Here is a 56,585-nt window from a genome sequence, read left to right as displayed (position 1 = left end):
ACCGAAGCGAGCCGCCGTTTCGGGGATAAGCTGCATAGGTCCGCGTGCGCCTTTCGGTGAATTGCGGATCTCATCGAAGCGGCTTTCGGCCCAGGCAATCGCAACCGCGAAGCCCTCATCGACGCTGTATCGGCGCGCAGTGGATGCAACTAACGCTTTAATCTCGTCAGGTGACAGGGGCGACGGCCCGCACTCTTCAACGGGAGTTCCTGCCCCTAGATATTCGGGGGTATCACTAGATGTAGTATCTAGAGTGGGAGTTTGGACAGGCTCAATGCGGCCGGTGGCGCGCTCCGAGACATCAAAATATGCGCTGACAGACGCATCAATGTGATGCCCTTTGGCGCCCGCGTCTTTCGACGCCGTTGCGCCCAATACTTCAGCTCCGCCCTTCGTGACAACACCGTTTGCACCAAGGACAAATTCCTTCTCCGATGTCTCGACACCGCTCCAGCGATCTTCGAAGTTCGTGACAAGAGATTCCTCATTGATTGTCACAGAATCGTTGTAATCGCTGGAAATACGCCCTGTTGTGGCTAAGTCTTGTGACGCAGCAGTATTGGCCGCGAGCAGCACGGATAATGCTGCGCTAGTCAGGGTTCGCGGGCCTAGATACCCTGCATAGACAGTGTTTTTATCCATCGCACCCGCCCGTCAAACGGTGTTGTGATCGCCATGAAAACCGACTAGAGTTAATGCACACATGATACCGATTTGATGCACTCTTACAAGTTTTCTGATCGGTGTTAAACCCTATTTTGCAGGGTCAACAATCGGACTCAGGATGGTTAGGGCTAGAATATGAAACAGGCCATCATTCCCGCGCTTCTAAGTTGCGCATTGGCAACACAAGCGCTTGCCGCTCCTGCTGTGAACAAGGACTACATCAGGTCACTGGCGGCGCCGGGCAAGACGGTTCTTGTCGTCGAGTATTACGACGGGACCGGCAAAGTCGCTGATCGCAAAGGTTACGCCACTGCCAATGGCTTCAAGGCTATCTCGGCGACTGAGTTTCGCGTCGATGAAGCGACAACGTTGCATCTGTATGGCGTTCAGCCCTGCAGCGGCGATCTGGTCAATCGCGCAGAGGACTATTCCGGGACTTGCGAGGAGTTTGGTACGCAGCAGCTGCAAACGATGCTGCAGAGCCCCAAGGTTCTGTTCTGCAGGGCCTTCATCAGCGAGCAGACTGCCCCCGTCCAGGATGTCACTTGCTACGGCTACTATAACTATCCTGGAGCAATGGACACGGTTGATAATCTTGAGGAGCAGCTTCTGTCGTTAGGAGCGGTTCGCCTGACTAAGAAAGCCGATGGTTCATTCGAACGTCCTGATCTCACGGAGGCTCAGGAAATCGGCCAGAAGGGTTCCTACGGCATGTGGGCAGATCCTCGGGTGAAGGCGCAATGAAGCTTGCTGCTGCACTCATCGCGACTCTACTGCCCTTTACAGCCAATGCCGCACCTGAAGGGTACTTCGATCTTGCTCCCGGCATCACCTTGGAAACGGGGGACACCTGGATCTCGAACGGAGAACGGTTTCGTCTCTATGGCATCCAGTCCTGCTTGCGCGGCACTGCCTACACGGATGGTCAGGGCAACAAGAAGGATTGCGGCGAGGCATCGCTTGCGATGTTGGCTGCCTACATCAAGGACACCAAACCGATTTGTGCCCCTGTGGCGAAGCTTAACGGCATCTCATATGTCGTTTGTTACGCCACGGTTGGCAGTCAAAGGCTCGACCTCGCGCAGATCATGGTGACAAGCGGCTATGCATTCGCTGCCTTGAAGACCGATGGTCTCCCTTATCATGCCCCCTACGCCATAGCCGAGCAGCTTGCTCAGCAAAAGAAGGCCGGCCTTTGGCAATTCTCCGACGTTCAGCATCCTTCCATCCTGCTTAGTCGTGAGGCGAACCAGCGATCGAGGAGCGCCCAGCCATGAGAAGCCGCCTTTTCCATTTTATCGCCGCAAGTTGTTTGGCCCAGCCGGCGTTTGCCGCCGATCCGATCTATCAGAACTGGCACGCCCTACGCGGTCAGGCTGCGCCTCCAGTTGCTGCTGCTGTTCGGTTGCCGACGTTCAAAGGCTCGGTAACCGTTCTTGACGGCCGCACGCTATGGTTCGGCACGCTTGGCAATGGCTATAAAGTGAGGTTGGCTGGCATCGACACCTGTGAGCTTCCTCAATGGGCTTTGAACCCAAAGTGGACCAACCGGGACAAGCAACAGGCCCCTACCCCCGTTCCATGCGGTCCCTTCGCCAAGGCCTGGCTGAAAAGGACTGTCGGAAACAGACCCACGACTTGCGTCGGTCTGGCCTACGCGAACGATGGGATACCCGTCGCACAATGCACGACTAACGGTGTGGATCTCGCCGCCGAAATGCTGCGCGTCGGTTGGGCTCGTCTCGATTCCCCTTACATCAACGCCCAATATTACGCTTATCAGACCAACGCGATGGCCGCCCGGTATGGGATGTGGGGAACCTACGTGTTGGACATGAACGAATGGCGCCGGAAAGCCGTCGACAAGACGCTAGATCGGCATCCGATCGCCGACTTCAATCTATTGGCCGAGCGGAAAAGCGAGATCTCTCCTCCTTTTGCTGATGCGCGAAACAAGCCGAAGAGGACGGACCGATAGTTGCCAGACCTCGCACATATTGCGACCTCTCTCGCAACGGATCCTTGGCTGGCTTGCTGCTTGCCATCCCCCTTTCGATCGCCGTGATCATCCCGGCGCAAAAACTCTGGTGGATCCACGCGCCGCTTGCGATTCCTTCTCATTCTGTCGCTGGCCTTTCACGACAAGCGCCATTTGTCGTTCGACAGCTACCTGGTCGGGCTCTTCGCCTTCGCCGCCGTTTCTCGGGATATCCCCAACCAGCCACTGCTCTATCGCATCGGCATTTCCTGGTTTGCGTCCTTCGCCCTGATTTCGGCCGTCATCTACGCGGCGGGCGAACGCATCCAGCACAGCACTCCGCTCGAAGGACCATTTTCCGAGCCGGCAATTTCAGCAGCATTGATCAAGAGGGACACCTGATATGAAACCAGTGTTTTTTGCCGTAGCCGGTCTCGCGGCTCTTGCCATCTCTCCAGCATCTGCCAAGGCCGAGGATGCCTCCTGGGGTTGCCAGATTCTCTTGTGCGCAGCCTCACAAAGCCCCTCCTGGCATGGCGTCCCCTACTGCGTTCCCCCGATGAAAAGGCTTATATCAGCTATGGCGAAGCCCGGCTTCTCCTGGCCGATCTGCCATGAAGCAAAAGCCGGAAAACCGGGCTATGAACCTTACGAGGAATGCCCTGCCGGCATGACCGCCGTTTCCTCCCGCACCGATGGGGATCGGCCGTTCTTGGGCCGAGACGACAAGGATCAGTGCACGAAGACCGTCAACCAGTGCAGCAACCGTGCCGCCTTCCGTACCCAATTTGGTGACAGCCAAGAAAACGAGCGCAAGGGTGTCACGATCCGGCAGATCAACCAGAACAACGACAATGATGTTTTCAACCGAGACAATGGCTGCATGGTGCAGATCACTCAGCCCCGCCCTCGCCGCGCGGATCCTTATTATTTCGACATACTGAACGATAAGGGCGTCAAGCAGCGCGCTTGGTTCAACCTGAATGACTGAGTGGATGACATGAACAGCAACATTCTCATCGTAGCAGCCGCAGGTATCGGCATTCTCACCGGTGCTGGAGGTACTTATCTCATCATGCCGGAGCCAGAGCCGGTTGTTCGGGCCCCTACTGATGCGGAGATCGCGGCCCTTATCGCAGCCAATCCCTCCCTAATTCCCGAACCTCCGGCCCCTGTGCTTGAAATACCGACAGAAGAGGAAGCTCTAGCCGCATACCGCAAGGCTTATGCCCGCAATCCTCTAAGGACCGGCCGCGGTGAAGCCGATGTAACCCTTGCTTTGGGAGAGTGTGACGAGAACGCCAGCGGTCCAGGCGTATCATGCGTTGCGGCCATCAAGAGGAATCCGAACGCAGCTCCTCTCGATCGCGTCATTGGATTTGCCAAGTCTGCATCCGGCGAATGGGTTGCCACCAACTACTGATTTCAGGGCCAGATGCCTGTTGATCATCAATGCCCCGATAGTGAGATGGAGCCTGAAAGAAGAAGCTCCATTTCCTCAGGGTTTAGGCTCCCCTTGGAGGCAATTAGGTACCCCGCTACGTAAAGTAGCTTCTGATCTCTCTCATCCTGATCTGACGGCGCGTGCCTGATGATTTCCATACGTGCATTCGCTTCTTGATCCATGTCAGCGCCGCCCTCGCCGTTGACGGCTGCCAGGTAGACGGCTCGGTGACGTTCGACCTTCACGGACAATGGCTCGCTGGGTTGCGGCTCAAGCTTTTCTGTCATCTTTCCCTCTCCACAAGCGCAAGCGATCACTCCTTGACCTCCCGAAATCGAAGGGAGGGCAGGAGCCCCGCTCCCGCTCCCGAGCTCGTGCGGAACAGCTGGAGAGAGGGGGACAAGCGCTAAACCGGAGGGGGATCACCCACCCGAAGGGCCGAGACGGATTTCATGGAAATGCGGCCGGTGCTGCAGGCCGCAGGCCGAAGCATGGGGAGACCGGTTTAGTGCTTGTGGGGGAGAGAGGGCAGAGCGCCTTTCTCCCCTCTCAGTGGGTCGAATAAAGTCGCCTTTCGGCCCAAAGCAGCCAAACTTGCAAAGACGCGATCCTGTTAGGATGAGGAACCGTTCAATGTCGCCGTTCAGTCCGACGTCATCACCAAGTCTTGGACAGTGGTGAACAAACTGCCGCCGATGTGCGCGAAAGCAATGTTCATCCGACGTGCGCCTTCGCCGTCTGTGTCGGGATTGTCACCGATGAAGACGGCCTCTTGAGCAGTCGCACCTGACAATTCTAAGGCTAACTTGAACATAACCTCGTCGGGCTTTCCGATCGATCGATACCGTAGATTCGGTAGGCATGTAGCTACCGCAGCCAACAACGCACCTGTCTCAGGCACAACTCCTCCATCCTGAGCGGGATGCGTTCCGTCAAGATTGGCAACAAACAAGCTGGCTCCGGATCGAACCATGTTCGAGATTTGGGTGAGCCCTTCGTAGGAAAAACCTACGTCCCGAGTGAGCAGTACGAGCTCGGCATCCATATCGGCGAGCACAAGCCCTGAAGCTTCCGCATACGACCGGATTGCGGGTGACCCGAAGATTGCCACGCGAGCACCTGAAAACTCTCGCGCCAAGATATCAATAGCGGTCGAACCAGCGAGTACGATGCGACCCGCCGATATTGACAGGCCGAGCTCGGCAAGGCGATGAGACAGCGTTATCGGTGTGTCGGTGGAGTTGTTTGAAACGGCGATCAAGCGGTCGCCGAACCTCGCGACAAGTTCCCTAGCGCCGGGTAGCACCATGTTACCTGAAATCAGGCAACCATCGAGGTCGCATAGGACAGCCTTGTAGCGATCGAGGTAAATATTCATCCGTCAAATCGCCCTGATACCGCATCCTTGTCGTGAAGCCAGTAGGACGGACCAGCATAGAGGAATTGGCGATGATGGATCGCTACTCCTTCCGAGTTTACACGCACGAGCGCGAAATCCGGGGCTTCGAGTGAGCCGGGTATCTTGTCTTCCGTGTCAAGGTCGAAACCGACCTGGTGATTGATGCCACGCTGGATGTGGTAGGGAATGCCGTGCCAAAGCCCGAAGATTGGCCGATGAATGTGACCGTGGAACATGTAGTCGGGCTGACGCCGAGCACTCTCGAAGACCGCCAACTGCTCCTCGGCATTGCGGACGTTGTACCGATCCATCGAACGCAATCCGACCTTGCCGGAGTGGTGATGCTGGAGAAGTAGAAGAGGACGATCTTTGGGCGCGTTGCGAAGGGATGTTTCAAGGAATGCAAGCCGTCTCGGGCACAGAACGCCATCGCCGATATGCGTATCGGCTTCATCGAGCGTGTCGAGCGTCAGTACGCTCGCCTGGGGCAAAACGCGTAGTGCCTGAACGAACCCCGAGCCATCATCGTCGGCGTAGGGGAAGAATTCACGAAACGCAGCACGCTTGTCATGATTACCCATCATGAGCACCGAAGGCACGTTCAATGCGCTTACCGACTCCGCCAAGTTCTCGTAGGCCGCTCTCTCGCCAGCGTCGGTGAGGTCTCCGAGAATCACGACAAAATCCACGCCGGGGTGATCGCGATTGATAACACTGATCGCGGCATCAAGACTTGCGCGAGGGTCGAGACCATACATCGTCTCCCCACGAGGGAGGAAATGAGTGTCGGTGAGAATGATGAATTCAAGTGCTTTGCCGTCCATGGCCAGCGCCTCCGGTATGTGGATTCAGACATCAGTTCAAAGGCGGGCGGCCGGAACAGGGCCGCCCGCCTTCACACTACTTCTTGGGCATCAGGTCGTTGACCTCGTCCTGAAGGTCCTGCTGGAGAGTCGGCATGTCGGTTGCTTCACCGGATACGATCGATTCGATGCCATCATAGAGGACCTGGGTGATCGCGAGGCCATTCGCACCTGGATAGGGCTGCCATTCGCGGAGCAGCGGAAGCTCGCGAACTGCGGTTTCCTTGTTGGGGTTCTGCTTGTAGAAGTCGGCGAGGATGATCTCGTTTGCCGCCTTGTTCGGTGGCATGTATCCCGTGGTACGGGCCACGTCTGCCGCACCTTCGCCCGAGGTAATGAACTTGAGCCACTTCCAGGCTGCTTCGAGCTTTTTGGGGTCTTTGGAAGCGGAAACTAGCATCGCAGCATTGCCGCCCGCTGGCAGTCCGACTGGCCCCGAAGCCTCTAGGCCGGGGAACTCGTGGGTCACAAGCTTCCAGTCACCCTTGGATCGCTCGACAGCTCCCAATTCCGAGGTCGATGTGTAGTACATCGCGATCTGTCCTGCTGCGAACGCTTTCTGCGCATCACTGAACGAGTAGTTCGGCATTGCGCAGCCGCGGAAAAGCTTGTTCATGGTCTCGAGGGACTTCAGACCGGCTGCACTGTCCAGATTGATCTTGTCGGCCTTCAGAAGCGGTTCGTTCTGGGTCCACATCAAGGACTGGAGGAACCAATTGCCAGTGATGTTCCACGTCCAGAACATCGGTGTCTTTATGCCAGCGTCTTGCATCTTCGCGCAGAGATCGACGACCTCGTCCCAAGTCTTGGGAAGCTCCGCGGGGTTCGTCACGCCAGCCTTGGCCATCAAATCCATATTGTAGTAGCCGACAGGGAGCGACACCGCGAAAGGCAGGCCATACACGCTGCCGTTCGACGTGCCGAGGTCGAGCATAGCCTTATGGTAGCCGTCCTTGGCGAAGTCAGCTTCCTTGGAGATGAACGGTTCAAGCGATTTGGCGATTCCTTTTTCGACCAGCAGGGCCTGACGGTTCAGGCCCTGGACGGAAACGTCTGGAAGGTTGCCGGAGACGGCTTCGCGCAGGATCGTATTCGTCCCGTCCTCGTAGTCCTTATAAGCTGAGCGGACCCTAATTTCGATGTCGGGATTCTCCGCCTGGAACTTGGGGAGGATTTTCTGGAAGGTGACGTCGAAAAGGTAGGAATAGGTGTAACCGAACTCGACTACGGTTTTTTCTTGCGCGTGGGCGAAGGCGGTCATTCCGGCCGTGATGGCCACGGCGGAGGCAAGGAGGCGACGCATAGTTGTAATCCTCAAATGGGTGGTTGGGTTAATCAGTATCTACGGTAGGCATCCGCATGCGCGGAATCTTAGAGCACTACTTCATGCCCGATAGGGTGATCCCTTCAACGAAGCGACGCTGGGCAAGGAGGAATGCGACGATCAGCGGAGCCACGATGACGGTTGCCGTCGCCATCATCGGCCCGTAGAGGCTGCCATCGCCGCCGCCGCCACGAAACTCGTCTAATCCGAGCGGGGGGGTGAAAAGGCTCCGATCACCGGTCAAAACCATCCGAGGCCAGAAGTAATCGTTCCAATGTGCGACGACGGAGAAGATGGCGAAGGCCAGCAGAGCAGGAACGGCGGTCGGTAGCATTACCTTCCAGACGATCGACCACTCGGTCATTCCGTCCATACGGGCAGCATCGACTAGGTCGTCCGGAACCGTGGAGAAGAACTGACGCATAAGGAAGATGCCGAAGACCGAGATCGTCCAGGGAATCACGAGAGCGGCATAGCTGTTCGTCAGTCCAAGCTTTGCGAGCACGATGTACAGAGGCAGCGCTACTGCGTGTACAGGCAACAGCAGGCAGATCAGGACCAGGCTGAAGACCATATCACGACCCCAGAACCTCAGCTTCGACAAGGCGTAGGCTGCGGGAACGGCGACCAGAACCTGAAGAAGGAAGATTGACGCGGTAACGATGACGCCGTTGAGCAGATAGCGGAGGAGTGGCGCTTCTGAAAACGCCGTGGCGTAGTTGAAGAGTGCCGGACGCTTCGAGCAGCTCTCGCGCAAGTTGGCGAGCGCGGTCTCGGAAGAGACGTTCCCGTTTGCGAAGCCTTCGGGCTCGCCTCTCTTCATGCAGTACTCGTCGACCATAAGCGCTTGCGAGCCGAAGAAGCCGCCCTCGTTACGTTCAATCTCGCCAGGCGACTTCAGCGATGACGAAAGCATCACGTAGAACGGAAGAGCGACAACGATCGCACCGAGGATCAGGACGAGGTGTTTCAAGGTTTCCGTGATGGTGAACCGATGAGCTGTCACGCGACTTGCTCCCTCTTGGCGGCAACCGACTTCTGGACGAAGGCCAGAATGAGAACGAAGGTCAGATAGAGGACTGCGATCGCCGCACCGATGCCGATTAGGTTCTCCTTCACGCCCTTCTCGTACATCGCGACCAGAATGACGTAGGCACTCCGCGATGGACCGGCCCCTTGGTCATAAAAGCCGTGCACGACGTCGAAGACTTGAAACGAGCGGATCGCTGTGATCGTCACGACAAACACGGTCGTGGGCCAAAGCGTTGGCCAGGTGACGAGACGAAAGCGCTCCCATGGGCTGCTTGCGCCATCGATCTCCGCGGCTTGGTATAATTCTGACGGGACGGACGTTAGTCCGGCGAGATAGAGGACCATGTTAAATCCGAACCCCTGCCATATCCCGACGAAGCAGACGGTCCAGATCGCGTAGTTTCGGTCACCCAGCCAGAGTGGGAATCCTTGTTCGCAGGATCGGTGAAACCACCCCCAGTATTGCATTGCCTCTACGTTACAGAGCGAGGCAAGCGACTGGTTGACGATGCCGAGCGTCGGGTGCAGCGTGAAGCTCCACACTATCGACATCGCCATGAGTGTGGCCATGACCGGAAGGAAGTACACGGTCTTGTAGAACGCTCCGCCCCATCGGAGCGAGTTAATGAGGAGGGCCGCGCCGAGACCAAGGCCTATTGACAGCGGTGTTACCACCAGCACGTAAGTCAGAGTGGCTTGGATCATGCCCTGATAGCGTGACTGGCTGAAAATCTTGCCGTAATTCTCGAAGCCTACCCAGTTGAATTCTGGACTGCCAAGGCTGTAGTCGGTCAGCGAAAGTACGGCGACCGCAATGATAGGCAGTAGCAGGACGCCAGCCATCAGGATGACTGCGGGCGCTACGAATAAGAGGCCCGCTCGCGCGGAAGAGACGCTTGCAGTGGTCATTCCTTCAAGCTCCAACTGCAACGGCCGCTTCAGCAGGTCGTGGCGTACTGTCGAGGCGATTGGCAAGACGGGAGTTGTCAGTCGCGAATGCCATTACCCCCTTGGTGGTCAAGTCTATGTTCACCGGGGACCCGACATGCAGCATGTGTGCAGTCTCTGGAGTGACACGTACCACGACCCTGTTTCCACCTGCGGGACCCATATCGGAAACTCGCGCGTGAACGAAAACATCCGATCCAAGGTTTTCCTTATGGACGACCTTGGCTGAGAGACCGCCTTCTTCTGCCTTGCAAAATCTCAGGTGCTCCGAACGGACGGCGATCGTGATGTCTTGCGATGTCGCATGCAGCCGCTGCCGCACTGAAAGGCCGGGCGCTGTTATCCGTCCCTCGGAATCAACGGTTGCGGGAAGGGTGTTGATCTTTGGGCTGCCTATGAACTCAGCAACCCGGAGGTCCTGAGGGTCATCGTAGACCTGATCTGGAGTCGCGACCTGGAGAATTTCGCCGCCCATCATGACGGCAATACGATCCGACATCGTCAGGGCTTCGGCCTGGTCGTGTGTCACATAGATAAACGTTGAGCCGAGCGCACGGTGAAGTTCGGAAAGTTCCGACCGCATGTGAACCCGTAGGGCTGCATCCAGGTTCGAAAGCGGTTCGTCCATCAAAAAGGCGACCGGTTTACGAACCATGGCCCGTCCCAGTGCGACGCGTTGACGTTGGCCACCCGACAGGTGGCCCGGCCGACGATTGAGTAGTTGTGTAATTTTGAGAGTGTTCGCCGTCTCGGCGACTGCTGCATCGATCGCTCGCATCTTGCTTCGATGGCTCGGCAGCAGTGGCCCTACGAAGGGGAGCCGTTCGGTGGTCGTAAGATCACGAAGACGAAGCGGCGTCCTGATGTTTTCTTCGACAGTCAAATGTGGATAGAGGGCGTAGGACTGGAAAACCATGGCCAGGTCCCGTGCGCTCGGTCTAATGCCACCGACATTCCGACCTCCGATAAGGACGTCTCCCGAGGTCTGGTCTTCCAGACCGGCAATAATTCGCAGCAAGGTTGATTTCCCGCATCCCGAGGGGCCGACCAGCGAAACAAACTCGCCATCGCCGATGCGAAGGTTAACTCCCTTGAGGACGTCGGCCTTCGGAAAGGCCTTCCTTATTTCGCGGAGTTCGATCGTCGCCATGCAGGCCCCTGTTCATGCGTTGTCTTCAGGGCGCTTTTAGGTAGGCACAACAACAGAAACGTGACATCTATAAGCTTAGCTTTTAGATTGTCTCATCCCTACTACGCCGATTATCGAGTTTCGGGTGCCGCGCATGTATCTCACAAGCCCTAGAATTCGGGCGTTCAACGCAGTCATGGAGACAGGAAGCTTCTCTGCTGCGGCAACTAAGCTTGGCTTATCTCAACCCGCCATAACCCAAGCCGTACGAGAGATCGAACAGGCAGCCAAAGTCACTCTCTTCCAACGCCAAGGTCGCAGCCTTGCTCAAACTGCGCTCTGCGCGGAACTCTATCGGTTTACAGCAGAAGCCGAGCGTCTTGCTGGCGAGGCGCTCAGGGTGTTGGAGCAGCACGCCAACTTGGAAACGGGGAAATTCCGCATCGGTATCGGCAATTCAATGCCGGGCATGGCACTCATTCGAGAGTTCCGACGTCGGCTACCCGGCGTCCAGGTCCAAGTAGAGTTGGGTTCTTGGGCGACCATTCTCAAGGCAGTGGTCGAACAGCGCGTAGATGTCGGTGTGCTGCCCAACGTGCCAAATGACGGGCGCTTCGAGCGCAAGGTTTGCCTGAAGCAGGACGTCGTGGCGATCGTTTCGGAGGAGTCTCCTCTCGCTCGGTCCACCCAAACTAGCTGCACCGAACTCTTGCGATACCCGCTTATTTTCCGCACTCAATCTTCATCTACTCAAAAGGTGGTCGACCAAGGCTTTCGAAGTGCCAAGCTGACGCCCGTCCCAATGATGGTGTTGGATACACGCGACGGTGTCTACGAGGCGGCGGCCAACGGATTGGGCGTTGGCTTTATGTGGGAGTTCGGATCGAGCCGAGAAGATAAGATACGAAAGATCAGGGTAATTGAGTTCGAACAGGGGCACCCCGAACACGTGTTCCATCTTTCCGGCCGGACAAGCCCGCTGATCACTGCATTCGAAGCGATCCAGCTTTGAGCAATATTGATGTCCGCTTTTGGCGGATACCGTTGAAAAACTCGTCGTTGTCGGTGCTTGGTTGTCGTGATTCAATCGCCGCATTGATTTGCGGAGGATTGAGCGATGATGGGATGCCAGGCAGCTCCGGCGCAGCTCTTCTACGACTTCTGCCTTGATGATCACGTTCCTGCAGATCACCTGCTGCGCGGGATTGACCGCCATCTCGAACTGGAAAGCGTTCGAGCGCAGTTGAAGCCTTTCTACAGCACCACCGGTCGCCCCTCGGTTGATCCAGAGCTGATGATGCGGATGCTGATCATCGGCTATTCCATGGGTATCCGCTCGGAGCGGCGGCTCTGTGAAGAGGTCCACCTCAATCTCGCCTATCGCTGGTTCTGCCGCCTTGGGTTGGACGGCAAGGTGCCTGATCACTCCAGCTTCTCGAAGAACCGCCATGGCCGGTTCCGGCAGAGCGATATCCTGCGGCATATGTTTGAGACAGTGGTGGAGCGCTGCCTTGCGCAAGGGCTGGTCGGTGCGGAAGGATTTGCTGTCGATGCCAGCCTGATCGCAGCGGATGCCAATAAGCAGCGCTCAGTACCGGGCGCGGAGTGGGAGGCCAAAGAAGACGCTGGTCGTTCAGTGCAGGAATATCTGGCTGTTCTCGATGATGCGGCTTTCGGGGCTGCCTCGCCAGTGACGCCGAAGTTCATCTCGCCGTCCGATCCGGCCGCTCAGTGGACAGGTGCCCACAAAGGCCATGCCTTCTTCGCCTATGCTACCAACTACCTGATCGACACAGACCACGGCGTTATCCTCGACGTCGAGGCGACACGAGCAATCCGCCAGGCGGAGGTCGGAGCATCCCGCATGATGCTCGAACGAACGGAGAGCCGCTTCGGCTTGCGACCTGGTTATCTGGCGGCCGACAGTGCCTACGGTTCCGCAGACAATCTCGCGTGGCTGGTCAAGGAGAAGAAGATCGCGCCGCACATTCCGGTCTTCGATAAGTCGAAGAGGACGGACGGCACCTTCTCCCGCTCAGACTTCTCATGGGAGGCCGAGAATGACCGCTACATCTGCCCAGCGGGTAAGGAGCTGAAGCAGTTCCATCGCACTTATGCGACACCCAGATCAGGGATCACTGCCGAAGGAACGCGGCTTTACCGTGCCAGCAAGAGGGACTGTGATCGCTGCGACCTGAAGCCTTGCTGCTGCCCGAACATGCCGATGCGCAAAGTGCCGCGCGATCTCAATGAAGATGCCCGTGATGTTGCCCGAGCAATAGCCGCAACACCAGAATACGTGCAGTCACGGCATCGCCGTAAGAAGGTCGAGATGCTCTTTGCACACCTCAAGCGCATTCTCCGGATGGCGCGCCTGAGACTGCGAGGTCCATGCGGTGCCCGCGATGAATTCCTGCTTGCAGCGACCGCCCAAAACCTCAGGAGGCTTGCCAAGCTGAGGCCACTGCGAACGCCGCAAGGCGCTATCGCCGCCTGACGGCGGCGGAAAGGAAACCCTGCGCCGAGGCACGGGGATCAAAAACGCATAGCCCGCCGTCCAAAAGGCAAAAGCGGCAGGACGAGCGGCAAATCAGTCGAGTTTTTCAACGATATCGGCGCGAAGCCGCCTTCTTGCCCTACGATGATGCGGCTTCTCTAAGGGCGCGATACACGCTTGCCCGACCTATGTTCAGCGTCTTGGCAATTTCTGTTGGTCCCATCCCGTCGGATTTCAGTCGGCGGATCTCAGCAACATCAACATGAGGCTTCCTGCCTTTGTAGACCCCTCTGCTTTTTGCAGCGGCGATGCCTTCCATCTGTCTTTCTCTACGAAGGTTCGTCTCGAACTCAGCGAATACGCCGAGCATATCGAGGAAAGCTTTGCCGGCCGCCGAGCTCGTGTCGATCGGCTGTTCCGTCGCCTTCAGCGTCACCCCTTTCTGCTTGAGCAGCCGTACGATGTCCTGCAGATCGCCAACTGACCGCGCCAGCCGATCGACCCGCGTCACGATCAGGCTGTCGCCGTCGCGCATGAATTCTAGAAGCGTGTTAAGCTCCTTCCGATCCTGCTTGGTCGATCCGGATTTCTTTTCCGCCCGGATGACCGTGCACCCAGCCGCCTTCAGAGCCGCCTCTTGAATCGCCAGATCCTGATCGATGGTGCTGACCCGCGCATACCCGTAAATCGCCATGAAACGTCTCATTAGGTTCTAGACCTTCAATGGTTACCGTCTCATAACTGCAAAATCAACCCAAATGATACACTGATTTGTGTCTCACGCAGATTGTCTCAGGAGGTATACCCAAAAGGAGCATTCTGAATGTCAGGAGAGAATATAGCCTGCCTGTCGGCACAGGCCGGTATAGAAGGCTGAAGGTCACCTTCTGAGGTGTTCAAACTCAAGGCCGCTCGAATTGAATATGATCCGAGGTCTTGGAATGTCCGCTAGTCCCTTGCGTCCGCCATGGGCAGATCGGATCGTCTCAAGAGTTAGAACAGGAATGTCCTCAGCCGCAACGATCGTATTTAGTTCCTCCGTTGAATCGTCCACAGGCGCACGAAGCCTATTGAGCCGGTCACTGAGCTCGCCAGGGGTGGGACAGGCTGACTGCTCGTACAATAGCGCGAAGCCGGTTGCTCCATTTGTAGGGAACCGAAAGACTTTGCCGTGGCCAAAGCAGAGTAGGTCTTTCAGCGGATGAAAATGGGGCCGTAACTTCGTCAGCTTTTTTTCTTCGACCGGCCACCGTCCTATCGTTACCTTTTTTGGGATTTTGTCAGCAAAGATCCAATTTACGCCTTCCACTGCCGGCAGTTTGCCATTCCTCGCCTCTTCCGCAGCACCAGGATTGTAGAGCATGTATATCGGGACGCAGCCTGGAGTTTTCGCTGCTTCATTGATGAGAGTAGTGTGCTGTTGACCGTATAGCTTGGTTGACGCCGTACTCGGTGAGGTACCTGCAGCTCCTCTGCCGCTCGCAACGGGAGGTAGCAGTGCATGATCGAGCTCTCGATAGTACCAGTAAGGATTTCTCTTGCTGTTATTGGTTATGGCTCGCTTTGCCTGAATGTGAAGGCGCAGATATCGACGGCCGTCAGTGGCCTTTTCATTCACGAATTCCCAGTCCATGTCCTCGCCCGTGACTGACTCATCGCGAGGAAAGTCAACATGGATCCCGAAGGGCTCAAAAGGTACTAGGCCTGCCATAAGTATGTCAGTGATTGATTCCTCGCGAAAATTTCGCCGCTTGTGTTGATCGCGGTCAAGTAAGGCTGCGGCCAGGAGCGGAAAGCGGTGAGCGAAACTACATAGAAGATCCAAGTTGGCCATTCCCATTAGGTTCAGCGAAGTTCTGGACTGCAATTGAGGACATGAAATCGAAACTAGCCGCGGGCTTGTTGCGAGCTAACCCACGTGCTCTAAGTGACGCATCAGCTCCAGCGTAGCCAGCTCTAAGGAGTAACTGCCGCTCTGCAACCGAAAAGTGATTCAAACGCGTGCGCAGCCGCGCTACCGCTTCCACATCACTTGAAGACAGGGGCAGCGCGTCTAGGAGTCCATATTGAGATAATGCCGTGTCTATGCTCCAATATGCGACCTGGCGCTGTCCCTGATTGGCCATGCCGAACAGTAGGCGGCGCCTAGAATGCTCGGCCTGCTGCTGAATCAGGCTCAGCGTGCGGAACATCTGTCCGACCCAGCGTCCGGTCGGATGGCCGACTTCGGGTATCGTGCGGCCGGCGTTGCTGACGAGAATTGTCCGGCAGCGCTTCCATATGCGCTCAAGACCAAGATTGTCGTAGACGCCCCCGTCGGACAGGACCGCCGTAGAGATAAATGGCTCGCGATGCAGGTCCGCGCCCGCTGTCGCCTGCACGGCCTCGCGCGAAAGGTCGATGCGGACGGGAGAAAGAAACGGCGGGAAGGCTGACGAGGCCGCCACAACCCTTGCCAGCGGGATGACAGGCCTGTCGATGAGCCCGACGCGGTAGTCGGCGGCATAGCCTTTGGCGAAGCGCCAGCCGCTGCCAGTCTGGAGGTTGGTGGACATAAAGGTAAAGCGCGGGAAATCCGTGATATCCTGCAGGCAGGCGCCCGCGAACAGGTGGCGATCATAGGCACGGACCAGGCTGTCGGCGGCGCTGCATCCCGGGATGAGGCCGTAGAGAATGGCCCGGATGTCTATTCCTTTTCCGGCGAAGCGCAGCAGTGGCGCGACAAACACCTCATCGAGATTGTTGGCGCGGCCTCGCTCGTCGAAGCGCAGGCTCTGCCACCGCAGCGCGAGGAGCCCGGCGGTAATCGACCCGCCGGAAACGCTCGCGATCTCGGAGATGCGCTGCAGGAAGCCAAGTTCATTCAGGCGGATAATGGCACCGACATGATAAATCATGGCGCGATAACCGCCGCCGGAAAGACACAGACCAATCGTGTCTTCGAGCTTGCGCGCCTGGATAAAATCACCCTGCGCGCCGGCGGCGGCAAAGAGGCTCTGGATGTCTTCGGCGATCAGCGGATTGGTCATGAGCAGGCTTGCCTGGCCATGACCGTCAGCGTACTGGCGAGCAGGACGGTCAACTGATCATTGTCGCCGGCAATGGCCATCAAAGCAGGAACGCCCTCGCTTTCCAGCTCCTGCGTCAGCCAGCACAACTGGCGGATGTCGGTGGTGCTCGGTCTTGTCGAAGAGCCGCGCGGGTGGGAGTGCCATTCGCCGACATAGCGGACCTGATGCAGGGAGCGCTCCGCCGCGTCCTTGACGGCGGCGGCAAGGCCGGAGACGCCGCGCTCAAAGGCGGTGACGCTGCCGGTGCTGTCCTGTGGTGCCGGGAGGGCCGTGACGATGTGAACAGAACGGCGGCTGGTGTCGGTTATACCGAGCAGCACGCCGCCGGTTTCATGCGGCAGGCGTTCTGAGCGCAGCGCCGCAATTTGCGCAGCAAGGCCCTCGTCATAGGTAACGGTCCAATCGCCAAGCGCGATTTTCTGCACCGGCTGTACCGCTGCTTCCGCCAGGGTGACGCTGTGGTCAGCGGCAAGGGTCCAGACGCGCACCGTCGCCTTATCGCTGGCGAGCGCGTCGACGATGGCCTGCGACGCAGTCGCGCTCATCTGCGCTGCCCGGCTGGCGGAAATGCGGTTGGTTGCGGCGCGGCAGGAGCCGCTATAGCGCACGCCGTTTTCCGCCTGCAGGTGTTGCGCCAGCGCAGAGGTAGTCTGGATCAACCGGTGGTATTGCGCTTCGAGGTCATGCAGGGTGGGCGAAGAATCGCGTCCTTCCGCGAGAAGCACCACCGCTGTCCCCGCGGGGTTGAAGAAGACAGAGAGGCGCCGCGCACCTGGGCGCGGCAAGTTCGCCAGCCGGCGTGAAACGGCGACGGACGCGGAGGCGTCGATAATCAAGTCCGCGCTGCCAATCGCCTCGTCTATCTTTGGCGATAGTTCAGCCGGGGGATGGAGGAAGTCGGCCTCGAAAAAGGTGACGGACTCGTCCAGCAAGGCATGGATGCGATGCGCCAAGCCGATAACCTTCGGGCGGCCGACATCAATCGGATGCAGGGCGTGACGGGCAAGGTTGTGAGGCATCAGGTGGTCGTTATCGATGATCGTCCACTGAAACCGGCCTTCGCGCGCGAGGTTGATGGCCAACTGCGACCCCAGAGACCCTGCGCCGATGAGCACGCAGCGGCGTGTGTCGGGCTGGGTCTGCCCGCTGATAGTGGCGCCAGCCACGCGGTTGAAACCCAGATGGACGTCGGCGGGTTCGATGGCGAGGTGGGGGATGGTCGTGCCGGCGGCCATGCCGACCATCTGGACATAGCCGCCGCCAGACCCAATGTCGCTCTCGTTCCGGCCAAGGATCCCCAGCGCGACGCCGACATCCCCGGCAGTGTCGTGAGTAATGAAGGCGCGCAGGTCGTCTGCCTGCCGGCCATCCGCACCTGCGACCGGGAAGGCGATGACGAGCGCGATGCGGGCGTGGAGACGCCGGATGGCTGCTGAGTCGACACCTTTCCATTCAATGACGCGGGCGCGCAGTTCCGCGCCCAGGTCAATGCCGCACTCCTGCAGTTGCTGCGCGAGCGCGTCAAGCGTCTGCGGCGCGCGCTGGAGGCGCCGCATTCCTTGGGGGGCTGCGCGCAAGGGGACGACCACGAACTGCGGGGCGTAATTGTTCGCACCCTGCCCGACAAACTCGGTGACGATGATCGCCGCTTGTTCGCTGCGGACATGGCCGACCAGTTCGGCGGGCTTATCAGACTGCTTCAGGGCGGCGGTCGGGATAATGATCGTCGCCGGGTTGCGAAAGAACAGGGGTTCCAGCGGTTGCGCCGTATCGTGAAGCTCACCGCGGGCGGCTTTCGCGAGCCAGAGTTGGATGCGACGGATAAAGTCGGCGGGCGTGGAGGTGAGCTGCGCCTCCGCCCACGGACGGTCGTCAATGCACAGCGCACGCGGCTTGTCGTCCGGCGTCCAGTTCTGATGCATGGTTTCAGGAAAATCTGCCCGCAGGGCGAGGACTGCGGGCTGCTCGCCGCGCGTTCCGAAGACAAGCGCCACCGGTTCCACGCTGCGAATGGGCGCGGCCAGATCCTGCGGCCGCTCCACCTCGATATCGAGATGGAGCGCCACGAGAGCTCCGTCGCCGGACTGCCGCGCTTCAACTAAGGTCACGGCCGGCGCAAGGCCGGACGCGACATAGGCCAGCATCGCGCGCGCAACATCGGGCGCGACCTGTTCGGATTCAACCGGCGGTCCGAAACCCGCCCACCACGGATGCAGCGCCACCACCATTCTTAGCCTGCCCGTGCCGGCGTCGAGATGATGCTGGCCGCGCCGGCCACGGCCGAGACGGTGAGGAGTTGCGCGCCCCGGCTCGTCACCTCGATGCTGAGGGGCTTGGGCCGTGACGTCGAAGGGGATTCCATCGTCACCTTGAATGAGCCGTCGGCGCGGCGCGCGACCCCCTTATAGTAGTTGCCGGCCTGACGGTGGGGCGGCTGGACGTCCGCGTCTTCCGCCGTCCCCTTGAGAGGCATGGGCTTGCTGGTGGAGACCATGATGTGGCGCTCACGGCCCTGCGTCTCGCAGAGCCATTCAACCTGTTCGGTGGGCTCGGTTTCGTCTTCGCCTTTCACCCAGCCAATCGCCGTGTACGAACAGTGGTGGGGAACCTTGAAGATGTCCCACAGCAGGCGGTCGTCGTTTCCGTGCCACTGGGTCGTCTTCACGATCTGGTCGATGGAGTCGGCGTGGATATCGGACATGAAGAGGGCGTATGTCTCCCGGCCGCCTTCGAGGAACGTGGCCTGGAAGACCACGCTGTCCTGATTGCGGTCAACGATGCCGTTCTCATTCTGACGCCAGCCGAAGGGGCTGTGAATGAAGAACTCCGCCTGCTCAGTGCCGAACTTCGAGAAGCCGGGAACATACTGGCCTGCGTCGGTGATGAGATGCGCCCGCGATTCCAGCGACAAGCCCTGCTTCGCCAGCCAGTCCGCCAGCTTCTTCGGACGGGAAAAGACACGGATGCCGTAGCCCTGCCGCAGGCGGTGGCGGGCTTCCTGCCTGATGATTCGCGCGCTGTCCTCGCAGCCATCTTCCAGGATGGCGGCGGCCGGAACCCACAGCTCCTTGATCTTGATACGGCCCTCGCCCTGATATTTCGCGGCGTGTTCGAGGTGAAAAAAATCGCCTGCGCCGCAGCAATGATCGTCATCGAGATGGGTGAAGCAGACGACATCGTATTTGTCCCGCCCGGCTGCGCGCAAGTCCGCCTTCAGTTCGGCGGGAAGGTCGATCCGCTTGTCGTAGGGGTCGGTGTCGTTCCGCATATCGGCATAGTCGACCAGCATCTTCTTGCCGTCGGCAAAATCTATGCGGGTACAGTCGGCATTGCCGAGCGGGTGGAAGGTCAGTTTTGCAGTCATATCTTGCTCCTGTGGTCCGCAGCGCTGCCGGGAGTGTTCGGTGTTAGTCACGGCAGGCCCAGCGATCACGGGGCGGAATGCACCGAATTACGTTGACCACGGGCTGCTGATGAGATAATAAACTATACGCATCTACTTTTGATGTCAATATAGTTTCTATACCCTTTTAAAAGGAGCCGTTATGAATGATGAAAACCCGGGCATCAGGTGGGGTGTAGAGCAGCGGCTCGAGTTCATCGAGTTCCGGCTTTTCTGGGAGGGTGGGGTAAATAGATCCGACATCATCAATGTGTTCGGTGTGTCCGTGCCGCAGGCCTCAAAGGATCTCTCGCTCTATCAGGAGCGTGCTCCGGGGAATGTCGACTATGATAAGCGTGCCAAACGATATGTCGCCGCTAGAGGATTTGAGCCTCGTTTTCTGAAGCCTGACCCGGACGCATATCTTTCGCGGCTGCGCTCCCTCGGCGAAGGATTATCCGCTCCGGTCGAGTCATGGATTGCCCATCCGCCGCAGACCGACATTGCCCTTACGCCCAAGCGCGATATCAGCACCGATGTTCTGCGCGCAGTGCTGAAAGCTGTGCGCGAAGGCGGGTCAATCGAGATTCTCTATCAGTCCATGAGCAAGCAGCGGCCGGACCCGGTCTGGCGCCGCATCACGCCTCATGCCTTTGGCTATGACGGCTTCCGCTGGCACGCGCGCGCGTTCTGCCATATCGACCGCAAGTTCAAGGATTTCCTACTGCCGCGATCGCTAGAAGCGCGGGCACCTGGAGAGCCTGGTGAGGAAGGGATTAATGATGAGTTGTGGCATGAACACTTCAACCTAGAGATCGTACCCCATCCACATCTCACGCCCAGCCAGCAAATTGTTGTAGCAAAGGACTATGGAATGACCGACGGCAAATGCACTCTGCCGGTACGCTATGCCATGCTCTTCTACGTTCTCCGGAGGCTCGGACTGCTTGTTGATGCATCACAAGAACCTGCCCGCAGGCAACATATAGTTGTTTCTGACTATGGCAGTGTGCAAAAAGCTCTGAAGTACGCTGAATTCTTCCAGAATGATTCATCCTAAATTCTGGAAGCTTTTTGGCTTTTCTTTTTCAACAATGACTATCGGGAAAGCGCTTCCAAAATTGGGCCAATCTGATTCGGAAAACCCTTCAAAAACCCTCGCGCGGTCATCCGCGGCGGAAATTGTATAGCGTCAAATGCCGGAACCTATTGCATGCAACCTTCTAAATTAGGCGAGCCATACAAGATGTCCTTTGTCACTGGAGGCTTGTTTATAAATGAAAGCTTAGAAATTTCTGACATTTATTTCTCGCTAGGAGACTGGCCTCTGACGCGAAAGGTTGCGCTTGAGAAGGGGGTTACCTCTTTGCCTAAAGCAGCATCTCGGATTCGCGCACTCCGTGAGATTGTAAGCAGACTTTCCAAGCTTACGAACGCAGAGTTGCAGTTTTTTAGCCAAACGAGAGAGCGAGCGAACCAGCAGGCATTGTTGTGGCTGGCGGTGTGCCGGGAATACCGATTCATCGGTGAATTTGCGACTGAGGTAGTGAGGGAACGGTTTGCGTCCTTCAAAACTGACTTGCCGCTCGAAAGTTTCGACTCTTATCTGGCGAGTAAGGCAGAGTGGAACGAGGGTCTTGCGAAGATTCGCCCGGCCACGAGCGCCAAGTTGAGGCAGGTGCTTTTCAGAATTATGCGAGAAGCTGACATCATCTCACAAAAGAACGAGATACGGGCGACCCGGATCTCTGCACCGCTCCTTGCCATTTTGAATGAGCACAGCGCTTCAGATCTAGAATTCTTCCCCGGATTTAACTTTGACGGAGCGCGCGCATGAGTATGGTCGCAAGTCGCAAAGCCCGTTCGGAGCATCTATTTAAAGTCATTACAAGTCAGAGGTTTTTGACCAAGCAAGGCCTTGGCAACGAGGTGCCCTTCTTCATCTATCCGTATGATGCCAAGGAAGGACTTTCGGTGATTGAGGACCGACGAAATCTGATAGCGCGGATCAGTCACGCTGGAGTGACCATACTGGACCTCAGTCTGTACGATCTGTCACTCGAAATTCTGACAGAGCGAGGGATACTTGAGCAGGTTCTCGAAATCGAGCCAGAGACGGATAAGGGCGAACTACGGGAGTTGCTCCAGTCGGTTCTGGATCCTCAGGCGAATCTGATCCCGAAGATCGCCGAAGCGATCTCATCCACAACACACGACGTTATCTTCCTGTCCGGCGTCGGTGAGGTGTATCCGTATATTCGGTCGCACAACGTCCTGAACAATCTTCAGAGCACGGCGAAGGACAAGCCCACCGTTTTGTTCTTTCCCGGAAGCTACACCCACGCGCTTGCCACAGGGGCGTCTCTCGACCTCTTCGGCTGCCTTCACGACGACAAGTACTACAGAGCTTTCAATATCTTGAATTACGAGGTCTGATCCATGACGATCGCGATGCGCGAAATTTTTCAGAACGATATTACTCGCTCAATCGACGGCGTCATTAAGGCCGATGACGAAGCGAGCCTGAGAGTGGAGCTAGACGAATATGTCATAACGGGGGAAATCGGGCAGCGACTCGAACAGTTTCTTGAGGCCTATAACAATTATAGCACCGCCAACGGTGTCTGGATTTCGGGCTTCTTCGGCTCTGGTAAGTCACACCTTCTCAAGATGCTCGCCCTGCTGTTGGAGAACCGCGAAGTCGACGGCATCAAAGCATTCGACATCTTCTCGCAGAAGGAAGAGGTAAAGAGCAGTCCGATGCTGGGCGGCGCGTTGCGTAAGGCCGTGTCTATTCCATCCAAATCGATCCTCTTCAACATCGACCAGAAGGCGGATGTTATTTCGAAGACGGATGTCGATGCACTGCTGGCCGTATTTCAGAAGGTGTTCGATGAAATGTGCGGCTATTACGGCAAGCAGCCGCACATTGCGCAGTTCGAGCGGCAACTGGATGAGCGCGGGCAACTGGATGCATTCAAGGCGGCATTCCTCGAACTATCAGAGAAGCCTTGGGAAACACGGGGTAGAGAAGAGGCTCTGCTGGAAGCACGCAACATTGCCGCAGCATTCGCCCGCGCCACCGGGACGGACGCAGCAGATGCGAAGGACATCCTTACCCAGTACCGCAAGGACACGCGGGTTTCGATCGAGGATTTCGCCAACACGGTGAAAGCCTGGATCGACAGACAGGCACCCAAGTTCCGGTTGAACTTCTTTGTCGATGAGGTTGGGCAATACATCGCCGACAACGTCAAGCTGATGACCAACCTTCAGACGATTGCTGAAAGCCTGAATACCAAATGCAAAGGCCAGGCTTGGATCATCGTCACGGCGCAGCAGGCCCTGACCGACGTCGTTGGAGACATGACGGTGCGGCAGGAGAACGACTTTTCGAAGATCCAGGCCCGTTTTTCAAACCGTATGCCTTTGAACTCCGCCGATGTGGCGGAGGTTATCCAGAAGCGCCTTCTTTCGAAAACAAAAGAGGCAGAGATTAAGCTCGGAAACCTTCACGACAAGGAAGCCGGTAATCTTCGAACCCTGTTCGATTTTGCCGATGGTTCAATCCCGCTGAAAAACTACCGCGATCGAACCCATTTCATCGATAGCTATCCATTCCCACCTTACCAGTACACGCTCTTTCAGATGGCGATTACCTCGCTTTCCGAACACAACGCTTTCGAAGGCAAGCACAGCTCCGTTGGCGAACGGTCCATGCTGGGCGTGTTTCAGGAAGTTGCCAAAGCCCTGAAAGATATGGAGGTTGGCGGCCTCGCAACCTTCGATCGCATGTTTGATGGCATCCAATCGGTGCTGAAGTCCTCTGTCCAGCAGTCCATCCAGATCGCCACAAAACATCTTGATGATGCTTTCGCTTTGCGTGTGCTGAAGGCGCTATTCTTGGTGAAGTACGTCAAGGGATTCAGGGCGACCATTCGCAACATCAGCATTCTGCTGCTATCGGAATTCGATGCGGATCAGGCCGAACAGCGCCGGAAGATCGAAGAGGCTCTGGCTCGCCTGGAGCGGGAGACCTACATTCAGCGCAACGGCGATGTCTACGAGTTCCTCACCAATGAGGAGAAGGACGTCGAGGCAGAGATCAAGGCGCTCGATGTCGATCCGGCGGAGATCACCAAGGCGCTTGAAGAACTCGCGTTTGACACCATTCTGCGCCATCGCAAGATCAAGCATGTGACGACGGGCTACGAATATGCCTTCAGCCGCAAGCTCGACGACCATCTCCTAGGCCGCGAGTATGAGCTGTCCATCAACATCATAAGCCCCGAGGGTGATGATGTGTCTGCACCGGAAACGGTGCGCATGCGCAATCTAGGGCGGGAAGAGCTTGCGGTTGTTCTGCAGCCGGATGTCCGGTTCATGAGAGACCTGCGCCTCTACCGCCAGACTGACAAATACATTCGCCAGTCGCGCACCGGCTCGCCACAGCCGGGCCGCGACCGCATCATTCTGGAGAAAGGCGAGCAGAATTCCCGTCGTGCGAAGGATCTGGAAGTCCGGCTTCGCAAGCTGGTTGCCGATGCGCGCCTTTTCGTGCGCGGTGACGAACTGGATATCGGCGGCGACGAGCCGCAGGAGCGGATCGTCAAGGCGTTCCAATCTCTCGTCGATAAGGTCTACGTCAACTTGCCGATGCTGCGCGGCGTCACTTATCAGGAGACCCACATCGCCCAGGTGGCAAGTCTGGCAAGTGATCTTCTCGGGGACACCGGCTTGAAGGAGGAGGAGCAGGAAGTCCTCAATCACATTCAGGCTCAGTCACGCAACGGAGTGAAGGTGTCGGTCAAATCCCTGACGGAACGGTTCGGCGCCAAGCCCTATGGGTGGCCGACCGTCGCTACGCTTTGCCTAACCGCCAGCCTTGTAGCCAAGGGCAAATGCGAGGCCCGTTCCGATGGCTCACCGCTGGAGGGTGCCAACCTGGCGCGTGCGCTGAACAACAGCCATATGCTGGCGAATATCCTGCTGACACCGCAACTCGAATTTTCCGCCTCCCAGATCCGCGCGGCCAAGGATCTTTATCGCGAACTGTTCGGTCAGCCCGCCGATGGATCCGATGCCCGCACACTTGGCGGCGAGTGGGCGGAAAGCGCACGCAAACTTGCGGACGAGCTGAACCTGCTGTTGGCAAGGAAGCAAAACTACCCCTTCCTCGCGGCCCTGGAACCAATGCGGGACCTGATCGCGGAAATGGCCGGCAAACCTCCCGTTTGGTACATCACCGAGCCGTTGAAGCAGGAAGACGCACTGCTGAACGCGAAAGAGGACATTCTCGACAAGATCCGCAGCTTCATGGCGGGCGCGCAGCGCGAGATCTATGATGACGTGCGCAAATTCCTGCAGTCGCAACAGGCCAATATCGGCTATGTCGACGTCAACGCGGGCGAAAAGCTGGAAGTGGCGCTGAACGATCCCCATTCCTACAAGGGCAATGTCATCCAGTCGCTGAAGGCGGACCTCTACGCCCTGAAGGACAAGGTTGAACTGGAGGTGCTGAAGGAACGCAAGGCAGTCGTCGCGGCGGTGGATGAATGCGCCGAAAAAATTGTCTGGACGACGGAGTTTCAGGTGCTGGATGCCGAGCATCAGGAGAAGATCCGGTACAGCATCGAGACCCACAAGGCAGGCCTTGATTCCGTCCACATGATCCCGATCCTGCGGGATCGTGCCAATGGCGCACGCACCAGCTTGATGCAGCAGATTCTGGCGGAGATTGCGCGGATGGCGCCGCCGCCTGTTGCGCCCCCCAAACCCGAAACGCCGGGCATGGGTGAACGGCCTGTCCAGTCGATCAAACCGCCAACCTACATCAACGCTTCCCAGATCAAGGTGGCCTATCCACGCCCCTACCTCGCGGAAGAGTCCGATGTGGAGCAATACGTCAATGAACTGCGCAAGACCCTGCTGGCCGAGATTGCCGCAGGCAAGAAAGTGATCGTCTGATGGATACCAATGCCCTGAAGAAATTCGCGCAGAGTGCGCGGAACCTGCTGATCGATCAGGTGACCGCAAAACTGGCAGTTGTTTTGGATGCGGCCTCGGCCGCGCGGCGCGAACAGCCGGCGGCGGTGAAGGCCCTGGAAGGCGCAATCCGCGAGACCAGCGAACGGCAGGTGATCGAACAGGTGGCCTATACCTGGTTCAACCGCTTCACGGCGCTGCGCTTCATGGATGTGAACGGCTACACCAATCCGCGTGTCGTCTCCCCTGCGGAAGGGGCAACACGACCGGAAATTCTGGCGGAAGCGATGGCTGGAAATATGCCGGAAAAGGCACCGGCCACTATTTCCGCCCTGCTGGAAGGCCGCAGCCCCTCCAACGATCCGCAGGCGGAAGCCTACCGGCTGCTCTTGGTGCATGCCTGCAATGCCTGGCATGGGGCCATGCCCTTCCTGTTTGAAAAGGTGGGCGATTATACCGAACTGCTGATGCCGGAAGATCTGTTGTCGCCCACATCCATCCTTGCAATGCTGCGCGAGGCGATGGCGGAGGATGTCTGCGCGGATGTCGAAATCATCGGCTGGCTCTATCAGTTCTACATCTCGGAAAAGAAGGATCAGGTCTTTGCCGGGCTGAAGAAGAACATCAAGATCACGGCGGAAAACATTCCCGCCGCCACCCAGCTTTTCACCCCGCACTGGATTGTCCGCTACCTCGTGGAAAATTCGCTGGGGCGGCTGTGGCTGCTCAATCGCCCCGCCTCGAAACTGGCCGCGCAGATGGACTATTACATTGCGCCGGAAGAGCCGGAAACGGACTTCCTGAAGATCGGCAAGCCGGAAGAGATCAGGATCTGCGATCCCGCCTGCGGCTCCGGCCATATGCTCACCTATGCCTTCGATCTGCTCCATGCGATCTATGAGGAGGAAGGCTATGACCCGACGGATATTCCGGCGCTGATCCTCAAGCACAATCTCACCGGCATCGAGATCGATGACCGCGCGGGCGCATTGGCTGCTTTCGCGCTCTCCATGAAGGCGGCAGCCAAACTCGGCCGCCGCCGCTTCCTGCGCATGGAGGTAAAGCCGGATATCGTTGTGCTGCAGAACGTCCGCTTCACCTCAGCCGAACTGACGGATGTGGCCGCCGTGGTGGGCAATGATCTGTTCACGGATGCCCTGCGCGAAACGCTGACGCAGTTCGAACAGGCCAAAAATTTCGGCTCGCTGATCGTGCCGAAAATGCGTGACCCGGCAGAAACGCTGCGGCTGGTGGAGGGTCGGGATTTCAGCTCTGACCTGCTACTAAAGGAAATGCAGGCGCGTGTAGCAACCGTCCTACGCATGGCTGAGGCGCTGTCGCCGAAGTATCAGGTGGTGGTAGCCAATCCGCCGTATGCTGGCAGTAAGGGTTTAAACGATCGAATGAACGCGTTTCTCGAAAGAAACTTTCGAGACAGCAAGTTTGATCTGATGACAGCATTCATGGACCGATCTGCCGCTCTCCTAAGAGCTTCGGGATATTACGGCATGATCAACTTTCCGTCGTGGATGTTCCTGACTTCGTTCGAGAAAATGCGAGAGGCACTTCTGAAAACGAAGCGGATTCTTTCCCTTGCTCATCTGGGGCGCGGCATGTTTGGTTCGGATTTTGGTTCGGTCGCCTTCGTGGTGGGTAATGCCAAGCCTGTGGGCGGCGCCATGGGATACTACAGGCGCCTTTTTGAGCAACATGTAGACGTCAGAAAGCCTGAAACGATCCGCTCTCTCTTTCTCGATAAGACTTACAACGCTTTCCGCGTGGACCAAACCGAACTATTGGCCATTCCGGGGTCACCCATAGCATATTGGATCAGCCCTGCTCTACGCGCGGCATTCCAGAAGTCGAAACTCTTCGACGTAGTTGCGAAGCCCCGAAAGGGTATTACCACCTCCGACAACGAGCGCTTTCTTAGGTTGTGGCAAGAGGTGGAGGGGAACCATTTCTCCGGCGTGAATGCACTTGAACAGAATACAAAATGGCGACCCGTAAACAAAGGCGGTCAATTTCGGCGCTGGTTTGGAAATCGCGAAGTTATCATAAATTGGAAATCTGATGGAAAAGAAGTAAAGGAATTTGACCGTTCAGTAATACGAAATCCCGACTATTACTTCCGCGAGGGTCTCACATGGAATGACATCACGTCTGGCACTTTTGCCATGCGATTTTCTCCGGCCGACTCGATGTTTGAAGGCAAGGGACCAATGGCCTTTGCCGACAACCGCAACGAAGCTGTCGCCTTCGCTTCCTTTTTCAACACTAAGGTATGCCGAAGCCTGCTTGCGTTTTTGGCTCCCACAATCAACTTCAACATCGGCGACGTCGCTCGCGTACCGATCTTGCCAGAAGTGACACAAAACGAGATGGCCATTCATAATGGCCATCAGTGTATTGCTCTAGCCCGCGACGACTGGGACGCCTACGAAACTTCGTGGGATTTCACCGCGCTCCCCCTGCTCTCGTCCACCACCCAAGCCGAGACGCTGGAAGACACTTATGCCCGCCTGCGCGCCCATTGGCAGGGCATGACAGATGACATGCAGCGGTTGGAGGAAGAGAACAACCGCATCTTCATCGACGCCTATGGTCTGGCCGATGAGCTGACGCCTGACGTGCCAATCGAGGAGATCACGCTCACCTGCAACCCGGCCTATCGCTATGGCGTGCAGGCAACAGTGGAAGAGCGGGAAGCGCGGCTGAAGGCCGACACCATGGCCGAGTTTCTCTCCTATGCTGTTGGCTGCATGTTCGGTCGCTATAGCCTCGATGCGCCGGGGCTGATCCTTGCCAATCAGGGCGAGACGCTGGCCGATTATCTTGCCGCGCTCGAAGACAAGGGCGTGGCAGAGCCGAGCTTTCTGCCCGATGCGGACAATGTGATCCCCGTGCTGGATGGCGACTGGTTTGCCGATGACATTGTCGACCGCTTCCGCAAGTTCCTGCGTGTGACCTTCGGCGAAGAGCGTTTTCGCGAGAACCTTGCCTTCATCGAGGCCCAGATCGGCGACATCCGCAAATATTTCTCCCGGACCTTCTATGAGGACCATCTGAAGCGCTACAAGAAGCGGCCGATCTACTGGATGTTCTCTTCGCCTAAGGGCACCTTCCAGGCGCTGATCTACATGCATCGCTACCGGCCCGACACGGTGTCGGTGCTTCTGAACGATTATCTGCGCGAGTTCATCCGCAAACTGGAGGCCGAGCGGGCCCGGCTGGACAAACTTGAGGAGGACCCTTCAGCCAGCCAAGCGCAGAAGACCAGGGCGCTGAAGGATGCGAGCGCCATCGCCAGGCAGATTACCGAATTGGTGGAGTGGGAGCGCGATGTCATCTTCCCGCTGGCCCAGCAGAGGCGTGAAATCGATCTGGATGATGGTGTGAAGCGCAACTACCCGCTGTTCGGCGCGGCTTTAAAGCCCATCAAGGGTCTGGAGGCGGCGGATGAATGATCGCATTGCCGCCAGCCTTCGGCGTCTGTTCGACGAGCACCGCATCGTCTTCTGGTACGATACCGACCGCGATATGCGCGCGACGTTTGATGCGCTCGATCTGCCCGGCGTGACCAGGCTGGAGATTGCCAACAACGAATTCGGCCTGAAATACCGCATCCTTCAGCAGGAGCCTGACGGCCGTTTCCTGTTGTTCAAAGACGGACCTGAGCCGCCGATGGCGGACAACTGGCTTCTCGACCTGCAACTGGCAACCACCGTGTTCAAGGCCGATCAGGCAGCGCTTTGGGTGGCGGAACTGGGCGTGCCACTGCAGTTCATCGATACGGTGCGCGCCCATTCCGGCTTCTTTACTGCCAAACCCCGGATCGACGCGCTGAAAAAACTGCTGCACACATCCGACACTCAGACCCAGATGCGCCTGAAAATGCTTGCCGTCTGCGTGGGTGCCGAGGGTGGTCTGGATACGGTGATCGAAGCTTTGCTGGGCGATCTTGCCGCGGCTAAGGATGACGGTCTGCGGCTGATCGACCGCTCCGGGCTGATGGAGTTCTTCTGGGCACAAGTTGGTCAGGCCTATGGCTACAAACCGAATGAGCCGGATTTCGAGGACTTCGCCATCTCACTCTTCCAGTCCGCCTATGCCCGCGTGTTGGGCGAGGATGGAGCGCTGAATGCCGAGGCTCTGCTCGTTTTCCGTCGCTGGAAGAACAACCGCCATTGGGCGGATGCCTTCGAGACCCTCTCTGCCCGCTATCAGGATCTGCTGGAGATCCCCGCCGACTTGAAGAAGCGTGATTTCCGCACCTTCGTCAGCGTTGATCACTTCGAGGAAATCGACCGCGAGATCATCCGCCAGATCGTGCAGGCGCTTTCGGCACAAAGCGTTGGCGCGCCGGAGGTGCTGACTTGGGTGCGCGAACGGCGGCAGAGCCATTGGTATCCGAAATACGAGGATATCTATCAGGCCATCGGTTTTGCCACCGAATTTCAGCAGGCGCTGGCGGAGGCGCACCTCGCCATGACCAGCGTGGCCGAGGGTGTGCAGCGCTATGTCAGCACCTGGTACCGGCTCGACCAGCTCTACCGCAAATTCATCTATCACATGCAGAAGAGTGGTCAGGCGCAATTGCTGTCCGATCTCTACGATTCGGTCGAGAATCGCTACACCAACAGCTACGTTCTGGCGGTGAACGACGCATGGCAGGACCAGATTGCGCGATTGAGCGACTGGAAGATCCCCGGCTACCCATCGCAGGCCGATTTCTATCGTGAACAGGCGGCGGAGTATCGCCGCAAGGATCAGAAAGTCGCGGTAATTATTTCCGATGCGCTGCGCTTCGAGGTCGCCGAGGAATGCCTGCGCCGGATCCGGGCGCTGGACCGGTTCGACGCTGAGCTTAAGCCGATGATCAGTTCGCTGCCAAGCTACACTCAGCTCGGCATGGCCGCACTCCTCCCGCACAACGAGCTGGCCATGGCTGAGGATGACAGTGGCGACATTCTCTCCGGTGGTGAAAATACCAAAGGCCTCGCTGCTCGTGAAAAGCTGCTGGCTGCCGGTCGCAGTGGCGACACGGCAAAGGCGCTGAAATTCGAAGACGTGATGAACATGCGCGTCGATGAGGGAAAGGCGCTCTTCCGCGACAACCACATCATCTACATCTACCACAACCGCATCGACGCAATTGGACACGATCTCAAAACCGTTGAACTTCTCCCGGAGGCGGTCGAAGATACGCTTGAAGACCTGACCAAGCTGGTACGCAAGCTGACATCCGCGAATTTCTCGAATATTGTCATCACCGCCGACCACGGCTTCCTCTACCAGCACCGCGCCCTAGACGAGAGTGATTTTGCCATAGCAGTGCCACAAGGAGAGACAATCTTGTTCCGCGACCGCCGTTTCGTTATCGGGCGCGGGCTCCAGTACACTCCCGGCATGAAGCATTTTACATCTGCGAATCTGGGGCTTTCCGGCAATTTGGACGTTCTGATTCCGAACTCCATCAATCGTCTGAGGCTACAAGGCGCAAACAGCCGTTTCGTTCACGGCGGCGCGAGCCTTCAGGAGATCATCATTCCCGTCATCCGGGTCGGTAAGCAGCGGGAGGCAGATGTCGGTCAGGTCGAGGTGCAGATCTTCGTCTCGGGCCGCAGCCTGATCTCTTCCGGGCAAACGGCAGTCACGCTTTATCAGGCGCAGCCGGTGTCGGAAAAGATGCGGCCACGCGAGGTTTTGGCGGGCATCTATGCGACAGACGGAACGCTGATTTCCGACGAGTACACTCTCGTCTTCGATTTCAGCTCTGACAATCCTCGTGAACGGGAGATGCCGTGCAAGTTCCTGCTGTCACGAGAGGCCGACCGTTTCAATAATCAGGATGTCATCCTGAAATTGCGAGAGCGCGTGGGCAAGACACGCCTTTATCAGGATTATGCCACGCATCGCTTCCAGTTGCGCCGCGGCATGACCACGGATTTCGATTTCTGAGGACCGGCACATGAGCGATCTCGACAGCAAGATCAACGAACACTTCGCTGGCTTCGTGGTCCGCAAGGACCTTGTGAAGGCCGTGAAGGGCAATGCGATCGTGCCAACCTATGTCCTTGAGTATCTGCTGGGTCAGTATTGCGCCACAGACGACGAAGCATCGATCCAGACGGGCATCGAGACGGTAAAGGACATCCTGCGCAAGCACTATGTCCACCGCAGTGAAGCGGGTCTGATCCAGTCTACCATCCGGGAGCGCGGCCGCTACAAGGTCATCGACCAGATCAGCGTGTCGCTTAACGAAAAGACCGACAGCTATGAGGCGGTCTTCGAGAACCTCGGCATCAAGAAAGTCTCTGTCGACAGCACGACCGTAAAAGCGCATCCCAAACTGCTGGTCACCGGCGTCTGGTGTATCGCCGACGTGCAATATGAGTTTACGGAAGAGGCGCGGACGTCCCCCTGGATACTGGAGTCGATCAAGCCGATCCAGATCGCGAAAGTGGACTACGAGCAGTACCGCGATGTTCGCAGGGCCTTCACCACCGACGAATGGATCGATCTTCTGATGCAGAGCATCGGCTTCCGCCCGGAAGTCTTCGGGCGGCGGAGCAAGCTCCTGCAATTGCTGCGCCTCATCCCGTTCGTGGAGCGGAACTACAACCTCATTGAACTGGGTCCGAAGGGGACCGGCAAGTCACACGTCTACTCGGAATTCTCCCCGCACGGTCAGTTGATCTCAGGCGGCGAAGTTACCATCCCCAAGCTCTTCGTGAACAACTCGAACGGCCGCATCGGCCTCGTCGGCTACTGGGACGTGGTTGCGTTTGACGAGTTTGCAGGGCGAGAAAAGACCGCCAACAAGGCGTTGGCCGACATTATGAAGAACTACATGGCCAACAAGACCTTCTCCCGCGGGGTGAATCCCATGGGCGCAGAGGCCAGCTTCTCCTTTGTTGGCAATACTGACCACAACGTGCCCTATATGCTGAAGAACAGCGATCTGTTCGAGGCACTGCCGAGCCAGTTCCACGATTCGGCTTTCATTGACCGCCTGCATGCCTATCTGCCAGGGTGGGAAATCGACGTTATTCGCGGTGAGATGTTCACGAAGGGCTACGGCTTCATCGTGGATTACCTTGCGGAAATCCTGCGCCATCTGCGGTCCGAGGATTTCTCCAACCGTGTGCATCAGTACTTCAAGGTCAGCGAAAAGATATCGGAGCGTGACCGTACCGCAATCTCCAAGACCATGTCTGGGCTCCTCAAGCTGATCTTTCCGGATGGCAGTCAGACAGAGGCTGAGGTCGAGGAATTGCTGAGTCTCGCTATGGAGAGCCGCAAACGAGTGAAGGACCAGCTTGCACGCATCGACAGCACCTACCCGGAGGTGGACTTCCATTTCATAGGTGCTGACGGTGTGAAGCGAAACGTTACCACGGTGGAGGAAGAAGAGTATCCGCAGTTCTACCATATCAAGGGTGGCGCAGTGGGCGACAATCGAGAAGATGGGCCACTGGATTTACTGGTCGTATCGCCGATGGATCCGACGAAAGCGGCAGGGGCACCCGTTGTTTCAGCGGAAAAGGGACCCACTTCAGATACCGTTGCGCTAGCAGAGGGTCATTTCGTCTATGCTGAAAACCGCAAGGGCGTAAGCTACGAAAAGCTATTCGGTCCTCATCTGGACGGAGCTTCTCTGGTCGTCGTAACTGACCCTTACATTCGCCTCTTCTATCAGATCCGCAACATGATGGAATTTGTTGAGATGCTGATCCGTCGCAAGAGGCCCGAAGATCAGATGAAGGTCCATCTGGTCACGGGACCAGACGAAGGTAACGTGTCGCGCCAAAGAGAGCTGTTGGATTCGATAACTGCGGCATGCACAGGCTCGGGGATCGAGTTTAGCTGGGCTTTCGATTCATCCGGAACTGCTCATGCCCGTGACATCGTCACGGATACCGGTTGGAAGATTGTGCTGGATAGAGGGTTGGACATATTCCAGCCGCCGATCAAAACCGAAGGCTTCTCCCTGGGAGATCGCCTGCAGGAGCACCGGGTGATAAAGGGATTCTACGCAACATATCTCAGAGGCGATAATGCAGGCCTTGTGTCTTGATCTCGGAACAGACGTTGGCTTCACGAACAAGCGTCCGTACGCCGAAGCCGTCCCGGCGCGCTCAGCTAGGCCAAGTCGAGAGGCGATAGAGGCAGGTATCAAACCGGCGAGCAGCATACCAGCGCTGCCGGCGAGGTGTTATCGCTCCATCCAGAGAGTTGCAGACGCCGGTTGTATGGAATAGGGCGATACGGAGAGGAAGGTATATTCTCTCTCAACGACAGGCAATTACACCGACAAGCGAGGGTTCGCGTCAATGATACGCGGCCCCCCCCAATTTCGCCGCTGCGCAACGAAATCGGCTCCCCCACGCCCCGTAGGCCGCCTTCGGCGGTCATTGACCCAACCCCTACCTTATCGGTCCGGCACCTTTGTTTTCATTCAAAGGAGCCGACGATGAGCACTTACGACCACATCAACGAACTGCGTGCAGAACTTGCAGCGTCCATCGACCAGACGGAGCGCCAGCAGATCGCAGCCGAGCTGGTGGCGGCCGAAGCGAAGCTTGCCGAAGAGGATGCTGCTTTCGAAGCGCTGATCAGCGACGAGCCGCCCCACTAGGGCGGCTTCTCACTCATAGCCTCACCTTGCCAGCGCGACTGGCAGCTCCTTTATATTGGTCGTGTATCGCGGCGATCGGCGGTCAAACTTCGCTTGCCATTGACGCTCGATCCCGGCCGACGCTGGAATAAGTGAACCGCGTCCGAACTTTCCGTTGACCGCATCCAACGCCCTCATCAGCCGTTCCGACTGGTCTCGGTCCCGGGCGTCGAACAGGGGCCGTGATTGTGACGCCGCCAGCACCAGATCATTCATAATGATGCCGGCCTTCGCGTAGCGATGGCCGTCCCTGAAGATCTTGCGCGCTCCGCTCTGAGCGGCCCGGATCAAGTCAAAAGTGTCGTTCGAAGCCTCGGGGAAATGGACCGTCGTTTGGGCCGAATGCGGATTGTCCTTTTGGTTGAAGCGCGACGTGTGCATGAAGACCGCCATATGTGTCGCCTCGAGGCCATGCCGCCGCAGTTTCTCCCCTGCCCTCATCGCATAGGCCGCGACCGCCTCGAGCATTCCGGCCAGATCCGTGACTGGCGTTCCGAAGGATCGGGTTACGGCGCAGCCCTTCCGTTGTGGCGGTACGTCTTCGAGCGGCAGGCATGAAATGCCCTGTAGCTCCAGAACCGTCCTTTCGCCCACCACGCTCAGGAGATTGCGGGCAAGCCGCGCATCAACACGCGCCAGGTCGCCGGCTGTTTCGATACCCAGGCCGAATAGTTTTCGCTCTGATGCCGATCCAACGCCCCAAACCTCCCCCACCTCGACGCGATCGAGCCAGCTTTGCCGAGCGGCTGCATCTGTCAGATCGCAGACGCCGCCAAGCTCCGGGTTCTTCTTTGCAACGTGGTTTGCGAACTTCGCCAGTGTCTTGCTCGGGCCAATGCCGACACATGTCGGGATCCCGGTCCATTGCTGAACCGTGGACCGAAGATCGCGGCCGAAGGTAACGCGATCGGCGGGCCTGATGTCGGTCATATCCAGAAAGCTTTCATCGATCGAATAGACCTCAACATCCGGAGACCATTGCCGATAGATCGCATTCAGCCTGGCGCTCATGTCGCCATAAAGGGTGTAATTGCTGGAGTAGACCGCCACGCCGTTATCGCGACAGAGGTCACGGATCTTGAAGTATGGTTCGCCCATGCCAATTCCGAGCGCCTTGGCCTCCGCCGTCCGGGCGACGGCGCAGCCGTCATTGTTGGACAGGACAATCACCGGGCGCTTGGCGATTGACGGGTCGAAGACGCGCTCGCAGGAGCAATAGAATGAGTTGCCGTCAATCAGCGCGAAGGAGGTCATAGCTTTCTCCTCGGTCGCAGCCAATGAACGTTGCAGAGTGCCACGCCCCAGATCTCGACTTCTGCGATCTCCGGAAGGTCGAACAGCGGCATGTCCGAATTCTCGAACATCAGCCGCGGGCGACCACCTGTCATGCGCAGCCGCTTCAACGACCGCTCGCCATGTACGGTCGCTACGACAATATCGCCGTCGACCGGGCGCAGGCTGCGGTCGACCACGATCAAATCCCCGTGGAAAATTCCCGCGTCTCGCATCGAATTGCCGTCGACCTTCCACAAGAACGTCGCCGGCGGGTTCCGTATGAGGAGCTTTGTGAGGTCAATCGATTCTTCGATGTAGTCATCAGCGGGTGATGGAAAGCCGGCGCATAACCCGTGGAGCATGAGAGGCACATAGACTTCTGCCTCGATTTTCAGGCCGGCGAGCATTTCAAACTGGTCCTTTCGTGATACGGAATGAAAGGAACAAACAGGGAACGTATAGGCCGCTAAAAGTCAAGATGGAACATGACGCGAGCCTAATCTGCAGATGTGCACATGACGCGAGTGTCCGCGCGGTGTTAACTTTTTGAGGTGTTGTCACAATGGAGAGGAATAGGGATCGCCATGACTGACGAAGTGGAACACCTGTCAAACACGCTGATGTGGACCGTCGGCATGATCACCCAAGCCGGGCCAGACGATCTCAAACGTGTGGCAAATGCCTATCGAGAAGCGCAGGATCTGGTTTCGCAGATTCCAAAGACCGAAGAAGGCGCGCGGCCTCGCATCGTTGCGTGCTTCCACAGGTCGGACAAATATCGCGCTGCGGACGATATCGCCTGCGTTGGATGGATCCTAACGGCGATCCAGGAGCGCGTGAACGAAGGCGATCTGCGAGACTGGAGGAAATTGCGAACAGTCGTAAAGCAGATGGTAAAGCTGCTGCCGGAGCCGACGCGCTCGCTTCACTGAATATTTGGTGTATCGAGAAGATGTTCAAAGCCGTCCCAGGTCGCCTTGTCGTCCACCCAATGACGCTGAAGCTCTTTCCATCTTCTGTCCGCCGAAACCTGCATCTTCGCGATGGTCTCGAGGAGTTGGCGCGAGAATAGCAGCTCGTCCTGTTCAGCGGTTTTGAATATGATACGGCCCTCTGGGTCATAGGAAACGTGAAGCAGCTGATTGTCCGCATCGAGGACGAACATGGACACTTCGGGTTCGCCATCTTCATTTTTGGTTACGATCAACGTATCGACTGGGTAGCCGCCGGTTGCCTTTTGCAGTGCCTGGTCAAAAGCATTGGTCATTGCGTCACCTTTCCTGTCTCCGTGGAATCTAACGGAACGGTTTTGGCGGGGGAAGTCGGTCCCGGCTTCCGCTTCGCGGCGCTATGCTAAGCCTCCTGCGGCTTCCCTTTATCCGTCAAAACCGTGTCGAGAATTCCCGCTTTCCCGCCCCTGGAGGAGGGGCGGCGCTATGCTGAAAGCTCCGATGTTCTTCATTGTCTTCCTCGGATCTCGGACTGGCGCCGATCGATCCGAGCGGTGTCTTCGCCAGATGGGGAATGACGCCGCATGAGCGCCGGCTATTCGCCAATGGCGGCCGGCGCGCGGCGGAAACCAGAGCCAACCCATTGAGTGCAAGTTATGGCGCGGCTTTCGCCGCGCCATTCCCTTTCTGCTTCTCGATCGTCCGGGGCTCCATGGCAAGCACAAGGTCATGCACCATCTTCAAGGCCGTTTCGTCGAGCTTCTGCAGGTGGCCGACCGTTTCTTCCATCAGCTTGTTTCTCTCTGCTTCCTGTGAGTTGCCTTCGGATTGAGGGGGCCGTTCTTTGATGAAAGGATCGAAGAACTCTTCCGGAGTGATATCCAGGACCTCGAACACGTGGAGCAGGCGTCCGACTGTCATCAAGGAGGAGGCGTTTTCGTAGCGGGCGTAGGTTGCTTCCTTTACGCCCAGGAGGGTCGCGACTTTCGCTTGCGCAATTTGTCGGTCGTTTCGCAGGTGACGGAGCCTTTGCGCGACAAGCTGATCCAGTTCCTTGAGGTCGATGATCTTTCCGTCGAGCCGTTTGCGATAGATCGGATGATCTTTGTTCGGGTCGTCAACGCGTTCAAGTCCGAGATGGCCTACCCACTGCTCGAGTCCGAAACCTGCCATTGCCACCAACCACACTGGAATTTCATCGTTGTTCCTCCGGGACAATTAAAGATGGTGCCTCGAAAGTCTACCCTGAATAGCTGCTTTGGCGCATCGCTTGGCGACCCCGCTCTATGCCTTCGGCACGGAGCCAGCAGGCGCTGTCTCCGCCCATTCGGGTAACGATCGGTTGCGCTACGGCTTCGCCTTCAATCCCATGCATCTTGGGCAAAAATCGGTTCGGAACATTTACAGCTTTCCGCAATCGACCCATATCGCCCAGTTATCAGGTCAGGTCGTGGCAGATCTCTAGCCCTTTCTTGTCGCGTGCCTACGGAGGCCGCCCCGCCTGATCGGGGCGGTCTTTCCGCATCTTGAAAGCTCCTCACCGTCATCAGCACAAGTCACGGTGAGTCCGATCCCCGTCATGTTGAAGCAGTGACGCCGGAGGCGTCCTGTCTGTCTCTTTGATGAGGGAAAGAGGAGCGCCGCCCCCTCTCCCTCACAAGGGGAAAAAACGGTCTCCCCGTCCTTCCTTCGCGCAGCCTTGGGGCAGCGCTTTGTGCAGGAGCGCCGCTGACGCGACGCCCCTTCGGCTTTGCCTCGGGCGGGCGAACCCCCTCCGTTTTTATCCCCTTGCCACCCTCTCCCCCGCTGCTCCGCGCGAACTCGGGAACAGGAGCGGGGCTCCTGCCCACGATGGGCATGAGAAGACCGCTTCGCGGAAAAGGAGAAAGGGTGAGAACCATGACCACAACCGCAACCGTTTACCTGCTGGACCCGGAAGCCGGGACCATTCAAGCCGCAGAGGTCGCAGCACCGAGCGCGTTCTCTCAGACCTACGGGCTGATTGGATGCCGGCTGGTCGAGGTTGTACCATTCGACACGAACCACGTTCTTATCGTCGATGAGGAGGGTTTGCGCGATGGCTTGACCGCCTTCACCGTCTTTGACGGCTGCCCGCAGCCACTGGCCGGAAAGATCGTTCTCGCCAGTCTGGACGGTTCGCATGTCCTGCCGCCGCAGATCAGCATTGAAGAAGCAGCGGCACGCCTGGAGGTTTGCAAGCCGGTTCTTGATCCGGTCTTTGCCAAGGCGGACGAGCATTCTTCCCAGGGGGTTATTCTGGGTGGCGCTTTGATCGGGTTCCAGACCCGCATCACCCGCACCCACCCGACCGTTATGGCGGGAGTGGTCCGATGATCATCGCTGTTGTCGAGGACCGCACCCTGTCCGTTCTCGCCGGAACCTTTGCCGCGACCATCGCGGCGAAGGACATCGAATATAGCTTCCATGCCCTCACGCATTTTCCGGAGCGGCGCACCCTGTCCGAACTGGAGGGGCTGGCAGAGCGCCTCAACGGCTTTGCCGCCTACATGGTGGAGCTGTGGGAGCAAGCAAAACTGCCCCTGCCGGACGCTGACCTAGAGGCGTTTGCCCGCCGTCATGTTGAGATCACCGCCAAGTATTGGGCAGCGGAAGGCCGTTGCATGAACTGGTTTATCACCGGCCCCGCCCGCTTCCCCGTTGCCCGCAACGAAAAGCGGATGCGAGTATCAGACGCGCGCCGTGCTGACATCTCGGCCCATATCGCGACTGCGAAAAAGGCAGTGAAGCGCAAGGCGTTTCCCAATGGGGCCGATGACGAGCCGATCCGCTCAGGCGATCCGGCCGCCATGCAGCGCATTGCCTCGCGCATCGAAGACCTGGCACTGTCCATCGACCGGATGAAACGGGCGAATGTCATCATTCGCCGAATGGAGAAGGATCAGGCAAGCGAAGCCGACATTCTGGCCCGTGTGGTGGCAGAAACCGGCATGGACGAGGAGAGGGCATCGCGTGGCGTTACCCTTGCCCCTTGGCAGAACCGACGCGGCTTTTCCACCACCAACACCCGCGCCGAACTGCGCCGCATGCAAACCCGCCTCGCTTCGCTTGCTGCGATGAAGAAGCGCGGCGACCGCGCCGAGGACGTCGAGACGGAGGCAGGAGCCGTCACGGTCAAGGAAAATACCGAAATGGCCCGCATTCAGTTGCTGTTTCCCGGAAAGCCGGACGAACAGACGCGGCGCACCTTGAAATCTCACGGGTTCCGCTGGTCCCCGTCGCAGGGGGCTTGGCAGCGCAACTTGAACGAGGCCGGACGCTATGCGGCCAGATGCGTCTTGAAATCGATCAGCGGCGACAGCGCCGCTTGATCAGCCCCGGAAAACAGAGGATCCCCACATGAATGAGCAAATTTTTACAGTCATGGAGTTTTCCGGCAGAGGCGATGCCATGTTCGGCGGTAGTGCCGCCGATTGGAGCCTATACACACAGGAAGACGGCTCAAACGCTTTCATGAGCGCCGCCGACGCGCAGCGCCGCCAGCTGGTGAAAGCCTATTTCCCGACCAAGGAGGAAGCGAGTGAAGCCGGAGAGGCGGCCAGCCAGCGCAAGGGCCTGATCTCCGCCCTGCCTGTTCGGCGCGTCGACGAGATCCCCTATGCGCAACTGCGCTGGATTGTCGGAAACATGCACGTTGGGACCAGTGATGACGACTTGAAAGCCGACATCAAAGGGCGCGCAAAATCGGGCATGACCGCGAACCCTGACCTGCTGGCGCAGGCTTGCGCTTACTCGCTGGCAAGCCACCGAGTCAATCAGGGCTTGGTTGCCCAATTCCGGCTGTAGGAGGCGAAGCGATGAAAAGCAACGGCCAGCGCCGAAGCGTTGAGGTCTTCGACACCCCCTCCGGTTTAGGAGGGAGCCACACGGTTGAGGTTGTCGAGGACCTTGGAGACGATAAGGTCAAGGTGCGCGTCTGGTATGGACGCGCCACCGCGACAGGTTGGGAAGCCTGGAAGGATTGGGACGGCTACCGCTTTGAGACCGACCGCGCCAGCCTGACCAACACGCGGTCAATGCCGCTGTTCAAATAGGACCTGGGCCGCATTTCGATGCGGCCCGACATCAGGAGGGACACCATTGAGCCGCTACACAGTGACCGTTAAGACCGACGGAGAGGCCGACGAGAACGCCGTAATCGGCTATGATCCGCCGTTGCGCACCTTCTTTCTGCAGGCGTTTCCCGATGAGGAAGCCGACGAATACGCGCTGTGGTTCGGGACGCTTCTTGAGCAGCACCCAAGCCTTGAATCGATCATCGAGAGCGCGCGCCGTTTTGGCTATGAGATCGAGGGGCTATCACAGAACGCCATCATCGCCATGACAAAAGAAGCGGGAACGCCGACGCCGCCAAGCCTTGGCGAGCGCTCAGGATTGGTACGCTGACAATGGTCGGACGCTTTGTTGCGGGGCTGGTTTGGAAGTACCGGCCCCCTCACCGTTTTGGCCGTTGCGAACCTGGCAGCATCGAGCTGGCTGCGGTTCGCCCGAAGGGAGCCCATTCCCCTCCCCTCGGCTCCCCTCCCGCCCGATTGCTACCGCAGACGAAGGGGCAAGGATTTGGACGTCAAACGGTTGACCCGTTTCTGGTGGTGTTGGAGACCGACTGCATTTCCTGAGCCGTGAGCGTGCCTCTCGTCGCGATCAGATAGGCCGCGAGATAGGTCAACTTCAGCTTCGCTTCTCCGTCGTCTTTCGGCTGGTAATTGAGGAGTGCCATGCGGCGTGCTTTCTCCTTTCGCCCCTCTTGAACCGCGGCTGCATGCTGATCGATCAGCTCACGAAGCGAGGGTCCTTCTCTTGTCGCACTGACTACGATCTCCGTTCCCGCTTTCCTGGGCGTCGGCAATACCCGTGCCGGTTTGTTGCATCGAGCCGCAACTGTTTCGGGGGACGAACGCGAACTGGATGACGACAGTAGCATGGCGGATGCCTCACCGATCTAGTTGCATTGGGGATCGTCTCAGACCATCAAATCGTCCACAACGCACGATAGGATACGAAACCAGACGAAATCTTGGGCTGTAAGTCATTGGAAAAAAACGGTAAGATTTTTGTTCCGCCCCCTGCTGATGCAAGCGATTTCAAGGAACTGTTCAAGAAAATGGCTGCTGCGGGTGCAGGACGCCTGTTGGGTGAAGACGGTTTTCCCCAAGGCCCGTGGACCCCGGAGCTGCTGGCGGAGGCGATCTCAAAGATCGACGCCAACCGTGTCGGAGTGGATCTTCGCACCGTCCAGCTCTGGTTTCAGGAGAACGACAAAGGCATCAGCCCGGCCAACATTCGTTGGCTTGCCCGCATCTTTGGTTGCGACGACCGTGAGGCAACGAATGAGTGGCTGAAAGAGCTCACTGCAGCCCAAGCGCGCTTGGTGGCCAAGCGACGCGAGCAGAAGAAATCTGGCAATGTCGCTGCCCTTCGTGTGCCCGACATGCCACCACCAGATTCAGTCGATGACTCGGTGCAGGTGACGCCACTGCTATCCGTCGACCTCCGACCAATTCCGGCGCAGCGATCGGGTCTGGCAATCAAGACGGAAGCGATTTTTGCTGAACGGTCGGATCTGAACTTGCCGGCTTCGATATTTGCCGGCTCTTCTGCCTTGGGGTTCTTGTCCTACATCCTCGGCATCCACAGCATCACCTACATGCGGGAAGACGGCATCGAAAAGCAGGTTGGTTTCCTCTGGGCTCCGAACTGGACCTTCCTGTTCATGGTGCTGTTGCCGCTGTTCTTTGCCATCGTCATCGAGCTTTTGGTTTTCTGGAAGCATGATGGCCGTCTCCGGCTCTTGGCAGAGGTTGATCGCCTGAAAAGCGGCGAAGCCTGGACGCGAAATCTGCAAGCCAACTCCCACACCTATTGGGCGGTGTTCGTCATCTGCGTTCTGTTCGCGGGCGTGGTGCAATGGATCGGCGTGCAGCTTATCCCTCTGCTTGAGCAAGCGCAGGATTTTGCCCCAAGCTGGGGGACGATCGGGATCACCAGGCCCGATATCTTATCGACGCCAGCGGCAATCGTATTTACCGCCCTTGCCTATCTCTACATGTCCGTCAGCTTTTATCTTCTCTTCGCCGGCCTGATCCTGCTGCACACAATCCTCCATGATTTATGGAAGCTCAAACGCGAAACCACGCTTCTGCGCGAGCAGGGTCACGGGCCGGATGTTAGTGAAATCGGTTTGCGGATCATGCGGGGGGTCTTCAGATGCTCCGTCCTCGTCGTCCTTGCCGCCATCTGCATGAAGGCACAGAGCGCTTATCTCGCTTCGCAAGGCCCCGATTTTGTCACATGGCTGGTTCGCGATGTCTGGGCTGCGCTGGCAAATTACGACGATGGAGATCGAAGCTTCGATTACATCATGCCCACCCACTACAGCAGCCTGCTCGTCGTGCTTTCGACCTGCAGCGTCTTTCTGTATGGGGCACTCCGCTTGGGTGACGATCGGCGCCTCCGGGCGCCACTGTGGAAGATGTCCGCGGTGATCGGTCTGTTGTTCGTCTCATACATGTTGATCGACGCATTCGATGGCTTCTCGGTTTTGCTGCTCGTTGCCGGGCTGATCGCGACCTATGGTCTGTTCGATCCGGCGTTCAGGCCAGTTTGGCGCACCCGTCAGATAGGAGGCGACAGCCATGTTTCATAAATGGCTGGATCGTTGGGACGAGGGCCGAGCCCAACGCGGCGAAGAGGCCAAGAAGACCACGGACCTCATTCTGGACGCGGATAGTGCATTCCCCGGCATGGGGGCGGCTGAAACGGTAGAGGAATTCTGTGTTCTCGCGGAAACGGCCGCCGCTGATCCGGACTTTTTTGAGCCGCCCGATTCAACCGAGCAAGCCTTTGAGCTGCGGGATGGCTGGCTGAAATTCCCTTCAGACGTTGCAACCGATGTTGCTGAAAACAACATCGTGTGGGCCAGGATCACCGAAAGCGGAAAACGCGATCAGGCGGTGGTAATCTTCCATCACTGGAACGCGACGAGTCGGAACCGGCAGATTGCCGGGTTCCTATCCTGGCAAGGCATCACGGTCATCGAGATCGCCATGCCCTACCACCTGGAGCGCAAGCGGCCCGGCTCGCTTTATGCGGATTACATGCTCAGCGCCAATCTCAGCCGCACAATGCAAGCCGTCAGACAGGCTGTATGGGATGGGCGCAAGCTCATTCGTTGGCTGAAGCGCGAGGGTTATCGGGATGTTTCCGTTCTCGGGATGAGCCTTGGTTCCTGGATAGCCGGACTGGTCGCGGCACATGAGCCCGCCGTTTCACGGGCGTCGCTCTTCCTCACGGCAGGAAGTCTTGCCGAAATGGTTTGGACCGGTCGCGCAACCAGATCGATCCGGGCAAGCCTCGAGCCGCATCTTTCGCTTGCCCAACTGCAGAGAGCGTGGGCACCGCTCAATCTCGAGAACCATGCAGACAGGCTGGCGCGGCCAAGCCTCGAACTTCATGTCATCCTGGCATCGAGGGACACGGTTGTTTTGCCGGACCTTTCCGAACGGTTGCTAAGACGGCTGAAGAATGCCGGAGCCACAGTGAGCGTGCTATGGCTGAATTGCGGGCACTACTCCTTGGCGCTTCCACCCTACATCTTGCGGGCCGGATGGAGCTTGAAGCGGTTTCTGCTACGCAAGCGCGGCGCCACTCAGGCTTAGGAGCGATTGAGTGCCGCATCGAGCGGCACCCGACCGCAATGAGGGGAGCCCCCTTCGGCCCCTCCCCTCAAACTCCCCTTCCCCCTCACGACGGAAGCGCCCCGCAAGCGGGGCGGCTCCCTGAGACTTGTTGTCGTTTCCGGCCAGAGCGTCGATGTCAGCTCCCCCACCGCTGCAGCATCACGGCGATGGAGATCCGACCTGGCGGCCGGATCGCGATTTGCCGGTTGAAGGCGAAGGCGACGGCCGGGGCTACGAAGGCCGCGTTTTCAGGCCGCTCCTTAGTGGCCGTACGCAATCTAATGCTGCACACGATACGGCAGGCCCTGCCTTAGCGTGCAACCCTAAAGGGTTCTCCTCTCCGCTTCGCTCCGTTGCGATCACTACGCGATGCACTAGGCGGTTCCAGCCGTATTCGAGCTTCGCGATTACGCACAACCACTAAGGAGGAACCTCTGATGAAAACGCTCGTAACCTTCTGCCAGAAAACCGGCCGTCGCCTTCGCCAGTTTATCAACCGGCAAATCGCGAAGTTGTCCCATAAGGGGCAACTCCGGTTCTCCATCGCCGGGATGCTTCCGCTCATCGCCAAGGTCGAGTTCAGCTATCAAGTCGAGCTCAACAGCAAGGCCGGAAACACCAACAAGCCTCAGTGATGTACAGCCGCACCCTGCCCTGCAGGGTGCGGCCTATCCGTCGTGATCCCGAACCCGCGGCCTCGCACGCGCCCGGAGGAAGCATGTTTGCTGGAAGATGACAGACTTTCCAAAAGCGCCACCCGCGTGAAACACGGACGGCCAGAGCGCCGTGATATTGAAAGGCAAGCCCGCGACGGCTTTCCTTCTGGAGCTGATTGCCCGGCAGCAAGAGATCGCCACTGTGCCTATGATTGATGTCTAGGCCCATTCGCGTTCGCTGACGGAAACCTGAGTTTCAGCCAATATTCGCCGTTTCGATCGGTGAGCCGGCATGCTAAAAGGGGTCTGTGCTGAAAAAAACAGATGCGAGGGTGCGGAAATTGGCGAACCCACCTGTCTGGCAGGAAATTACCCCACGTGGGGGCAAAATCCTACCACTAAAGGAGCGCGTATCTTATAGCGCAATACGGGGATACAGCACAATTAGCATGTATACGGGTACCCCCTCCAATTTCCATACCCCAAATAACCCGTAGCATTGAATGCCGGTATTGGCCCGCGTATCTTCTTTTCATGAAGGAGATTTAAATGATGAGCGCCAAGTCTACTGAAGCAGAAGTGATCGACTTCCCCAAGCCAGCTGCCCGCAAACCGTCCTCGACGGAGCGTATCTGGGGCAAGGCCATTTATAGTCATGGCTATGCCGGCATTCCCTCTATCCTGATCCAGGCACAGCGCCGCCTTGGCATCAACTCAATGCAGATGAATATCATCATTCAGCTGCTGGATTACTGGCATGAGCCGTCCCGCAAGCCGTTCCCTGCGAAGAAGGAACTGGCAAAGCGGATGGATGTCACCGAAAAGACCATCCAGAACAATATCCGCGCCCTAGAAAAGGCCGGCTATATTCAGCGTGAGATGCGCAAGACGGCTGCAGGGGACTGGAATAGCAACATCTACCACCTCGACGGCCTGATTGCGAAGGTGCAGGCGCTGGAGCCTGAATTTGCGGCCGAGAAGAAGCAGCGCAAGGAGGCGAAGGCCGCCCTGCAGACGCCGAAGGGCCTAAAGTGAGGCAGGCAAAAAATTACCCCGGCCGCATGCCTAGGGCAGAGACGGTACCGGGGTGTACGAATACCGATGTAAAGCAGGTGGGGAAAAAATGCAAGAGGAGGTAGGTAAGCCGGTTTCCTATGAAGCGCTTGAAATGGCGCTCTCCCTGGAGCGGTTCGAGCGCTATATGAACTGGGCAAAGGGCGACCGTACCCGCGCTATCGAGCTATATACACTCAACACCCTGATTTCCGAAAGCCTTTATACGCCGCTTCAGATGCTGGAAGTGGCCCTGCGGAACCGTATTCATGCCGTCATGACCGAGGCATTCAATGAAAGCTGGTTCCATGAGACCGGACAGCTGCTAGGTGAATGGCAGCCCGATCAGCTCGCCAAGGCTATCCATGACATCGAGGAGGACAGGAAGGAGCCCACCCCCGGCCGAATCGTTGCCGCGCTGACCTTCAGTTTCTGGACTGCCATGTTCGGCAAGGATTATGAGACGTTGTGGCAAACGACGCTGCACAAGATCGGCCGCAGGCCGGATGGAAAGGGGCTGCGAAGGAAGGATTTTTCAGGCCCGCTTGCGCAGATCCGCAGTCTGCGAAACCGTATCGCGCATCATGAGCCGATCATCATGTGGAATCTGCCAAAGCGTCATGAAAGCATGCTGGAAATGACCAGCTGGCTTTCGCCCCCTGCCGCTGAATGGTGTCAGGCGCACTGCCGCTTTCCTCAGGTGTATCCGCAGTCGCCGATCGAGCTGTATCAGCCACCCAAGGAAAAGAAGACTGAGGAAGCGGCCGTAGATGCACCCCTCACCACGAGCAGCTGAACGTCGATTATCGGCGAGTTGACCCAATTTGCTGATCCAGCAACCCCGTCAATGACACACCATCCCCCTCAGCCTGACGTGCCACTTCCTGCAACCTCTCGAAATTATCCAGGAAAAACTGATACTGGCCTTTCCCGATCGTCATCATCTCGGCATGCGGGAGCGCACGAATTTTCGCCCGGTGATCTGCAAAGGCTTTAACCCGGTCCGGGTTGGTATCGAGTTCTTCGATGCCCAGCTCCTCATACCCCAACTCCTCCACCCAGTAATCAAAGGCCCGCATTTTAAGTGAAAGATCGCCGATGATGCGGCGATATAGCAGGGTTGCCAGGCCAATGACAAACATGGCCTGCTGGGGATGGTGCGGCGCCAGCAGCGCATCCGGGTCGCGATCAGCGTGCTTCAGAAAGTTCGCGACGCCGGACATGGCTTTCCAGCCCTCTTTTTTTATGATCCCATCGAGCTGAGCAGCAAAACCGTCCTGATTACGGTGCGGGTAAAGGTCGAAAAGAACCTTCAGGCTTGCAAAGCCGAGCGTATGCACTGACAGGCTATCGGCATTGTCGAAATAGAGGTCAATGGCTGTTTCAAGCTGCCGGCGTGCGGCTTCGGCTTTGTCGATCGTCATTGATCTCTCCATAGCTTTTGATGGCGTCTAGGTATCAAGCATGTCCCAGTCGTCGCCAATGACCCAACGCAGGGCGGATAGCTTTCCGTTGATCATCCCCCACTCGAAATCGTCCCACGGGCCTAGATTGTCGATTCCGACCTCATCTTCCGTGCTTTTCGCTGCCGCAAGCGCGCCGGCCCATACCGTGTCGAGCGTTTGATTCTGACGATAGGGCGCCCGGGAATATTCGGATTCCGGCACCACATAGTGCGTGCCTCTTTCAATTTCCGTCCGGAGGTTCCAGTGCCGGTTATACCAGACCTGGCGGAATAGCAGGTGCTCGGCCTCAAGGATCTCCGACAGTCTCCGGAACTGCGGCGAATAATTGAATTCAGCGTCGTGATCTTCGAGCAGATCCGGATCGAGATCCTTCAGCGTATCGAGCAGCGAAACCCAGTAGCTGGATTTCGGCGGCGCAAAGAGTGGCAGCAGATCCGGATGCGGCAGCCGGCGATCGCCGTTCGGATCACTAAAGTCTTTGATGTTATGGGTGACAAATCCAAAGCGTGTGTCGTCATCGGCCGGGGGCGCGACAGCGTCCGCATATAGCTCGATGAGAATAGCGTCGCCGACGCTGTTTTTAGACCGGTGGTAGGGCGCCAGATTGGCAAGCGCCCTGTCCGTCACACGCCCCTTGATCGTGTCGGTGGTCAGGACCGGGTTTCGCGCAAGCAGCAGCTTTTCGATCGCTTCCACGGCACTCAGGACAGCGTCAGTCCCGGTGGCGATCTTGTGATCGACCTCGTTAAGGCCCTGCAGGGTGGGGGCTTTGATTTCTTCAGCCCCGAACTGGTTCACCGCTTCGCGGACCAGTCTGAAATGAGATTGCAGGCTGCGCTGCGCTTCAGCAATGACGCGGCTCTTGTTCCTCAAAAATTCATCGACGACGATCTGGGGAACGATGAGCCTGATTTCATTCGCTGCGACCAGGTCTTCGAGGGCGTTGATAAGTGGCTGCGACCTGTAATCCTTGGAGAGGTCGAGCCATACGCATGTATCGATCAGCAGATGCAACATTGAATGGGGCGCCGGTTTATGGAGTTAATCGGGAAATCATGCTGTGCCTGACGTTATAGCTTTTTGCGATTTCCGAAGGAACGGTTTTGGCGGGGTAAGTCGGTCCCGGCTTCCGCTTCGCGGCGCTATGCTAAGCCTCCTGCGGCTTCCCTTCATCCGTCAAAACCGTGTCGAGAATTCCCGCTTTCCCGCCCCTGAAGGAGGGGCGGCGCTATGCTGAAAGCTCCGATGTTCTTCATTGTCCTTCTCGGATCTCGGACTGGCGCCGATCGATCCGAGCTGAGCCGCTGCTGCCGCTATCGACACGTTGAATCAAGTTGAAATGGAGAGCTGCCCGAGGAGCGGAGCGCTCATCACTCGGAGCGCAGCGGGCAGATCCATCGTTTTACAGCCTGGATCACAAGACGGAGAACCGGCGTCGCCGGTTCGCATCCATAAGGAGCGGCCGGGATCGGCCGCCCATCGACCCTACCCTGTACCGCTCTTACGATAGGTCGCCGATCGCGCCAATGGGCAAGCGCGCAAGCGCTGCCGCTCGTCAGGAAAAACGGCTTTCGCCGTCATGCCGGCAAACCTTCCGTTTTTCCTTCCTCCCGCCCCATGACTCGATCCGCGTCCTAACGGGAGCGGGCTGCGCCCTCCCCTTCGTTCCGCTGGATGTGGGGGCACATCCTTCGAAAACGAAGGCAGAGGCTTCGCCCACTAGCGGGGCTTGCTCCCAAGGGAAACGGGAAAAACTGGAGCAAGGAACCATGAGCGACATCATCGCGGTAGCACTGAACAAGCTGAACGCAGACCCCAAAAACGTCCGCAAGACCTACACCAAGGAGAGCATCGAGAGCCTGTCGGCGTCCATTCTCGCCAATGGCGTTATTCAAAACCTTGTGGTGCGAAAAGCTCCCAAGGGCCGATACCTGGTGACGGCCGGCGGTCGCCGCCTCGCAGCCCTCAATTTTCTCGCCGAACGGGGCGAGATCGGGGCCGACTACGCCGTGAACGTCATTGTCCGGGATGCGGGTGACGCAACGGAGTTAAGCCTGACCGAGAACGTGATGCGCGAGGCCATGCACCCCGCCGACCAGTTCGAGGCATTCAAGGCGTTGTTCGATGAGGGCAAGTCCATCAAAGACATCGCCGCCCGGTTCGGGACAACCGAAATCATCGTCAACCGCCGTCTTGCGCTGGCGAAGGTTTCCCCTGTCCTGTTCGCGGCGTTCCGCGCCGAGGATATGACCTTTGAGCAGCTTGCCGCCTTCACCATCACCGACGATCACGCTCGACAGGAAGAGGTTTGGAATGTTCTCCCCTCATGGGATCGCAGCGCCAACACAATCAAGCGCCGTCTCGCCGTGAATGAAGTCCCCGCAAGCGACAAGCGGCTCGCGCTGATCGGCGGGTTAGAGGTTTATGAGGCGGCTGGCGGTCCAGTGCGCCGCGACCTGTTTGCCGAGCAGGGAGGAGGCTTTGCATGCGATAGCGGCTTGCTTGAAAAGCTGGTTGCCGAGAAGTTGGAGGCCGAGGCCGAAACCGTGAAGGCCGAAGGCTGGAAATGGGTAGAGTGGTGCCCTCAGCAGCCGGATAATATCTACCAGATGGCTCGGGTTTACCCGCAGCGCATAGACCTCAACGACGATGATCAAGCCAAGCTGGACGCTCTGACCGAGCGTTATGACGAACTGACGGCGCAGATCGATGCGGATCAGGAGGATGAAGGTGCAGAGGCCGCCTTGTCCGCCGTCGAGCAGGAAATCGCCGTCCTGCAGAAGCGTGAAGAAGCCTATCGGAGCGAAGACCTCTCGATTGCAGGGGCAATCGTCACAATCGACCATTGGGGCAAGGTATCGGTGTTGAGAGGCCTTGTCCGAGACGAGGACAAGAAGAAGGCCGAAGCCACAGAAGGAAAGCAAGGCGGGACGACCGAGGACGCTGACGGCGCTTTGAAATCTACGGCGCTTACTCACTCAGCGGCTTTGATCGAGGACCTGACCGCTCAGAAGACGGCGGCGCTTCGAGTCGAGCTGGCGAACAATACCGAAATCGCGCTTGTCGCAGTCGTCCATGCGATGTTGCTCAAAGTGCAGTATCGGACCGCATGGGGCATTCCCGGCCACCAGAGCGCGCTTGAAATCTCTGTCACTCATGAAGTGCTGGACGGTTCGATGAAGCGTCCCGCCGAGAACAAGGCCCTTGAGGCGTGGGGAAGCCTTGAGGAAAACTACGGGCACCGGCTTCCCGGCGATCCTGCTGACCTTTGGGAATGGCTGATGGATCAATCGCAGAGCGAGTTGTTGCAGCTTCTGGCCTATGCCGCCGCCCATTCCGTCAATGCAGTTGAGAAGAAGTTCAGCAGTCGGAGCCATGCGCTGGCACATGCCGACCAAATGGGCCGCGCATTGAATGTCGATATGCGGGATTGGTTCGAGACCACGGCGGAAAGCTATTTCAGCCACGTCAACAGACCAACCATCCAAGCCGTTGTTGCCGAGGTGCGCGGCGAGGATTTCGCCGCTGGTGTCGGCAACATGAAGAAGGGCGAGGCTGCGGAGTATGCCGCCAAGTCCATTAAGGACAGCGGTTGGCTTCCGCCTCACGTTCGGATCGCGTCAGACCCCAACGCAGAGGGTGAGACTGAAACCTCAGAGGAAAAGGACGAGCACTCGTTCCCGATGGCAGCGGAATAACCCGCCGCTGTTTGTCCCCGGTCACGTCCTCCAGCGTGACCGGTTCCCCTTTTTACAGAGGGTAAGCCATGCTTGATTCCGCCTCTGATCCGACCCTCGCCGCCGAAAGCTGCTGCCAGCTAATCAACGCCTACCTTAAGCGATCCGGAGCATGTTGATTAGGATGATGTGCAATAAGCCCTCGATACAGCGCTGAAGGCGTTCGATCTACCGCTGACCTACCTTGAGGGTGCTACTCAGCGCGGCTGAGCTTGCTTCAAGATCGCACCTTAGCGCCCGCCTTGGCATCGAGCCAATGCGGGCGCTTTCGCAGGTGCCTGGGAGGCAGAAACGTATCGGGGGACGGCAGATCAGGCCGCTTTTTGAGAGGAGGCCCGCGCCCCCCTCCTCTCAAACTCTCCTCCCCACCCGTTGAATTTATCCAACAATAACGGGGGGTATGTCATCGTCTGGAAACGTTCCAGTCTTGAACGTGAAGCGAGGTGCGACTCAGAGTACTGCTCTAAAATATTGGAATAGTGGCGCTTTTTAGATGCCACCTGAACCGACGCAGCGGCGCGGAAATGTGACAACTTGCATCAAATTGGTATCTCAGGCTACAAATCGCAATGAGCGGAACCACAACCGATTCCGACTCACACATTCTAACAGTTTTTGGAGCTAGCACCCGGCCTAGAAAAGAAAAACCGCTCCCGAAAAATCCGGAAGCGGTCTGCAGTTCGAAAATATAAAAGCACCATCGTTCTCGCAGACCTCCCCTCCGATGTCAATAATCAAAACACCTTTTCGGTGAACGGCGGAGCTTTGTCTGGCCTCTGACAGGAGACGGACGATGGGGGAACCCACACAATGCAAGCGGCCGACTGGTCGCAGAATGACGAAGGAGCGAGCCGAATTTCGGCGACTGGCGCAGTCAACGGAAATCGGAGCGGTGACGCGTGGCCAGCTTGCGGTGCTCGCCAAAAATCTGATGACGATCGGAATGATCACGACCTCAGAATATGCGTTGCTCGAGGCTATCATAACGACCGCCAAGGCCGATGCCTTTGACAAAGGCGGGCGCCCGATTGTCTACAAGTCGAACCGACAGCTGGGTTATGACATCAACAAGTCACCGGGACGCGTAAGCCGAATTCTCTCCCGATTGTACGACCTCGGCCTTGTCACCATGCAGGATAGTGCGAATTTCAAGCGCTATCCGATCCGCGATGGCGAAGGAGATATTGCCGACGCCTGCGGCATTGATCTGCGTGTCCTAATTGCCCGGCACCACGAGCTTGATCAAATTGTACGCCAGAAGCGGGAAGAGATACGAGTTCGGGACCAGGCGGCTCGTCGCTTCCGGGACGCTCTGCGTGCTGCAAGGTATGCTCTCGTGTCTTCAATCGATCAAAGGGAAGCCATTCTTGGGCGGATCGCGTCCCGTGTTGAAAGGGTCGCAGCCGTCATTGGATCAGCCAGGCACGCATCGGGCCACGTCCTCCGGAAGGCCACAATGCTTTTGGAGTGGCTTGCCGACCGCCTGCGCAACGTGAATCGGTCACCCCAAGGGTCCGACATAGATACAAATATGACATGCACGGATGTCGAGAACGACATGCACATACAGATTACAACCCCGAAACCTTTTGGACCTCGTAATGATGAACGGCGTTCGGCTAATGCCGAACAAGTCGGTTTACGAGGAGCTGGCTCCGCCAGCAAAAGGGCTTTTGAGAAAAGCCTGGGCAGCCGTTCGCGCCAAAGCAATAAGCAATTGCAAGTGCGGCCTTCACTTGTGGCGCTGGAGGATGTGTGGCGGGCTACGCCAAGCCTTGCCGAATATGGCTACCAAGCCCCGCGCAGTTGGGCGGACCTGGGCCGGATCGTTCCCAAACTTTGCCGCATCGCCGGCGTGTCCGAGGATGCGCGCCAGCGCGCCGTGGACCGAATGGGCCACCAGGCGGCCGCCGTTGCGATCGCTCTCACCTTTGAGAAATACACGCGCGCCGAAATCAGCTCGCCGGGCGGCTATTTGCGGGCCATGACAGACCGTGCCGCGAGGGGAGAGCTTCATCTAAACCGCTCGGTATTTGGGCTGGCAGCCCGCAAATCAATGGAGGCACACTCGTGATAGAAAATCGCTTGGTTGGAGCCGCGTTGGCCGCGCTTCTGTTCACCGCGTATTCTGCAGCGGCCGACTATTCAGGCCGAGCGCGAGTGATCGACGGTGACACCTTCAGCATTCGCCAACAGAGGATCCGTATCGCGGCCATTGACGCCTGTGAGCGGGACCAGACCGGCTCCAAAAACGGTGTGATATGGAATTGCGGGATTGAGGCACGTCGCTTCCTCGCCCGCATGATCGATGGCAAGCATGTCCGCTGCATTGAAGTCGATCGAGACCAGTATAAACGCCTTGTCGGCCAGTGCTTCGTCGAGAACTCGGATATTGGCCTCGAGATGGTGAGGGCGGGCCAAGCCACCCTCTTGTTGCGCTATCTACCGAGATCCCACCCAATCGACCTGAGCCAGTACCGCCGCGCCGAGAATCGCGCCCGACAGCTCGGCCAAGGCTTGTGGGGAGCCGAGGTTGAATCGCCCTCCTCCTATCGCCGCAGCCATTCCGGCAACTGAACGACTGGCGGCACTCTGTGAGCAACAGATGGCGAGATCTCACGTTTTGCGGAACTCTCGGTTACCCCAGCCACTTGTTTCGGGGTGTCGGTTCGGTTGCATTCCGCACGATCGCGCCCTTGACCTGTGCCGATGTCTCATTTGTCGAGGTGACGTATTGCTGCAAGCGCTCAGGCCCCACACCTCCAAAGTGGTTGCTCTTGATGCCCGTTCGCACGGCGACGCGGTTGGCGCAAAGCTGTTCGTCTCCAAATTTTCCCCGCCTTCGGCTTCCTCGCGAAGCAAAATTTGTCCCCGTCCAGCCTCCTTCGCTGCGCTCCGGCCTACGGTGCGCACCGCTTATCCCCGTGCCCTTTGAACGATCATCGCAACCACCATAGAGGAGTGCTTAACATGAGCATGACCAACTTCATCCAGTTCGACAAAGACGACATCGACAACGCCAAGGGAACCGGCCTCATCTCCACCATCGACCGGGACCTGGACATTAAGGTCACACCGTTCGACTCCACCAACGAAAAGGCTCCGACGCATCGCGTCTATGCCAAGTCGCCTCGCGGCCACGACATTGAAGTTGGCGGCATCTGGAAAAAGACTAGCGGAGAAGGGAAGCCGTACTACACGCTCTCCATCAAACGCCTCGGCTTCAACGCCAACTTGGGCCGCTACCCCGGCCAAGATGACCTGGCGCTGCAAGCTATTATCGAATGGGAACCCCGCGATTGATCGCTCTGGGAAGCCCGATCTCTGATCGGGCTTCCACCATAAAAGAGCCGATTACCCCGCATTCGCTGGATATTCGGCTCTTTTTGTGCTACGTTGAATACTAACTGGAGGCTCTGCCAATGAACGTTCATGCCCCCCGCCCCGATCGCTCTCCGGAAGCTGTTGCTGCCCGAAAGAAAGCCGTCGATCAGGCTCGTGCCGCCAACATGCGGCAGGGTTACACCGGCGATCCGGTTTTGGAAGAAGCAAACAGCCGTTACGTTGCTGGAGACATCACCTCCGACGAAATGCGCCAAGAGCTTCTGGCACGCTTTAAGCGGGCTTGAGCATCGCCTAGAGATTTGTAGCGGCCGCCTGTGATCTCAGGCGGCTTTTTGCATGAGGTTTTGCTTGGCGCGCGATGATGAAGCCAAAGGCTCCTACACCTATCCCAACACATCAGAGGATAAGGATTTCAAGGATGTTCTGAAGAACAAGCTTGATATCAGGAGCCAATCTGCGCTGCGTGAAGCCGAATACGCATTCACAGCTTTGAGGCAAACGGAGCTGGCCGAGGGAAAAGGCCCAGTCGGTAATCACGATGCAGCGCATCTGAAGGCTCTGCACGGCTACATCTTCCAAGATGTCTATGAATGGGCAGGACATACGCGCAACGAAAGTCCTGTCGTCGATGGACAGCGGGTAGAGCCGGTAGGGGGGCTTTCGAAGGGTGACACGACCTTCCTGCCCGGATCGCGGATCGAAATGGGGCTCAACGAGGCACTGCGGCCCACCAAAGACGTTCAGGGCTTGCGAGCCGCCACACCTGAGCAATTCGCCGAGAAGGCCGCTCACGTCCTATCTGAGCTGAACTACGTTCATGCCTTTCGTGAAGGCAACGGAAGGGCAAACGAAGCGCTGGTGGTCTCATTGGGCCGCACCTACGGTCATGACATTGATCTTACCGTCATCACCAAGCCTCGCATGATCGAGGCATCCATTGAGACCACGAACGATCCGTCCAGTCCGGCGATGAAGCACCTCATCCAGGATGCGATGGAGCCTAACCGCCGCGAGGCGATCCGCAGTGCCATGTCAGATCTTGAGCAGGCTGGCGAGAAACCGTTCGAGCACAACATCCGCACGGCCCGCCCGGGCGAAGTGATCGAAGGGCAGGTTCTTGGGCATGACAATCGCGTGGCGAGCCTCGTGACCGACAGAGGGATTGTGGCCGTTGACCGCGCTGACCTTCCCGAGCGGATGCCTCCTGACGACGAGGAGTTTAAGTTCACCGCAAGATCTGATTTCAAGACTCTGGGTCGGCCGGAACAGGTCCAAGATGCCCATTCGCAACCAGGTCAGCAAAAGGCCCAAGAGCCTCAGTCGCAGCACATCAATCCCGAGCTTAAGGCTATCGAAGCGCAGCAGCTTGCCGATCGCCAGCGAAACCGCGACCACGACGACCGAGAGCGCTGATCTGGGCCTTGTCGCTGCAGTGAGGCCCGTGTCGTCGGCCGGGGTGCCAACGCTCAGGGCCCTCTTCTGTCCGTTGGATGGTTTGACGGACAAACTACGATAGCCCCTCACCCATTCAACCGCTTGCGCGGTCCTACACTCCGTTGCGGCCCTACGGGTGCATGGGCTCGTTTCGCTATCTTCGAATCTTTGCCGTCAACCAACGAACAGGAGACGGCAATGCACAGCGTAAAGGACACCTACCAGCGGATCACCGACACCATCATCCAGCAGCTCGAGGCCGGCACCAAGCCTTGGATCCGGCCGTGGCGCGGCAACAGTCGCAGGTCGGTTATGCCGCTGCGCGCCTCCGGCGAAAGCTATCGCGGCATCAACGTGGTCATGCTGTGGCTTTCCGGGCAACTCGCAGGCTACGACGAAAACACGTGGATGACTTACCGGCAGGCTCAAGAGCTTGGCGCTCAGGTCCGCAAGGGCGAACAAGGGACCCTCGTCGTCAAGTATGGCACCTTCACGCCGAAGGAGCAGGAGGCTGATGATCGTGCAATCCCCTATCTCAAGGGCTACACCGTCT

The 56,585-nt window shown here is 57.9% G+C and carries 54 protein-coding genes (1 of these 54 running past the window's edge); 34 read left to right on the top strand and 20 right to left on the bottom strand.

Features of this window, described 5'->3' with window-relative positions; genetic code table 11:
* On the bottom strand, positions 1–642 hold the 5' portion of the coding sequence (locus KLP42_RS24280) for a lytic transglycosylase domain-containing protein (RefSeq protein ID WP_215570444.1). It extends 333 nt beyond the left edge of the window; 642 of the gene's 975 nt are visible here — the first part of the coding sequence; the start codon lies at positions 640–642; its stop codon lies beyond the left edge, outside the window.
* 159 nt (positions 643–801) lie between these two features.
* Between KLP42_RS24280 and KLP42_RS24275 the strand changes: the two genes are divergently transcribed.
* The 6 genes from KLP42_RS24275 (at position 802) to KLP42_RS24250 (ending at position 4,067) form a co-directional block, all read left to right on the top strand.
* Positions 802–1,410 (top strand): hypothetical protein, encoded by a 609-nt coding sequence (locus KLP42_RS24275; protein ID WP_107341978.1) that lies wholly within the window; start codon positions 802–804, stop codon positions 1,408–1,410.
* Positions 1,407–1,943, top strand: a complete 537-nt coding sequence (locus tag KLP42_RS24270; RefSeq protein WP_215570442.1) for a thermonuclease family protein — start codon at positions 1,407–1,409, stop codon at positions 1,941–1,943. The genes KLP42_RS24275 and KLP42_RS24270 overlap by 4 nt, the downstream gene beginning before the upstream one ends.
* Positions 1,940–2,644, top strand: a complete 705-nt coding sequence (locus KLP42_RS24265) for a thermonuclease family protein (RefSeq protein WP_215570440.1) — start codon at positions 1,940–1,942, stop codon at positions 2,642–2,644. Before KLP42_RS24270 ends, KLP42_RS24265 begins: the two co-directional genes overlap by 4 nt.
* 126 nt (positions 2,645–2,770) lie before the next feature.
* Positions 2,771–3,046, top strand: a complete 276-nt coding sequence (locus KLP42_RS24260; protein WP_252193242.1) for a hypothetical protein — start codon at positions 2,771–2,773, stop codon at positions 3,044–3,046.
* Between the two features lies 1 nt (position 3,047).
* Entirely contained in the window at positions 3,048–3,635 is a 588-nt protein-coding gene (locus tag KLP42_RS24255; RefSeq protein ID WP_215570438.1) for a hypothetical protein, read from the top strand.
* Between the two features lie 9 nt (positions 3,636–3,644).
* On the top strand, positions 3,645–4,067 hold the full coding sequence (locus tag KLP42_RS24250; RefSeq protein ID WP_215570436.1) for a hypothetical protein: 423 nt from the start codon (positions 3,645–3,647) through the stop codon (positions 4,065–4,067).
* A gap of 26 nt (positions 4,068–4,093) precedes the next feature.
* Here the strand turns inward: KLP42_RS24250 and KLP42_RS24245 are convergent, their stop codons facing one another.
* From KLP42_RS24245 to KLP42_RS24215, 7 genes are all read right to left on the bottom strand, one after another.
* The gene (locus KLP42_RS24245; RefSeq protein WP_215570434.1) at positions 4,094–4,375 is read right to left on the bottom strand and encodes a hypothetical protein; all 282 of its coding nucleotides are present in this window, start codon (positions 4,373–4,375) and stop codon (positions 4,094–4,096) included.
* A gap of 356 nt (positions 4,376–4,731) precedes the next feature.
* Positions 4,732–5,466, bottom strand: coding sequence for an HAD-IIA family hydrolase (locus KLP42_RS24240; RefSeq protein WP_215570432.1), 735 nt, complete (start codon positions 5,464–5,466; stop codon positions 4,732–4,734).
* Complete coding sequence (locus KLP42_RS24235; protein WP_215570430.1) at positions 5,463–6,311, bottom strand: phosphodiesterase; 849 nt, start codon at positions 6,309–6,311, stop codon at positions 5,463–5,465. Before KLP42_RS24235 ends, KLP42_RS24240 begins: the two co-directional genes overlap by 4 nt.
* 76 nt (positions 6,312–6,387) lie before the next feature.
* On the bottom strand, positions 6,388–7,653 hold the full coding sequence (locus tag KLP42_RS24230) for an ABC transporter substrate-binding protein (protein WP_215570428.1): 1,266 nt from the start codon (positions 7,651–7,653) through the stop codon (positions 6,388–6,390).
* Positions 7,654–7,729: 76 nt separating this feature from the next.
* Positions 7,730–8,680: a carbohydrate ABC transporter permease gene (locus KLP42_RS24225; RefSeq protein WP_353844926.1), complete on the bottom strand. Its 951-nt coding sequence runs from the start codon at positions 8,678–8,680 to the stop codon at positions 7,730–7,732.
* Positions 8,677–9,615, bottom strand: coding sequence for a carbohydrate ABC transporter permease (locus KLP42_RS24220; protein ID WP_215570426.1), 939 nt, complete (start codon positions 9,613–9,615; stop codon positions 8,677–8,679). The genes KLP42_RS24225 and KLP42_RS24220 overlap by 4 nt, the downstream gene beginning before the upstream one ends.
* A gap of 4 nt (positions 9,616–9,619) precedes the next feature.
* Entirely contained in the window at positions 9,620–10,804 is a 1,185-nt protein-coding gene (locus KLP42_RS24215) for an ABC transporter ATP-binding protein (RefSeq protein ID WP_215570424.1), read from the bottom strand.
* A 133-nt stretch (positions 10,805–10,937) separates the two neighbouring features.
* Here KLP42_RS24215 and KLP42_RS24210 point away from each other — a divergent pair, with 133 nt between their 5' ends.
* Both KLP42_RS24210 and KLP42_RS24205 read left to right on the top strand, forming a co-directional pair.
* Positions 10,938–11,795: a LysR family transcriptional regulator gene (locus KLP42_RS24210; protein WP_215570422.1), complete on the top strand. Its 858-nt coding sequence runs from the start codon at positions 10,938–10,940 to the stop codon at positions 11,793–11,795.
* Between the two features lie 105 nt (positions 11,796–11,900).
* Complete coding sequence (locus KLP42_RS24205) at positions 11,901–13,280, top strand: transposase (protein ID WP_215570420.1); 1,380 nt, start codon at positions 11,901–11,903, stop codon at positions 13,278–13,280.
* 139 nt (positions 13,281–13,419) lie between these two features.
* Here the strand turns inward: KLP42_RS24205 and KLP42_RS24200 are convergent, their stop codons facing one another.
* The 5 genes from KLP42_RS24200 to mblB all read right to left on the bottom strand — a co-directional run bounded on the left by KLP42_RS24200 (position 13,420) and on the right by mblB (position 19,715).
* Positions 13,420–13,974: a recombinase family protein gene (locus tag KLP42_RS24200; protein WP_215570418.1), complete on the bottom strand. Its 555-nt coding sequence runs from the start codon at positions 13,972–13,974 to the stop codon at positions 13,420–13,422.
* Positions 13,975–14,160: 186 nt separating this feature from the next.
* Entirely contained in the window at positions 14,161–15,114 is a 954-nt protein-coding gene (locus KLP42_RS24195) for a DUF6615 family protein (RefSeq protein ID WP_353844925.1), read from the bottom strand.
* Positions 15,089–16,309: a patatin-like phospholipase family protein gene (locus tag KLP42_RS24190; RefSeq protein ID WP_215570415.1), complete on the bottom strand. Its 1,221-nt coding sequence runs from the start codon at positions 16,307–16,309 to the stop codon at positions 15,089–15,091. The genes KLP42_RS24195 and KLP42_RS24190 overlap by 26 nt, the downstream gene beginning before the upstream one ends.
* Positions 16,306–18,579, bottom strand: coding sequence for an anti-phage 6A-MBL system cap2_3 protein (gene cap2-3, locus KLP42_RS24185; RefSeq protein WP_215570413.1), 2,274 nt, complete (start codon positions 18,577–18,579; stop codon positions 16,306–16,308). Before cap2-3 ends, KLP42_RS24190 begins: the two co-directional genes overlap by 4 nt.
* Positions 18,580–18,581: 2 nt before the next feature.
* A complete protein-coding gene (gene mblB / locus KLP42_RS24180) occupies positions 18,582–19,715 on the bottom strand; it encodes an anti-phage 6A-MBL system MBL-fold protein (protein WP_215570411.1) in 1,134 nt (377 codons plus the stop codon).
* 181 nt (positions 19,716–19,896) lie between these two features.
* On the opposite strand from mblB, the gene KLP42_RS24175 reads away from it, so the two are divergent.
* The 8 genes from KLP42_RS24175 to KLP42_RS24140 all read left to right on the top strand — a co-directional run bounded on the left by KLP42_RS24175 (position 19,897) and on the right by KLP42_RS24140 (position 34,359).
* On the top strand, positions 19,897–20,793 hold the full coding sequence (locus KLP42_RS24175; protein WP_215570409.1) for a BrxR family helix-turn-helix transcriptional regulator: 897 nt from the start codon (positions 19,897–19,899) through the stop codon (positions 20,791–20,793).
* Positions 20,794–20,946: 153 nt separating this feature from the next.
* On the top strand, positions 20,947–21,570 hold the full coding sequence (locus tag KLP42_RS24170; RefSeq protein ID WP_215570407.1) for a DUF1819 family protein: 624 nt from the start codon (positions 20,947–20,949) through the stop codon (positions 21,568–21,570).
* Positions 21,567–22,169 carry a DUF1788 domain-containing protein gene (locus KLP42_RS24165; RefSeq protein ID WP_215570405.1) on the top strand — a complete coding sequence of 201 codons (603 nt, stop codon included), beginning with the start codon at positions 21,567–21,569 and terminating at the stop codon, positions 22,167–22,169. The genes KLP42_RS24170 and KLP42_RS24165 overlap by 4 nt, the downstream gene beginning before the upstream one ends.
* A 3-nt stretch (positions 22,170–22,172) precedes the next feature.
* Positions 22,173–25,700, top strand: a complete 3,528-nt coding sequence (gene brxC / locus KLP42_RS24160; protein ID WP_215570403.1) for a BREX system P-loop protein BrxC — start codon at positions 22,173–22,175, stop codon at positions 25,698–25,700.
* Positions 25,700–29,185: a BREX-1 system adenine-specific DNA-methyltransferase PglX gene (gene pglX / locus KLP42_RS24155; protein WP_215570401.1), complete on the top strand. Its 3,486-nt coding sequence runs from the start codon at positions 25,700–25,702 to the stop codon at positions 29,183–29,185. The genes brxC and pglX overlap by 1 nt, the downstream gene beginning before the upstream one ends.
* Entirely contained in the window at positions 29,178–31,679 is a 2,502-nt protein-coding gene (gene pglZ, locus KLP42_RS24150; RefSeq protein ID WP_215570399.1) for a BREX-1 system phosphatase PglZ type A, read from the top strand. The genes pglX and pglZ overlap by 8 nt, the downstream gene beginning before the upstream one ends.
* Before the next feature lie 10 nt (positions 31,680–31,689).
* Positions 31,690–33,798: a BREX system Lon protease-like protein BrxL gene (brxL, locus tag KLP42_RS24145; RefSeq protein ID WP_215570397.1), complete on the top strand. Its 2,109-nt coding sequence runs from the start codon at positions 31,690–31,692 to the stop codon at positions 33,796–33,798.
* Between the two features lie 396 nt (positions 33,799–34,194).
* Positions 34,195–34,359 carry a hypothetical protein gene (locus KLP42_RS24140; RefSeq protein WP_215570395.1) on the top strand — a complete coding sequence of 55 codons (165 nt, stop codon included), beginning with the start codon at positions 34,195–34,197 and terminating at the stop codon, positions 34,357–34,359.
* A gap of 21 nt (positions 34,360–34,380) precedes the next feature.
* Here KLP42_RS24140 and KLP42_RS24135 read toward each other — a convergent pair whose 3' ends face one another.
* Together KLP42_RS24135 and KLP42_RS24130 are read right to left on the bottom strand one after the other, a co-directional pair.
* Positions 34,381–35,652, bottom strand: coding sequence for a Y-family DNA polymerase (locus tag KLP42_RS24135; protein ID WP_215570393.1), 1,272 nt, complete (start codon positions 35,650–35,652; stop codon positions 34,381–34,383).
* Positions 35,649–36,080, bottom strand: coding sequence for a LexA family protein (locus tag KLP42_RS24130; RefSeq protein WP_252193241.1), 432 nt, complete (start codon positions 36,078–36,080; stop codon positions 35,649–35,651). The genes KLP42_RS24135 and KLP42_RS24130 overlap by 4 nt, the downstream gene beginning before the upstream one ends.
* Before the next feature lie 177 nt (positions 36,081–36,257).
* On the opposite strand from KLP42_RS24130, the gene KLP42_RS24125 reads away from it, so the two are divergent.
* Positions 36,258–36,605, top strand: a complete 348-nt coding sequence (locus KLP42_RS24125) for a hypothetical protein (RefSeq protein ID WP_215570391.1) — start codon at positions 36,258–36,260, stop codon at positions 36,603–36,605.
* On the opposite strand, the gene KLP42_RS24120 is transcribed toward KLP42_RS24125, so the two are convergent.
* Positions 36,599–36,940 carry a hypothetical protein gene (locus KLP42_RS24120; RefSeq protein WP_215570389.1) on the bottom strand — a complete coding sequence of 114 codons (342 nt, stop codon included), beginning with the start codon at positions 36,938–36,940 and terminating at the stop codon, positions 36,599–36,601. The genes KLP42_RS24125 and KLP42_RS24120 overlap by 7 nt on opposite strands.
* 337 nt (positions 36,941–37,277) lie before the next feature.
* Positions 37,278–37,796, bottom strand: coding sequence for a helix-turn-helix domain-containing protein (locus KLP42_RS24115; protein ID WP_215570387.1), 519 nt, complete (start codon positions 37,794–37,796; stop codon positions 37,278–37,280).
* Positions 37,797–38,522: 726 nt separating this feature from the next.
* On the opposite strand from KLP42_RS24115, the gene KLP42_RS24110 reads away from it, so the two are divergent.
* The 5 genes from KLP42_RS24110 to KLP42_RS24090 are packed head-to-tail and all read left to right on the top strand — an operon-like array spanning position 38,523 to position 41,048.
* Positions 38,523–38,978 carry a DUF3846 domain-containing protein gene (locus tag KLP42_RS24110; protein ID WP_215570385.1) on the top strand — a complete coding sequence of 152 codons (456 nt, stop codon included), beginning with the start codon at positions 38,523–38,525 and terminating at the stop codon, positions 38,976–38,978.
* Positions 38,975–39,973 (top strand): DUF8626 domain-containing protein, encoded by a 999-nt coding sequence (locus tag KLP42_RS24105; RefSeq protein ID WP_252193240.1) that lies wholly within the window; start codon positions 38,975–38,977, stop codon positions 39,971–39,973. The genes KLP42_RS24110 and KLP42_RS24105 overlap by 4 nt, the downstream gene beginning before the upstream one ends.
* A 28-nt stretch (positions 39,974–40,001) precedes the next feature.
* On the top strand, positions 40,002–40,448 hold the full coding sequence (locus tag KLP42_RS24100; RefSeq protein WP_215570383.1) for a hypothetical protein: 447 nt from the start codon (positions 40,002–40,004) through the stop codon (positions 40,446–40,448).
* Between the two features lie 11 nt (positions 40,449–40,459).
* Positions 40,460–40,696, top strand: coding sequence for a hypothetical protein (locus KLP42_RS24095; protein WP_215570381.1), 237 nt, complete (start codon positions 40,460–40,462; stop codon positions 40,694–40,696).
* 46 nt (positions 40,697–40,742) lie between these two features.
* A complete protein-coding gene (locus KLP42_RS24090) occupies positions 40,743–41,048 on the top strand; it encodes a hypothetical protein (RefSeq protein ID WP_215570379.1) in 306 nt (101 codons plus the stop codon).
* A 181-nt stretch (positions 41,049–41,229) separates the two neighbouring features.
* Here the strand turns inward: KLP42_RS24090 and KLP42_RS24085 are convergent, their stop codons facing one another.
* A complete protein-coding gene (locus KLP42_RS24085; protein ID WP_215570377.1) occupies positions 41,230–41,382 on the bottom strand; it encodes a hypothetical protein in 153 nt (50 codons plus the stop codon).
* Between the two features lie 312 nt (positions 41,383–41,694).
* Here KLP42_RS24085 and KLP42_RS24080 point away from each other — a divergent pair, with 312 nt between their 5' ends.
* The 5 genes from KLP42_RS24080 (at position 41,695) to KLP42_RS24060 (ending at position 46,846) form a co-directional block, all read left to right on the top strand.
* Positions 41,695–43,308: an RcgA family putative transporter gene (locus tag KLP42_RS24080; RefSeq protein ID WP_215570375.1), complete on the top strand. Its 1,614-nt coding sequence runs from the start codon at positions 41,695–41,697 to the stop codon at positions 43,306–43,308.
* Complete coding sequence (locus KLP42_RS24075; RefSeq protein WP_215570373.1) at positions 43,298–44,320, top strand: alpha/beta fold hydrolase; 1,023 nt, start codon at positions 43,298–43,300, stop codon at positions 44,318–44,320. The genes KLP42_RS24080 and KLP42_RS24075 overlap by 11 nt, the downstream gene beginning before the upstream one ends.
* A 458-nt stretch (positions 44,321–44,778) precedes the next feature.
* Positions 44,779–44,976, top strand: coding sequence for a hypothetical protein (locus KLP42_RS24070; protein WP_215570371.1), 198 nt, complete (start codon positions 44,779–44,781; stop codon positions 44,974–44,976).
* 570 nt (positions 44,977–45,546) lie between these two features.
* Positions 45,547–46,032 carry a helix-turn-helix domain-containing protein gene (locus KLP42_RS24065; protein ID WP_252193239.1) on the top strand — a complete coding sequence of 162 codons (486 nt, stop codon included), beginning with the start codon at positions 45,547–45,549 and terminating at the stop codon, positions 46,030–46,032.
* An 88-nt stretch (positions 46,033–46,120) separates the two neighbouring features.
* Positions 46,121–46,846, top strand: coding sequence for an Abi family protein (locus KLP42_RS24060; protein ID WP_215570369.1), 726 nt, complete (start codon positions 46,121–46,123; stop codon positions 46,844–46,846).
* 7 nt (positions 46,847–46,853) lie between these two features.
* On the opposite strand, the gene KLP42_RS24055 is transcribed toward KLP42_RS24060, so the two are convergent.
* A complete protein-coding gene (locus KLP42_RS24055) occupies positions 46,854–47,474 on the bottom strand; it encodes a hypothetical protein (RefSeq protein ID WP_215570367.1) in 621 nt (206 codons plus the stop codon).
* Between the two features lie 27 nt (positions 47,475–47,501).
* Positions 47,502–48,533, bottom strand: coding sequence for a PIN domain-containing protein (locus KLP42_RS24050; RefSeq protein ID WP_215570365.1), 1,032 nt, complete (start codon positions 48,531–48,533; stop codon positions 47,502–47,504).
* Between the two features lie 752 nt (positions 48,534–49,285).
* Between KLP42_RS24050 and KLP42_RS24045 the strand changes: the two genes are divergently transcribed.
* The 7 genes from KLP42_RS24045 to KLP42_RS24015 all read left to right on the top strand — a co-directional run.
* Complete coding sequence (locus KLP42_RS24045) at positions 49,286–51,214, top strand: ParB/RepB/Spo0J family partition protein (RefSeq protein WP_215570363.1); 1,929 nt, start codon at positions 49,286–49,288, stop codon at positions 51,212–51,214.
* 874 nt (positions 51,215–52,088) lie between these two features.
* Positions 52,089–53,327, top strand: a complete 1,239-nt coding sequence (gene repC / locus KLP42_RS24040) for a plasmid replication protein RepC (protein ID WP_252193238.1) — start codon at positions 52,089–52,091, stop codon at positions 53,325–53,327.
* A gap of 26 nt (positions 53,328–53,353) precedes the next feature.
* Positions 53,354–53,830, top strand: a complete 477-nt coding sequence (locus tag KLP42_RS24035; RefSeq protein ID WP_215570359.1) for a thermonuclease family protein — start codon at positions 53,354–53,356, stop codon at positions 53,828–53,830.
* A 393-nt stretch (positions 53,831–54,223) separates the two neighbouring features.
* Positions 54,224–54,556 (top strand): DUF736 family protein, encoded by a 333-nt coding sequence (locus KLP42_RS24030; protein ID WP_052642533.1) that lies wholly within the window; start codon positions 54,224–54,226, stop codon positions 54,554–54,556.
* 119 nt (positions 54,557–54,675) lie between these two features.
* Entirely contained in the window at positions 54,676–54,882 is a 207-nt protein-coding gene (locus KLP42_RS24025; RefSeq protein ID WP_113460381.1) for an antitoxin VbhA family protein, read from the top strand.
* A gap of 64 nt (positions 54,883–54,946) precedes the next feature.
* Complete coding sequence (locus KLP42_RS24020; RefSeq protein ID WP_252193237.1) at positions 54,947–56,011, top strand: Fic/DOC family protein; 1,065 nt, start codon at positions 54,947–54,949, stop codon at positions 56,009–56,011.
* A gap of 219 nt (positions 56,012–56,230) precedes the next feature.
* On the top strand, positions 56,231–56,585 hold a 355-nt coding region (locus KLP42_RS24015), incomplete at its 3' end, for an ArdC-like ssDNA-binding domain-containing protein (RefSeq protein WP_215570355.1).

The sequence above is a fragment of the Rhizobium sp. CSW-27 genome (genome assembly GCF_018760785.1).
Taxonomy (GTDB): domain Bacteria; phylum Pseudomonadota; class Alphaproteobacteria; order Rhizobiales; family Rhizobiaceae; genus Neorhizobium.
This window is presented reverse-complemented; position numbering and strand designations above follow the sequence as displayed.

What these genes read in the sequence shown, in the direction of transcription:
- KLP42_RS24195 (WP_353844925.1), bottom strand. Translation starts at nt 15,114, where the DNA reads ATGGCCAACTTGGATCTTCTATGTAGTTTCGCTCACCGCTTTCCGCTC.
- KLP42_RS24105 (WP_252193240.1), top strand. Translation starts at nt 38,975, where the DNA reads ATGATCATCGCTGTTGTCGAGGACCGCACCCTGTCCGTTCTCGCCGGA.
- KLP42_RS24210 (WP_215570422.1), top strand. Translation starts at nt 10,938, where the DNA reads ATGTATCTCACAAGCCCTAGAATTCGGGCGTTCAACGCAGTCATGGAG.
- KLP42_RS24130 (WP_252193241.1), bottom strand. Translation starts at nt 36,080, where the DNA reads ATGCTCGCCGGCCTGAAAATCGAGGCAGAAGTCTATGTGCCTCTCATG.
- KLP42_RS24070 (WP_215570371.1), top strand. Translation starts at nt 44,779, where the DNA reads ATGAAAACGCTCGTAACCTTCTGCCAGAAAACCGGCCGTCGCCTTCGC.
- KLP42_RS24075 (WP_215570373.1), top strand. Translation starts at nt 43,298, where the DNA reads ATGTTTCATAAATGGCTGGATCGTTGGGACGAGGGCCGAGCCCAACGC.
- KLP42_RS24060 (WP_215570369.1), top strand. Translation starts at nt 46,121, where the DNA reads ATGCAAGAGGAGGTAGGTAAGCCGGTTTCCTATGAAGCGCTTGAAATG.
- KLP42_RS24190 (WP_215570415.1), bottom strand. Translation starts at nt 16,309, where the DNA reads ATGACCAATCCGCTGATCGCCGAAGACATCCAGAGCCTCTTTGCCGCC.
- KLP42_RS24215 (WP_215570424.1), bottom strand. Translation starts at nt 10,804, where the DNA reads ATGGCGACGATCGAACTCCGCGAAATAAGGAAGGCCTTTCCGAAGGCC.
- KLP42_RS24270 (WP_215570442.1), top strand. Translation starts at nt 1,407, where the DNA reads ATGAAGCTTGCTGCTGCACTCATCGCGACTCTACTGCCCTTTACAGCC.
- KLP42_RS24165 (WP_215570405.1), top strand. Translation starts at nt 21,567, where the DNA reads ATGAGTATGGTCGCAAGTCGCAAAGCCCGTTCGGAGCATCTATTTAAA.
- KLP42_RS24055 (WP_215570367.1), bottom strand. Translation starts at nt 47,474, where the DNA reads ATGACGATCGACAAAGCCGAAGCCGCACGCCGGCAGCTTGAAACAGCC.
- brxC (WP_215570403.1), top strand. Translation starts at nt 22,173, where the DNA reads ATGACGATCGCGATGCGCGAAATTTTTCAGAACGATATTACTCGCTCA.
- KLP42_RS24110 (WP_215570385.1), top strand. Translation starts at nt 38,523, where the DNA reads ATGACCACAACCGCAACCGTTTACCTGCTGGACCCGGAAGCCGGGACC.
- KLP42_RS24235 (WP_215570430.1), bottom strand. Translation starts at nt 6,311, where the DNA reads ATGGACGGCAAAGCACTTGAATTCATCATTCTCACCGACACTCATTTC.
- KLP42_RS24045 (WP_215570363.1), top strand. Translation starts at nt 49,286, where the DNA reads ATGAGCGACATCATCGCGGTAGCACTGAACAAGCTGAACGCAGACCCC.
- KLP42_RS24085 (WP_215570377.1), bottom strand. Translation starts at nt 41,382, where the DNA reads ATGGCACTCCTCAATTACCAGCCGAAAGACGACGGAGAAGCGAAGCTG.
- pglZ (WP_215570399.1), top strand. Translation starts at nt 29,178, where the DNA reads ATGAATGATCGCATTGCCGCCAGCCTTCGGCGTCTGTTCGACGAGCAC.
- KLP42_RS24275 (WP_107341978.1), top strand. Translation starts at nt 802, where the DNA reads ATGAAACAGGCCATCATTCCCGCGCTTCTAAGTTGCGCATTGGCAACA.
- mblB (WP_215570411.1), bottom strand. Translation starts at nt 19,715, where the DNA reads ATGACTGCAAAACTGACCTTCCACCCGCTCGGCAATGCCGACTGTACC.
- KLP42_RS24115 (WP_215570387.1), bottom strand. Translation starts at nt 37,796, where the DNA reads ATGGCAGGTTTCGGACTCGAGCAGTGGGTAGGCCATCTCGGACTTGAA.
- KLP42_RS24050 (WP_215570365.1), bottom strand. Translation starts at nt 48,533, where the DNA reads ATGTTGCATCTGCTGATCGATACATGCGTATGGCTCGACCTCTCCAAG.
- KLP42_RS24030 (WP_052642533.1), top strand. Translation starts at nt 54,224, where the DNA reads ATGAGCATGACCAACTTCATCCAGTTCGACAAAGACGACATCGACAAC.
- KLP42_RS24200 (WP_215570418.1), bottom strand. Translation starts at nt 13,974, where the DNA reads ATGGCGATTTACGGGTATGCGCGGGTCAGCACCATCGATCAGGATCTG.
- KLP42_RS24025 (WP_113460381.1), top strand. Translation starts at nt 54,676, where the DNA reads ATGAACGTTCATGCCCCCCGCCCCGATCGCTCTCCGGAAGCTGTTGCT.
- KLP42_RS24140 (WP_215570395.1), top strand. Translation starts at nt 34,195, where the DNA reads ATGAGCACTTACGACCACATCAACGAACTGCGTGCAGAACTTGCAGCG.
- KLP42_RS24135 (WP_215570393.1), bottom strand. Translation starts at nt 35,652, where the DNA reads ATGACCTCCTTCGCGCTGATTGACGGCAACTCATTCTATTGCTCCTGC.
- KLP42_RS24240 (WP_215570432.1), bottom strand. Translation starts at nt 5,466, where the DNA reads ATGAATATTTACCTCGATCGCTACAAGGCTGTCCTATGCGACCTCGAT.
- KLP42_RS24100 (WP_215570383.1), top strand. Translation starts at nt 40,002, where the DNA reads ATGAATGAGCAAATTTTTACAGTCATGGAGTTTTCCGGCAGAGGCGAT.
- KLP42_RS24265 (WP_215570440.1), top strand. Translation starts at nt 1,940, where the DNA reads ATGAGAAGCCGCCTTTTCCATTTTATCGCCGCAAGTTGTTTGGCCCAG.
- KLP42_RS24175 (WP_215570409.1), top strand. Translation starts at nt 19,897, where the DNA reads ATGAATGATGAAAACCCGGGCATCAGGTGGGGTGTAGAGCAGCGGCTC.
- KLP42_RS24095 (WP_215570381.1), top strand. Translation starts at nt 40,460, where the DNA reads ATGAAAAGCAACGGCCAGCGCCGAAGCGTTGAGGTCTTCGACACCCCC.
- KLP42_RS24255 (WP_215570438.1), top strand. Translation starts at nt 3,048, where the DNA reads ATGAAACCAGTGTTTTTTGCCGTAGCCGGTCTCGCGGCTCTTGCCATC.
- KLP42_RS24120 (WP_215570389.1), bottom strand. Translation starts at nt 36,940, where the DNA reads ATGACCAATGCTTTTGACCAGGCACTGCAAAAGGCAACCGGCGGCTAC.
- KLP42_RS24125 (WP_215570391.1), top strand. Translation starts at nt 36,258, where the DNA reads ATGACTGACGAAGTGGAACACCTGTCAAACACGCTGATGTGGACCGTC.
- KLP42_RS24250 (WP_215570436.1), top strand. Translation starts at nt 3,645, where the DNA reads ATGAACAGCAACATTCTCATCGTAGCAGCCGCAGGTATCGGCATTCTC.
- KLP42_RS24170 (WP_215570407.1), top strand. Translation starts at nt 20,947, where the DNA reads ATGCAACCTTCTAAATTAGGCGAGCCATACAAGATGTCCTTTGTCACT.
- cap2-3 (WP_215570413.1), bottom strand. Translation starts at nt 18,579, where the DNA reads ATGGTGGTGGCGCTGCATCCGTGGTGGGCGGGTTTCGGACCGCCGGTT.
- KLP42_RS24230 (WP_215570428.1), bottom strand. Translation starts at nt 7,653, where the DNA reads ATGCGTCGCCTCCTTGCCTCCGCCGTGGCCATCACGGCCGGAATGACC.
- KLP42_RS24205 (WP_215570420.1), top strand. Translation starts at nt 11,901, where the DNA reads ATGATGGGATGCCAGGCAGCTCCGGCGCAGCTCTTCTACGACTTCTGC.
- repC (WP_252193238.1), top strand. Translation starts at nt 52,089, where the DNA reads ATGACGAAGGAGCGAGCCGAATTTCGGCGACTGGCGCAGTCAACGGAA.
- brxL (WP_215570397.1), top strand. Translation starts at nt 31,690, where the DNA reads ATGAGCGATCTCGACAGCAAGATCAACGAACACTTCGCTGGCTTCGTG.
- KLP42_RS24245 (WP_215570434.1), bottom strand. Translation starts at nt 4,375, where the DNA reads ATGACAGAAAAGCTTGAGCCGCAACCCAGCGAGCCATTGTCCGTGAAG.
- pglX (WP_215570401.1), top strand. Translation starts at nt 25,700, where the DNA reads ATGGATACCAATGCCCTGAAGAAATTCGCGCAGAGTGCGCGGAACCTG.
- KLP42_RS24065 (WP_252193239.1), top strand. Translation starts at nt 45,547, where the DNA reads ATGATGAGCGCCAAGTCTACTGAAGCAGAAGTGATCGACTTCCCCAAG.
- KLP42_RS24220 (WP_215570426.1), bottom strand. Translation starts at nt 9,615, where the DNA reads ATGACCACTGCAAGCGTCTCTTCCGCGCGAGCGGGCCTCTTATTCGTA.